45 protein-coding genes (2 of these 45 only partly in view) are annotated in these 57,671 nt (G+C 65.8%); 26 read left to right on the top strand and 19 right to left on the bottom strand.

Annotated features, from left to right (window positions below; all coding sequences use genetic code 11):
* Positions 1–63, top strand: the 3' end of a protein-coding gene (locus tag AC04PT_RS17050) for an NAD(P)/FAD-dependent oxidoreductase (RefSeq protein ID WP_482874938.1). It extends 1,131 nt beyond the left edge of the window; only the last 63 of its 1,194 coding nucleotides appear in the window; its start codon lies beyond the left edge, outside the window; it ends in the stop codon at positions 61–63.
* Between the two features lie 54 nt (positions 64–117).
* Here AC04PT_RS17050 and nagA read toward each other — a convergent pair whose 3' ends face one another.
* From nagA to AC04PT_RS17070, 4 genes are read right to left on the bottom strand one after another with little or no spacing between them, the layout of a single operon-like run.
* On the bottom strand, positions 118–1,248 hold the full coding sequence (nagA, locus tag AC04PT_RS17055; protein WP_482874939.1) for an N-acetylglucosamine-6-phosphate deacetylase: 1,131 nt from the start codon (positions 1,246–1,248) through the stop codon (positions 118–120).
* On the bottom strand, positions 1,245–2,273 hold the full coding sequence (locus AC04PT_RS17060) for an SIS domain-containing protein (RefSeq protein ID WP_482874940.1): 1,029 nt from the start codon (positions 2,271–2,273) through the stop codon (positions 1,245–1,247). Before AC04PT_RS17060 ends, nagA begins: the two co-directional genes overlap by 4 nt.
* 2 nt (positions 2,274–2,275) lie before the next feature.
* Positions 2,276–3,034, bottom strand: a complete 759-nt coding sequence (locus AC04PT_RS17065) for a GntR family transcriptional regulator (RefSeq protein WP_482874941.1) — start codon at positions 3,032–3,034, stop codon at positions 2,276–2,278.
* Positions 3,031–3,912, bottom strand: a complete 882-nt coding sequence (locus tag AC04PT_RS17070; RefSeq protein WP_482874942.1) for a glucosamine kinase nucleotide-binding domain-containing protein — start codon at positions 3,910–3,912, stop codon at positions 3,031–3,033. The genes AC04PT_RS17065 and AC04PT_RS17070 overlap by 4 nt, the downstream gene beginning before the upstream one ends.
* 160 nt (positions 3,913–4,072) lie before the next feature.
* On the opposite strand from AC04PT_RS17070, the gene AC04PT_RS17075 reads away from it, so the two are divergent.
* From AC04PT_RS17075 to AC04PT_RS17100, 6 genes are all read left to right on the top strand, one after another.
* Positions 4,073–4,945, top strand: coding sequence for an N-acetylmuramic acid 6-phosphate etherase (locus AC04PT_RS17075; protein WP_482874943.1), 873 nt, complete (start codon positions 4,073–4,075; stop codon positions 4,943–4,945).
* 21 nt (positions 4,946–4,966) lie between these two features.
* Positions 4,967–6,220, top strand: a complete 1,254-nt coding sequence (locus AC04PT_RS17080) for an ABC transporter substrate-binding protein (protein ID WP_482874944.1) — start codon at positions 4,967–4,969, stop codon at positions 6,218–6,220.
* Between the two features lie 81 nt (positions 6,221–6,301).
* Positions 6,302–7,228, top strand: a complete 927-nt coding sequence (locus tag AC04PT_RS17085; RefSeq protein WP_482874945.1) for a carbohydrate ABC transporter permease — start codon at positions 6,302–6,304, stop codon at positions 7,226–7,228.
* Between the two features lie 13 nt (positions 7,229–7,241).
* Entirely contained in the window at positions 7,242–8,081 is an 840-nt protein-coding gene (locus AC04PT_RS17090; RefSeq protein WP_482874946.1) for a carbohydrate ABC transporter permease, read from the top strand.
* A gap of 127 nt (positions 8,082–8,208) precedes the next feature.
* Positions 8,209–9,243 (top strand): Gfo/Idh/MocA family protein, encoded by a 1,035-nt coding sequence (locus tag AC04PT_RS17095; RefSeq protein WP_482874947.1) that lies wholly within the window; start codon positions 8,209–8,211, stop codon positions 9,241–9,243.
* Positions 9,240–10,250 carry an ABC transporter ATP-binding protein gene (locus tag AC04PT_RS17100; RefSeq protein WP_482874948.1) on the top strand — a complete coding sequence of 337 codons (1,011 nt, stop codon included), beginning with the start codon at positions 9,240–9,242 and terminating at the stop codon, positions 10,248–10,250. Before AC04PT_RS17095 ends, AC04PT_RS17100 begins: the two co-directional genes overlap by 4 nt.
* On the opposite strand, the gene AC04PT_RS17105 is transcribed toward AC04PT_RS17100, so the two are convergent.
* The 4 genes from AC04PT_RS17105 to AC04PT_RS17120 all read right to left on the bottom strand — a co-directional run bounded on the left by AC04PT_RS17105 (position 10,238) and on the right by AC04PT_RS17120 (position 14,923).
* A complete protein-coding gene (locus AC04PT_RS17105; RefSeq protein ID WP_482874949.1) occupies positions 10,238–10,828 on the bottom strand; it encodes a L,D-transpeptidase family protein in 591 nt (196 codons plus the stop codon). The genes AC04PT_RS17100 and AC04PT_RS17105 overlap by 13 nt on opposite strands.
* Positions 10,829–10,966: 138 nt before the next feature.
* On the bottom strand, positions 10,967–12,214 hold the full coding sequence (locus AC04PT_RS17110) for a cation:proton antiporter (protein WP_482874950.1): 1,248 nt from the start codon (positions 12,212–12,214) through the stop codon (positions 10,967–10,969).
* Between the two features lie 224 nt (positions 12,215–12,438).
* Positions 12,439–13,518, bottom strand: a complete 1,080-nt coding sequence (locus tag AC04PT_RS17115) for a ParB/RepB/Spo0J family partition protein (RefSeq protein WP_482874951.1) — start codon at positions 13,516–13,518, stop codon at positions 12,439–12,441.
* The gene (locus AC04PT_RS17120; protein WP_482874952.1) at positions 13,496–14,923 is read right to left on the bottom strand and encodes an AAA family ATPase; all 1,428 of its coding nucleotides are present in this window, start codon (positions 14,921–14,923) and stop codon (positions 13,496–13,498) included. Before AC04PT_RS17120 ends, AC04PT_RS17115 begins: the two co-directional genes overlap by 23 nt.
* A 585-nt stretch (positions 14,924–15,508) precedes the next feature.
* Here AC04PT_RS17120 and AC04PT_RS17125 point away from each other — a divergent pair.
* The gene (locus tag AC04PT_RS17125) at positions 15,509–16,780 is read left to right on the top strand and encodes a replication initiation protein (protein WP_482874953.1); all 1,272 of its coding nucleotides are present in this window, start codon (positions 15,509–15,511) and stop codon (positions 16,778–16,780) included.
* Positions 16,781–16,866: 86 nt separating this feature from the next.
* The gene (locus AC04PT_RS17130; protein ID WP_482874954.1) at positions 16,867–17,748 is read left to right on the top strand and encodes an SMP-30/gluconolactonase/LRE family protein; all 882 of its coding nucleotides are present in this window, start codon (positions 16,867–16,869) and stop codon (positions 17,746–17,748) included.
* Here AC04PT_RS17130 and AC04PT_RS17135 read toward each other — a convergent pair.
* Positions 17,745–18,497 (bottom strand): site-specific integrase, encoded by a 753-nt coding sequence (locus AC04PT_RS17135; protein ID WP_482874955.1) that lies wholly within the window; start codon positions 18,495–18,497, stop codon positions 17,745–17,747. The two genes, AC04PT_RS17130 and AC04PT_RS17135, sit on opposite strands and share 4 nt — an antisense overlap.
* Positions 18,498–18,676: 179 nt before the next feature.
* Between AC04PT_RS17135 and AC04PT_RS17140 the strand changes: the two genes are divergently transcribed.
* Positions 18,677–19,558, top strand: a complete 882-nt coding sequence (locus AC04PT_RS17140) for a DUF1403 family protein (RefSeq protein ID WP_482874956.1) — start codon at positions 18,677–18,679, stop codon at positions 19,556–19,558.
* Between the two features lie 2 nt (positions 19,559–19,560).
* Entirely contained in the window at positions 19,561–20,139 is a 579-nt protein-coding gene (scpB, locus tag AC04PT_RS17145; RefSeq protein WP_482874957.1) for an SMC-Scp complex subunit ScpB, read from the top strand.
* Between the two features lie 3 nt (positions 20,140–20,142).
* Here scpB and AC04PT_RS17150 read toward each other — a convergent pair whose 3' ends face one another.
* The 3 genes from AC04PT_RS17150 to dctP form a co-directional block, all read right to left on the bottom strand.
* Positions 20,143–21,498 carry a TRAP transporter large permease gene (locus AC04PT_RS17150; RefSeq protein WP_482874958.1) on the bottom strand — a complete coding sequence of 452 codons (1,356 nt, stop codon included), beginning with the start codon at positions 21,496–21,498 and terminating at the stop codon, positions 20,143–20,145.
* A gap of 5 nt (positions 21,499–21,503) precedes the next feature.
* Positions 21,504–22,817 carry a TRAP transporter small permease subunit gene (locus AC04PT_RS17155; RefSeq protein WP_482874959.1) on the bottom strand — a complete coding sequence of 438 codons (1,314 nt, stop codon included), beginning with the start codon at positions 22,815–22,817 and terminating at the stop codon, positions 21,504–21,506.
* Between the two features lie 84 nt (positions 22,818–22,901).
* Positions 22,902–23,999, bottom strand: a complete 1,098-nt coding sequence (dctP, locus tag AC04PT_RS17160; RefSeq protein ID WP_482874960.1) for a TRAP transporter substrate-binding protein DctP — start codon at positions 23,997–23,999, stop codon at positions 22,902–22,904.
* A gap of 330 nt (positions 24,000–24,329) precedes the next feature.
* Between dctP and AC04PT_RS17165 the strand changes: the two genes are divergently transcribed.
* On the top strand, positions 24,330–25,091 hold the full coding sequence (locus AC04PT_RS17165; RefSeq protein ID WP_482874961.1) for a DeoR/GlpR family DNA-binding transcription regulator: 762 nt from the start codon (positions 24,330–24,332) through the stop codon (positions 25,089–25,091).
* Positions 25,092–25,367: 276 nt separating this feature from the next.
* Positions 25,368–33,458 (top strand): DUF7933 domain-containing protein, encoded by an 8,091-nt coding sequence (locus tag AC04PT_RS17170; protein WP_482874962.1) that lies wholly within the window; start codon positions 25,368–25,370, stop codon positions 33,456–33,458.
* A 79-nt stretch (positions 33,459–33,537) separates the two neighbouring features.
* Here AC04PT_RS17170 and AC04PT_RS17175 read toward each other — a convergent pair whose 3' ends face one another.
* Complete coding sequence (locus tag AC04PT_RS17175) at positions 33,538–34,917, bottom strand: multicopper oxidase family protein (protein ID WP_482874963.1); 1,380 nt, start codon at positions 34,915–34,917, stop codon at positions 33,538–33,540.
* Positions 34,918–35,458: 541 nt separating this feature from the next.
* Here AC04PT_RS17175 and AC04PT_RS17180 point away from each other — a divergent pair.
* From AC04PT_RS17180 to AC04PT_RS17195, 4 genes are all read left to right on the top strand, one after another.
* A complete protein-coding gene (locus AC04PT_RS17180; protein WP_482874964.1) occupies positions 35,459–35,866 on the top strand; it encodes a hypothetical protein in 408 nt (135 codons plus the stop codon).
* Positions 35,867–35,938: 72 nt separating this feature from the next.
* Positions 35,939–36,274, top strand: coding sequence for a hypothetical protein (locus AC04PT_RS17185; protein WP_482874966.1), 336 nt, complete (start codon positions 35,939–35,941; stop codon positions 36,272–36,274).
* 105 nt (positions 36,275–36,379) lie between these two features.
* Positions 36,380–40,795: a VWD domain-containing protein gene (locus AC04PT_RS17190; RefSeq protein WP_482874968.1), complete on the top strand. Its 4,416-nt coding sequence runs from the start codon at positions 36,380–36,382 to the stop codon at positions 40,793–40,795.
* Between the two features lie 179 nt (positions 40,796–40,974).
* Positions 40,975–41,652 carry a hypothetical protein gene (locus tag AC04PT_RS17195; RefSeq protein ID WP_482874970.1) on the top strand — a complete coding sequence of 226 codons (678 nt, stop codon included), beginning with the start codon at positions 40,975–40,977 and terminating at the stop codon, positions 41,650–41,652.
* Between the two features lie 229 nt (positions 41,653–41,881).
* On the opposite strand, the gene AC04PT_RS17200 is transcribed toward AC04PT_RS17195, so the two are convergent.
* The gene (locus AC04PT_RS17200) at positions 41,882–43,471 is read right to left on the bottom strand and encodes an ABC transporter substrate-binding protein (protein WP_482874971.1); all 1,590 of its coding nucleotides are present in this window, start codon (positions 43,469–43,471) and stop codon (positions 41,882–41,884) included.
* 239 nt (positions 43,472–43,710) lie between these two features.
* Here AC04PT_RS17200 and AC04PT_RS17205 point away from each other — a divergent pair, with 239 nt between their 5' ends.
* The 5 genes from AC04PT_RS17205 to AC04PT_RS17225 are packed head-to-tail and all read left to right on the top strand — an operon-like array spanning position 43,711 to position 47,853.
* Positions 43,711–44,703, top strand: coding sequence for an ABC transporter permease (locus AC04PT_RS17205; RefSeq protein ID WP_482874989.1), 993 nt, complete (start codon positions 43,711–43,713; stop codon positions 44,701–44,703).
* Complete coding sequence (locus AC04PT_RS17210) at positions 44,703–45,605, top strand: ABC transporter permease (RefSeq protein WP_482874972.1); 903 nt, start codon at positions 44,703–44,705, stop codon at positions 45,603–45,605. The genes AC04PT_RS17205 and AC04PT_RS17210 overlap by 1 nt, the downstream gene beginning before the upstream one ends.
* Complete coding sequence (locus AC04PT_RS17215; RefSeq protein WP_482874973.1) at positions 45,605–46,438, top strand: ABC transporter ATP-binding protein; 834 nt, start codon at positions 45,605–45,607, stop codon at positions 46,436–46,438. The genes AC04PT_RS17210 and AC04PT_RS17215 overlap by 1 nt, the downstream gene beginning before the upstream one ends.
* Entirely contained in the window at positions 46,435–47,196 is a 762-nt protein-coding gene (locus AC04PT_RS17220; RefSeq protein ID WP_482874974.1) for an ABC transporter ATP-binding protein, read from the top strand. Before AC04PT_RS17215 ends, AC04PT_RS17220 begins: the two co-directional genes overlap by 4 nt.
* Before the next feature lie 60 nt (positions 47,197–47,256).
* Positions 47,257–47,853 (top strand): helix-turn-helix domain-containing protein, encoded by a 597-nt coding sequence (locus AC04PT_RS17225; protein WP_482874975.1) that lies wholly within the window; start codon positions 47,257–47,259, stop codon positions 47,851–47,853.
* On the opposite strand, the gene AC04PT_RS17230 is transcribed toward AC04PT_RS17225, so the two are convergent.
* Both AC04PT_RS17230 and AC04PT_RS17235 read right to left on the bottom strand, forming a co-directional pair.
* Positions 47,833–48,315, bottom strand: a complete 483-nt coding sequence (locus AC04PT_RS17230) for a GAF domain-containing protein (RefSeq protein ID WP_482874976.1) — start codon at positions 48,313–48,315, stop codon at positions 47,833–47,835. The genes AC04PT_RS17225 and AC04PT_RS17230 overlap by 21 nt on opposite strands.
* Complete coding sequence (locus AC04PT_RS17235) at positions 48,312–49,202, bottom strand: polysaccharide deacetylase family protein (protein WP_482874977.1); 891 nt, start codon at positions 49,200–49,202, stop codon at positions 48,312–48,314. Before AC04PT_RS17235 ends, AC04PT_RS17230 begins: the two co-directional genes overlap by 4 nt.
* A gap of 329 nt (positions 49,203–49,531) precedes the next feature.
* Here AC04PT_RS17235 and AC04PT_RS17240 point away from each other — a divergent pair, with 329 nt between their 5' ends.
* The 4 genes from AC04PT_RS17240 to AC04PT_RS17255 all read left to right on the top strand — a co-directional run bounded on the left by AC04PT_RS17240 (position 49,532) and on the right by AC04PT_RS17255 (position 55,207).
* A complete protein-coding gene (locus tag AC04PT_RS17240) occupies positions 49,532–50,992 on the top strand; it encodes an aldo/keto reductase (RefSeq protein WP_482874979.1) in 1,461 nt (486 codons plus the stop codon).
* Positions 50,993–51,075: 83 nt separating this feature from the next.
* On the top strand, positions 51,076–52,482 hold the full coding sequence (locus tag AC04PT_RS17245) for a M20 family metallopeptidase (protein ID WP_482874980.1): 1,407 nt from the start codon (positions 51,076–51,078) through the stop codon (positions 52,480–52,482).
* Between the two features lie 9 nt (positions 52,483–52,491).
* Complete coding sequence (locus tag AC04PT_RS17250) at positions 52,492–53,586, top strand: M24 family metallopeptidase (RefSeq protein ID WP_482874981.1); 1,095 nt, start codon at positions 52,492–52,494, stop codon at positions 53,584–53,586.
* Positions 53,587–53,632: 46 nt separating this feature from the next.
* The gene (locus AC04PT_RS17255) at positions 53,633–55,207 is read left to right on the top strand and encodes an ABC transporter substrate-binding protein (protein ID WP_482874982.1); all 1,575 of its coding nucleotides are present in this window, start codon (positions 53,633–53,635) and stop codon (positions 55,205–55,207) included.
* A 49-nt stretch (positions 55,208–55,256) separates the two neighbouring features.
* Here AC04PT_RS17255 and AC04PT_RS17260 read toward each other — a convergent pair whose 3' ends face one another.
* The 3 genes in view from AC04PT_RS17260 to argH are tightly spaced (at most 3 nt apart) and all read right to left on the bottom strand, a layout consistent with a single transcriptional unit that may run on beyond the window.
* Positions 55,257–56,108 carry a carbohydrate kinase family protein gene (locus tag AC04PT_RS17260; protein ID WP_482874983.1) on the bottom strand — a complete coding sequence of 284 codons (852 nt, stop codon included), beginning with the start codon at positions 56,106–56,108 and terminating at the stop codon, positions 55,257–55,259.
* Complete coding sequence (locus AC04PT_RS17265; protein WP_482874984.1) at positions 56,105–57,163, bottom strand: ABC transporter ATP-binding protein; 1,059 nt, start codon at positions 57,161–57,163, stop codon at positions 56,105–56,107. The genes AC04PT_RS17260 and AC04PT_RS17265 overlap by 4 nt, the downstream gene beginning before the upstream one ends.
* A 3-nt stretch (positions 57,164–57,166) precedes the next feature.
* Positions 57,167–57,671, bottom strand: the 3' end of a protein-coding gene (gene argH, locus AC04PT_RS17270) for an argininosuccinate lyase (protein WP_482874985.1). Its footprint extends 980 nt past the window's final position; the window shows 505 of its 1,485 coding nt (coding positions 981–1,485); the start codon falls outside the window, past its right edge; it ends in the stop codon at positions 57,167–57,169.

Here is a 57,671-nt window from a genome sequence, read left to right on the forward strand (position 1 = left end):
GTGACGCTGGCGCCCCGGACGGCGCGGATGGTGGCCGATCTGCTGGCGTCGCGCGGGGGGTAGGCGGGGAGGTCCCGGATCAGGTCCGGGACAGCGGTGTGACCGGCCGCGCCGTCGTCAGCCGATCCGCCCGGCATAGCGCCAGCCGCCCTCCTGCCGCGTCAGACGGATCGCCCGCACCGGCTGGCCTGCCTGCAACCTTCCGCACCCCTGCGCCTCGCGCAGCAGCGCCGCCGGGCCCGAGGTCGCCATCGCCAGCGCCTGCGCCAGCCCGACACCCACCGTCCCGGCCATCACCGTGACCGCCTGCGGCATGTCCAGATCGGCCCCGGCCAGCGTCCCGTCGGCCAGCGTCAGCCGACCGTCCCGGCGCAGGATGCGGCGGCCGTTCAGGGTGAATTCGGTGATCTCGGACCCCACCGTCGACATCGCGTCGGTGACAAGGACAATTCCCCCCGGCCCCCGCTTCGCCGCCAGCGCCGCCCGGATCGAGGCCGCGTGAACGTGGATGTCATCCGCGATCAGCCCGGCCGAAACGGCACCCGCATCCAGCGCCGCGCCCACCAGCCCCGGTTCGCGGTTGCCCATTTGGCTCATCGCGTTGAACAGGTGCGTCACCATGCGGGCCCCGGCGTCGATGCACTCCCGCGCGACCGCATAGGAGCAGTCGGAATGGCCCAGCGACACGATCACCCCGGCCTGCGCCAGCCGGGCGATCCGCTCCGGCGTAACGCTTTCCGGCGCCACCGTGGCCAGCAGGTTGGGCAGCCGGTCCGCCGCTTCGATCAGGAACGCCTCGTCCGCGTCCTCCATCGGCCGGATCAGCGCCGGGTCATGCGCGCCCTTGCGGGCCAGCGACAGGTGCGGCCCCTCAAGATGCACGCCCAGAACCCCCGGTACGCCCTCGGCAATCGCCGCTTCCACCGCATTCACCGCCGCCCGCGTCCGCGCGTCGGTATCGGTGATCAACGTCGGCAACAGCGCCAGCGTGCCGGTGCCGGCGTGGGCCTCGGCAATCCGCCGCACGCCGTCCACCGTGGTTTCGTCGTTGAACATCACCCCGCCGCCGCCGTTGACCTGAAGGTCGACGAAGCCCGGCGCGATCACGCCTTCCACATCGATACGCGCATAACCTTCGGGCACCGCATCCGCGATGCCTTCACACAGCCCGTCCCGCACCAGCAGCACCCGGCCCTCGTGCAGCACCTCGCCGTCAAAGACGTCGCCGATATAGCCTGTGCCGCTCATACCGTTTCCGTGACCTTGCGCAGATGGCGCGGCGCGTCGGGGTTGATTCCGCGCGCCCGGGCCGCTTGTTCCACCATGGCATAGAACGACGCGATCAGCGCGATCGGGTCGGTCAGCGGATGGCCGGTGCGCACCACCGGCAGGCGTGTCGCCGCCTGCGCCTTGTCCGAGGTCACGAATACCGTCGCGCCCTTGGCCGCCACCTGATCGGCCACCTCCACCAGCGAGCTTTCTGCCGCATCCGCCGCCGCCATGGCGATTACTGGAAAGCCCTGCCCCACGATCGACACTGGCCCGTGCAGCACCTCGGCCGAGGAATAGCTCTCGCCATGCACCTGGCAGGTCTCCTTGAACTTCAGCGCCGCCTCGTTCGAGATCGCGAACGCCGGTCCGCGCCCGAGGCAATAGAGCGAATCCTTGCCCGTCACCGCCTCGCACAACGGTCCCCAGTCCGCCTCCACCGCGCGTCCCAGCGCCTCCGGCAGGGCCCTGATCGCCGCCAGCAATTCCGCATCCTGCGCCAGTTCCGCCAGCAGCCACGCCCCGCACACCGCCGAGGTGACGAAGGTCTTGGTTGCCGCCACGCTCAGTTCCTCGCCGGCGTGCAGTTCCAGCGTATGGGCGCTGACCTTCGCCAGGTCGCTGGCCGGATTGTTGGTCAGCGCCACGCTCAGCGCACCCTGCTTGCCCGCCATGTCCACCATGCGCACGATGTCCGGGCTCTTGCCCGATTGCGAAATCGCCAGACAGGCCGCGCGCTCCAGCTTCAGCGTCCGGCCATAGACCGAGGCCACCGAGGGCCCGACCGAGGCCACCGGCAACCCTGTCAGCAGTTCCGAGACGTACTTGGCATAGGTTGCCGCATGGTCCGACGACCCACGCGCCACCGACACCAGGAACAGCGGATCGAGCTCGCGGATCGCCGAGGCGGCAGCGCCGACGGCCTTGTCCCCGCGGCTCAGAAGGTTGTCGACGGCACCGGGGATCTCCCGGATCTCGCGAAACATGTGTGTGGCAGCGTTCATGGTCATTCCTTTGCAAGCCGCAGTTCGGCGACGAAGTTGTAGGCATCGCCGCGATAGAGCGACTGGGTGAATTCGGCGGTGCGCCCGCCCTCCAGGTAAGATGTCCGTTCGATCCGCAGCCCCGCCTGCCCGGGATCGACCTCCAGCAGCTCCGCGTCGCGCCCCTTGAGGTTCACCGCCGAGATCTTCTGGATCGCCCGCACCGGACGCGTGCCGTTGCGCTCCAGCACCTCGTAGAGCGAGGTCTCGACCTCCAGCGGGTTCGGCAGGATGTCAGTCGGCATCGAGGCGCGCTCGATCGCCATCGGCTTGCCGTCGGCCAGCCTCAGCCGCACGATCCGCGACACCGAATCCTCCGGCGTCAGCCCCAGTGCCATGGTTTCGTCCGGCGACGGCATGAACAGCCCGCGCTCCAGCCAGCGCACCGAGGAGGTCTTGCCGCGCCGCGCCATGTCTTCCGAAAACGAGGTCAGCCGCGACAGCTTCTGCTCGACCCGCGCCGGCGAGGTCGACACGAAAGAGCCCGACCCCTGCTTCTGCACGATCATGCCCTCGCCCACGAGATCCTCGAAGGCCTTGCGCACGGTCACGCGCGAAAAATCGGTGAGGCTGGCGATCTCGCGCTCCGGCGGCAGCGGGCTTCCGGGGGCGAGGATGCCCTCGGCCACCGCCTCGGCCAGCCGGTTGCGCAACTGCACATAGCGCGGCCCGGCATTGGGCCGGAACCAATCCTCGGGGGCAAGAAACTCCTGGATGTTCACGCCTGCACCTCCCGCTCGTATGCCGCCTTCGCCAGTGCCACCGCCCCATCAAGCGCCGTGCCCTGCGGCGCGATGATCCGCCCGCGGGCGGCGTCGGAAAGATAGGCCGCATAACAGGGCCCCAGCCCGCCGCTCAGGCAGAGCACGTCCTCGCCGCCGAAATCCATCGCCCTCAGCGCGTCCGTCAGATAGGCCGCGCCGCGCCGCATCAGCAGCAGCCCGGTCGCATGGCCGGCCTGTGCCGCCTCCACGATGCGCGGCGCGAACACCGCGTAATCCGCAGGCCGCGCGTCCGAGGCAAAGCGCACCAGCGCCGCCGGCCCTCCGGCCTCGGCCAGCACCGCCGTGCTCAGCGGGCAGCCTTCCGCCAGCCCGTCGTGGACCAGCAGCGCATGTTCCATCAACGCGCGCCCCAGCCAGGCGCCCGAGGCCTGATCGCCCAGCCTGAACCCCCAGCCGCCGATGCGCAGCACCGTGCCGCCGCGCTGTGCCGCCAGCGTCGATCCGGTGCCGATGGCCGCCAGAACCCCGTCTCGCGGGCCAAGCGCCCCCGCGACCGAGGTCGCCCGGTCGTCAGTCACCGTCACGCGTCCAAGCGGCAGTCCCTCGGCCACGGCCCCGGCAATCGCGTCGTCCAGAACACCGGCCAACCCGACATGCGCGACACCGCATTCAACGGCGTCCGCAGGCAGGTCGGCGGCAGCGCCGGCCAGCGCTGCCCGCACGTTCCCGACCGTCTGCATAAGATCGGTGGTGGCGTTGGCAGGCCCTGCCGCGCCCTGCCCCAGCACCCGCCCGGACAAGTCCGCAATGGCTGCACGGCAGCCGGTTCCGCCACCGTCCACGCCGATCAGGTATCTGGGAGTCATCTGGGTCATGCAATACCAGTACCATACCTATTACGTGAATGAAAGACCAAAGTCAGGCAAATACCCGGATAGACCATGCCAAAGGGCCGGGGTGCCCTTGGATTTAACGAAATGGTAGACAAGTGGTATTGTTTCGGTATTATGCATCGAAACGGAGGAGAGAATCACCTTGGCCACCACAGCCACCCATATCGATGCGCTGCCGTCCGAGCAGGCCCTCGGCGCGATGCTCGACTCTCACCGCGCCGCGGCCGAAGCCGTGCGCATCGCGCTTCCGGCGCTTGAGCGGGCGGCGCAACAGGTGGCCACCACGCTGGCCGGGGGCGGCACCCTCACCTATGCGGCGGCGGGCAGCTCCGGCCTGATGGCGCTTTCCGACGCCAGCGAATTATCCGGCACCTTCGGCACCGACCCGTCGCAGGCCCGCATCGCCATGGCCGGCGGCGTGCCCGCCGATGCCAACATGCCCGGCGATACCGAAGACGCCACTGACGCCGCCGACACCATCGCCGCCGCCATGGGTCCGCAGGACACCGCCATAATCCTTAGCGCCAGCGGCACCACGCCCTATGCGCTGGCCGTGGCAAAAGCCGTCCGCGCCAAAGGGCTGCCGGTGATCGCCATCGCCAACGTCGCGCAGGCGCCGCTGCTCGACCTCGCCGATATCGCCATCGCCATTCCCACCGCGCCCGAGGTCGTCGAAGGCTCCACCCGGCTCGGCGCCGGCACCGCGCAGAAGATCGCGCTCAACATGATCTCGACCCGGGCCGGCATCCTCATGGGCCATGTCCACGACGGCCTTATGGTCAACCTGCGGCCCGACAACATCAAGCTGCGCGCCCGCGCCGCCACCATCGTCACCCGCATCACCGGTGTCAGCCAGGCCCAGGCCGAACAGGCCCTTGAAGCCACCGGCTATGACACCAAACTCGCCGTGCTTGTCGCAACCGGGGTCAGCGTGGCGGACGCCCGCCAACTGCTCCGCGAAAACGACAACCGCCTGCGGCCCTGCCTCGAACGCAGCGCCGCTTCAACGAACTGACTTCAACAGAGAGGAAGACCCATGCTGAAACGCACCCTGCCCGCCACGCTGCTGGCCTCGACGGTCCTCGCGACCGGCGCCTATGCGCAAGAGGCCGAGCTGATCATCGAAAGCTGGCGCAACGACGACCTCGCCATCTGGCAGGACCAGATCATCCCGGCGTTCGAGGAAAAGCACCCCGACATCAAGGTCAAGTTCACCCCCTCGGCCCCGGCCGAATACAACGCCGTCCTGAACTCCAAGCTGGACGCGGGCAGCGCCGGTGACATCATCACCTGCCGCCCCTTCGATGCCTCGCTGGCGCTCTATGACAACGGCCACCTGACCGACCTTAGCGACCTTGAGGGCATGTCGAACTTCTCGGACGTGGCGAAATCCGGCTGGAGCACCGACGACGGCTCCGCCACCTACTGCGTGCCGATGGCCAGCGTGATCCACGGCTTCATCTACAACAAGGACGCGTTCGAAGAGGTCGGCGTCGAGGTTCCGAAGACCGAAGAGGAATTCTTCGCCGTGCTCGAAGCCTTCAAGGAAGACGGCAACTATATCCCGATGGCGATGGGCACCAACGACCAGTGGGAAGCCGCCACCATGGGCTACAACAACATCGGTCCGAACTACTGGAAGGGCGAAGAGGGCCGCAACGCGCTGATCGCCGGCGAACAGAAACTGACCGACGAACAGTGGGTTGCGCCGTTCCGGCAACTGGCGAAATGGGGCGAGTACCTCGGCGACGGCTTCGAGGCGCAAACCTATCCCGACAGCCAGAACATCTTCACCCTTGGCCGCGCCGCGATCTACCCGGCCGGGTCGTGGGAGGTCTCGGGCTTCAACAACCTCGTGGACTTCGAAATGGGCGCCTTCCCGCCCCCGGTCCCTGCCGAGGGCGATACCTGCTACATCTCGGACCACACAGATATCGGCATCGGCATGAACGCCGCGACCGAAAACCCCGAAGCCGCGAAGACCTTCCTCAACTGGGTCGCCTCGCCCGAGTTCGCGGAAATCTTCGCCAACGCCCTGCCGGGCTTCTTCCCGCTGTCGTCGGGCGAGGTTGCACTGGAAGACCCGCTGGCGCAGGAAATCCTGTCGTGGCGCGATGACTGCGAAAGCACCATCCGGTCGACCTACCAAATCCTGTCGCGCGGCACGCCGAACCTCGAGAACGACACCTGGAACGCCTCGGCCGCTGTCATCAAGGGCACCGAGACGCCCGAGGACGCCGCCCAGCGTCTTCAGGACGGCCTCGCCTCGTGGTACGCGCCGCAGCAATAGGCGCGCACCGGCCCCGGGAAACACGACCCGGGGCCACCCCTTCCCGACAATCCAACGCAGCTCCGAAAGAGGAGAAACCCGATGGCGACGCCCTCAGGACAGTCGAAGATCAAGTGGCATGTGGTCGTGTTTCTGGCCCCCGCCGTGCTGGTCTATACCGCGGTGATGATCTACCCGCTGTTCAACACCATGCGGCTCTCGTTCTTCAACAAGATCGACAAGGAGCGGGTCTTCGTCGGGTTCGACAATTTCCGCACCCTGTTCGGCGATGCCATCTGGTCCGATCAGTTCTGGAATGCGCTCGGCAACAATTTCTGGTTCTTCGTCATCCACATGCTGGTGCAGAACCCCATCGGCATCGCGCTGGCCGCGATCCTGTCGTCGCCGCGGCTGCGTTTCGCCGCGCTCTACCGCACCGCGATCTTCGTCCCGACCATCCTGTCGTTCGTCATCGTCGGCTTCGCCTGGAAACTGATCCTGTCGCCGATCTGGGGCATCGCCCCAGACATGCTGGACGCCATCGGCCTGAAGTTCCTCTACCAGCCCTGGCTGGGCAAGGAGGAATACGCCCTCACCACCCTGAGCCTCGTCTCGGTCTGGCAGTTCGTCGGCATCCCGATGATGCTGATCTATGCCGCGCTGCTGTCGATCCCCGAGGAGATCCTCGAGGCCGGCGAATGCGACGGCATCACCGGCATGGCGGCCTTCTGGAAGATCAAGCTGCCATTGATCCTGCCGTCGATCGGCATCATCTCGATCCTGACCTTCGTGGCCAACTTCAACGCCTTCGACCTGATCTATGCGGCGCAGGGCGCGCTGGCCGGACCGGATTTCTCGACCGACATCCTCGGCACCTTCATGTACCGCACCTTCTTCGGCTTCCAGCTGCAACTGGGCGATCCGCACATGGGCTCGGCCATCGCCTCGGCCATGTTCCTCATCATCCTTGTCGGCGTGTGCCTGTACCTCTTCGGTATCCAGCGCCGCCTGCGCACTTACCAGTTCTGAAGGAGGAGCATCCATGCAAGCCGCACGCCAGACACTCTCGACCCGGATCGGGTCGCACGGGGTCCTGATCCTCTATACCCTGATCGCGCTGTTCCCGGTCTTCGTGATCGTCACCAACAGCTTCAAGACCCGCCGCGCGATCTTCCGCGAACCGCTGGGCCTGCCCAATGAGGACAGCTTCAGCCTGATCGGATACGAGACCGTGCTGAAGCAGGGGGATTTCTTCCTCTACTTCCAGAACTCGATGATCGTCACCGTGGCCTCGCTGTTCTTCATCCTGCTGTTCGGCGCGATGGCGGCCTTCGCGCTGGCCGAGTACCGCTTCAAGGGCAACACCCTGATGGGCCTCTACCTCGCGCTCGGCATCATGATCCCGATCCGCATTGGCACAGTCGCCATCCTCGAGATGATGGTCTCGACCGGGCTGGTAAACACCCTCTGGGCGCTGATCCTCGTCTACACGGCCCAGGGTCTGCCGCTGGCGGTGTTCATCCTGTCGGAGTTCATGAAAGGCGTCTCGGACGACCTGAAGAACGCCGGCCGCATCGACGGGCTGAGCGAATACAAGATTTTCTTCCGCTTGGTGCTGCCGCTTGTCCGCCCGGCGATGGCGACGGTCGCGGTGTTCAACATGATCCCGATCTGGAACGACCTCTGGTTCCCGCTGATCCTCGCCCCGGCGGAGGAGACCAAGACCCTCACCCTCGGCTCACAGGTCTTCATCGGCCAGTTCGTGACAGACTGGAACGCCGTCCTCTCGGCCCTGTCCCTCGCGATCCTGCCGGTCATGGTGCTCTACGTCATCTTCTCCCGCCAGCTGATCCGCGGCATCACATCCGGAGCCGTGAAATGAGCGCGCTCAGACCAACAGAGGGCAGCCCCCGGCCGCGGGTGGGGGTGAAGCCCCCGCCCGGGGCGGCGGTCGGGGGCTGGCCGGCCCGCAAGCGGCCCGGGCCGAAAACTGACAGGGAGTTTGCAACATGACCCGCGTCCTTATCGCAGGCCTCGGCAACATGGGCCTTAGCCACGCCCTCGCCCACCACCGTCACCCCGACGCCCAGATCGTCGGCCTCGTCAATCGCTCCGGCACCGTCGACCATCCCGACCTGACCGACTACCCGGTGTTCACCGACTTCCGCACCGCCCTCAACGAAACCAACCCCGACCTGGTGGTCATCGCCACCTACACCGACACCCACGCCCCCTATGCCATCGCCGCGATGGAGGCAGGCGCCCATGTCTTCGTCGAGAAACCCCTCGCCATGACGGCGCAAGAGGCACAGCAGGTCGTCGACACCGCCACCCGGCTGAACCGCAAGCTGGTCGTGGGCTACATCCTCCGCCACCACCCCTCATGGCAGCGGCTGATCGCCGAGGCCCGAAACCTTGGCGGACCTTACGTCTTCCGCCTCAACCTCAACCAGCAGTCCAGCGGCGCGACGTGGGACACCCACAAGGCGCTGATGCAGACCACCTCGCCCATCGTCGATTGCGGTGTGCATTACGTCGATGTCATGTGCCAGATCACCGATGCCAAGCCGGTCCGCCTGCACGGCATTGGCCTGCGCCTGACGGACGAAATCCCCGAAGGCATGTACAATTACGGCCAGTTCCAGGTGGTCTTCGACGACAATTCCGTCGGCTGGTACGAGGCCGGCTGGGGCCCGATGATGTCCGAAACCGCCTTCTTCGTGAAGGACGTGGTCAGCCCCAACGGCTCTGTATCGATCACCGACGCCGACAAGGGCAAATCCGATGACGTCGACGGCCACACCCGCGTCGGCGGCTTGCTGGTGCACCGCCCCGAAGGCGACACCCTGATCGACCTGCCGGACGAGCCGGGCCACCAGGACCTCTGCGATGCCGAACAGGCCTTCATGCTCGACGCCATCGCCAACGACACAGACCTCACCCGCCACATGAGCGACGCCGTGACCTCGCTCGCCATCTGCCTTGCCGCCGACGAAAGCATCCGGACCGGCAAACCCGTCACCCTGGGAGGAGACCAGACATGACCGCCTTGAAACTGGAAAACGTGAACAAGTCCTTCGGCCCGGTCCACGTCCTGAAGGACATCAACCTCACCGTCGAGGACGGCGAGTTCGTGGTCTTCGTCGGCCCCTCCGGCTGCGGCAAGTCCACCCTCTTGCGGGTCATCGCCGGGCTTGAAGACGCCTCCTCCGGCACCGTCGCCATCGGCGGCGACGTGGTCAACACCGTCCCCCCGGCCAAGCGCGGCATCGCCATGGTGTTCCAGTCCTACGCGCTCTATCCGCACCTCAACGTCAAGGACAACATGGGGCTGGGGCTGAAGCAGGAAGGTCAGGCGAAGGCCATCGTGGAAGAACGCGTCTCCAAGGCGTCGAGGATGCTCGACCTTGACAAGTACCTGACCCGCCGCCCGGCGGAGCTGTCCGGCGGCCAGCGCCAGCGCGTCGCCATCGGCCGCGCCATCGTACGCGAACCGAAACTCTTCCTCTTCGATGAACCGCTGTCGAACCTAGACGCCGCGCTGCGCATGAACACCCGCGTGGAGATCGCCGCCCTGCACCGCACGCTCTCGGCCTCGATGATCTATGTCACGCACGACCAGATCGAGGCCATGACGCTGGCCGACAAGATCGTCGTGCTGCGCGATGGCCGGATCGAGCAGGTCGGATCGCCGCTGGAGCTTTACAACAACCCCGCCAACCGTTTCGTCGCGGGCTTCCTAGGTTCCCCCTCGATGAACTTTCTTGAACGTTCCGTCCCCGGCCTGCGCCCCGGACATACCATCGGCATCCGCCCCGAGCACCTGCGGGTGGTCGATCAGGGCCGCATCAACGGCGAGGTGACGTATGTGGAACGTCTCGGCGGCGACACCAATCTGCTGGTGAAGACCGACGAGGGCGAGACGCTGACCCTGCGCCTTTTCGGGCAGGATCAGACGCCGGTGGGCGCGCGCGTCAGCCTTGATTTCGACGACGCGCGGGCCTTTCATTTCGACGAGACCGAAGAGCGGATCCTCGATCAGGCCGCGTGAGGCGGATACAGCACCACCCGCGTGTCCATCGGCACCCGGTTGTAGAGGTCGATCAGGTGGCTGTTCACCAGTCGCGCGCAGCCGCTCGACACCCGTTTGGCGATGGTCGTCGGATCATTGGTGCCGTGGATGCGCAGGAAGGTATCGCCCTTTTCGGGCGTGAACAGGTACAGCGCCCGCGCACCCAGCGGATTGTCCAGCCCGCCGGGCAAACCGTCCTTGTACTGCGCATAGCGCTCCGGCTCACGCTCCACCATGTCCGGCGTCGGCACCCAGCCCGGCCATTCCTTCTTAGCGCCGACGAAGAACTCGCCCGCCTCGTACAGTCCGGGCCGGCCGATGCCCACGGTATAGCGGATCGCCTCGCCGCCCGGCAGTGTCCAGTACAGCGCGAACTGCGTCGGATCGACATGGATTTCACCCGGCGGGATGTGATCCTTGATCCGCACGTAACGGGGCTGATACTGCTGCGGCACATCGTAATACGGGATCGAGCTGTCCTGCGCCGTCGCCAGCCCGGGAAGGCCGATCGCTGCGGCCGTGCCCAGCCCCGTCGCCAGAAAATCGCGTCGTTTCATGTCATCCCTCTCGTGTCATTGCGGCACCGCTTCGGCGCCTGAAGGTGTCGGACCCGTGTGGCCCTCTGCCTGCCATAATAGCGCGGCGAAAGGTGATTCCGATCACGTTTCCATCACGTTGCCAACGCAGTGCCGCGATCACGGTTCCTCGGTATCGAGAGTTCTAACGCTCCATGCCGCCGTCATCCCGTGAATCACGGTCGAAGCGAACACGGTGAAGGCGACCAGCGCCCAGAGCGCACCTTCGTCGATGAACTCGACATGCGTCGAGGCGTAGCCGAGGTAATAGATCGATCCGATCCCCCGGACGCCATAGAAGCTTGCCACCATGCGCGACTTGTCCGGCAGCCCCGACCGCCACAGCCCGATCATGCCCGCCAGCGGCCGGATTATCAGGATCAGGCCGAAACCGATCACGGTGTGCGACCAGTCGAGATAGGGCCAGAGCGACGGCATGACCGAGCCCAGGAACACCAGCAGGATGGCGGTGATCGCGTGTTCGATCGAGATCGAGAACACATGCAGCCGCTGGTGGAAGGTGTGTTCGCTTTCCGACCTGCGGCAAACGACGCCCGCCACGAAGGCGGCGATGAACCCGTAACCCTCGGCCAGTTCCACCAGCCCGTAGACCAGGAACACCCCGGCCAGCGCCAGCACCCCCGGCCCCGAGGCCGCCAGCGTGTTCCAGCTTGGCACCGAAAACAGCACCCGCCCCAGCACCCAGCCCAGCACCGCGCCCGCGGCCACGCCCATGACGATGCGGTAGCCCAGATCCCACAGCAGCCATTCCGCCAGCCAACCCGACGGATCGGCGCCGCTGGTGGCGATATGCAGCGCGAGATAGACGAAGGGAAAGGCCAGACCGTCGTTCAGCCCGGCCTCGGTGGTCAGCGCGAAGCGCACCGGGTGTTCGCGGCCCTCCTGCGGCCCGCCGACCTGCAAGTCGCCCGCCAGCACTGGGTCGGTGGGCGACATCACCGCGCCCAGCAGCACCGCACCGCCGATCGTCATCCCCGCCAGCCCCCAGCCCAGCAATGCCACGGCGGCGATGGTCAGCGGCATGGTGATCGCCAGCATCCGCACCGTCGGCCGCCACAGCTGCCAGTCACCAAGGTTGTCGATCCTCAGCCCGGTCGAGAACAGCACCACGATCACCACGATCTCGGCGGCGATTTCCCAGATGCCAGGGTTTTCGATCGGATCGATACCGGTGATCAGCCCCGGAAACAGCAGCGAAAAGGCCATGCCGAACGCCATCAGCAGCCCGGTCGCCGCAGGGGGTTGCCGGAACAGCAACCGCGGCAGCCAATAGGACAACAGCAGGCTGGCGCCGAGCGCGGCCAGCAGGATGTGATAGGGGTCAAGCCCGAAGCGTGCGTCTTCCATCCGCCTAGTTATGTTGCGAATGGCGGCCGTTTCAAATGTTTTGACGCTGCGGAGCGTTTGCGGGGCCGTGCCCGCCCAATCGCGACCACGCCCGCGTTTCAGTTGAGACGCCGTATCTAGTGCGGAGCCACGGCGCTATAGCAATAATATCTTATGCAAAAGCGCCGCGGCTTGCCTCCCTTAGTCCTGTCCGATAACTAGGGGGTTTCGCATGCGAAACCCCCTCAGGTCTCTTCCAGCAGGTATTGGATCCGCGCCATACATTCGTCCACGATCTCCGGGGTCACCGGCCCGTGGAAGCGGATCGCATAGCCCCGCTGCCCCAATTCCTTCTCGATGGAAATCCCGTTTGCCAGCTTCGTGTAACGGCTTTTGACCAGCCGCTTCTCGGCCTTCGGACGTCCGCCGCGTTTCGGGTCTCCTCCGGCCCCTTCGGCCGCCTCGATGAAGGGCAGCATCTCGGCCCATTCCTCGTCCAGCGAACGCACCTTCACGGCCTCCAGCGCATCGCGGATCGCGGGCCCTTGCCCTGCCCGCAGCGCCGTCGCCAGCCGCAGGCATTGCCGTTCGTTCATCTCGGTGGCGAAGTCCAGCATGTCGCCCAGATCCTCGTGGATCATCGCGAACGACCGGATTTTCGACCGCTTGGCTTTCGAGGCATTCTGGAACAGCGTGTTCACCGCCTCGTCGAGGGTTTCGAACACCTGGTCCTGAACCGCCAGCGCCGCCGCCCTGCCCCGCTCGTACTGGCTCAGACCGACGCGGATCTCGTTTTCCTCGATCATCGCCACATAGACCGCCGCCACGTCCTCGGGCTCGCGGACAAAGGCCGGGATCTCGGCAAACGTGTCGTCGCTTCTGAGGTCCTGCAGATGCCGGAATGCCTCAAGCCTGCGATAGCCGGAAATCAGCATGTAGCAGTCGGGCTCGGATTCCGGCCGGTAGACTTCGATCGGCATGCGCAGCCCGCCGGTGGCGATCGAGGTCGCCAGCTCCATCAGCTCGGCCTGCGCCACCTCCATCCGGTCGCGCGAGATGCCCCCGGTCCGCAGCTTCTCCAGCGGGATCATGGTGACCAGCCGGCCGGCCTTTTCGGCTTCGCGCAGGGCCTCGGCATCGGCCTTGTCACGGGCCTGTTCGGCGCGGGCTTCGGGGGTGGCTGTCTGCGACAGCGCCGCGGCCTCGCCCACCACATCGGCGATGGGCATGCGTAGCCCGGTGCGGGGGGTTTCGCGTGCGAAACCGTCCTCGATTTCCTTCAGCGCCTCTGCCGAGGGCGGTTCAAGCTGTCTGCGTCTCGCCATTGTCGGCCTCCTGCTCTTGCTCTTGCTGCTCTGCTTTTGCCAGTTGTGCGTCGCGCCACCACGACCCGATCAAGAGCTCCTTGAACTCTGCATAGGTCCGGTCAAAGGCCTCGCGGCCGCGGGTATACGTCTCGCGGTTGAAGTTGCGGTAATCTGCCTCGTAGATGCCGCTGACGCTTTCGCCCGCCTGCCCGACCATGGCGGTGTAATCCTGCCGGTAAGCGTTCATCATGTCGCCGAACCAGGCCTGTATGACGTTCGCCAGATCGGTCTGCTGGCTGGCGTCAAAGCGGGTAATCAGCGCGCGCACCACGTCCCATTCGAACTTCATTTCCGGCAGCCCGGCGCGGCGACGGGCGGCATTTTCGCCCTCTTCGATGCTGGCGAAGGTGGAATAGAGCATGTCGAAGAAGCGGCCCGTGGAATCGAATTCCAGAAAGGAGGCCCCGAGCGGCACCAGCAGGATATCGGCGGCGGCCAGCGCGTTGATCGTCAGGTAGCCGAGAGCAGGGGGCGTATCGAGCAGGATCACGTCGTAGTCGTCCAGCGCGCCGCCCTCGTCCAGCGCGGCGGTGAGCGCGTCCCACAGCGGCCAGGCGCGAAGACCCATGCGCCAGACGGGAATCTGGAACTCGGCCCAGTAGAGGTTCAGCTGCGCCCCGATCAGGTCGATGTTGGGCCAGTGGGTTTCCTGCACGACGTTTCGCAGCGATACCCCAAGCGCCTCGGTCAGGGTCTCATCAAGCGGCACCGGCGGATCGCCCGCCGCCTCGCGGACCTTGTTTTCGGCCTGCAGGTGGCGGGCGTAATCACGCGCCAGAAGAGGAAAGACTGTCTGCCATTCGTCAGCCACTTGGCCACCCATGATCGAGGTCATCGAGCCCTGAGAATCCAGATCAATCACCAAGACTTTGTAACCATCGAGCGCGGCGCTCATCGCAAGGTGGGCAGCGGTGGAGGTCTTGCCGACCCCGCCCTTGAAGTTGGCCACCGCAACCACCTTGGCGGGCAGGCCCTCGGGGCGGTAGGGGCGATATTCCTTGGTGGAGACGCCCTCTTCGGCGAAATGATCGCGCAGGCGCAGGACCTCTTCGAGGCTGAACCACTTGGCGCCAGACTGTCCCTCGCCCTGCGGCAGATCGGGGTGCTTGTTGAGGACCCGGCGAAGGTGGGCGGGCGCGACCGGGATCAGGTAGCGGCAGACCTCCCAGGTGGAGAACTTGCGGAGCCGCTTGCGGCCGTCGGGGGCATAGCCGCGCTTGGCCAGATCGTCGCGGCCGCGGCCGGCGAAAGCGGCGGCTTTCGCGAATCGGGCGGTGTCGATAGGGTCACCCAACTTCGCCGAGGCGGCCTTGGGATCGAGGTTGAAATAGGGGGGCAGGGGGGACTCGGGTTTGCGCGCCATGTTGCTCTTGCCTCGCTCGGATCGCATGATTTGCCTGTTATGCGCCGGATCATCGCACATCCCGGCAGGTCTGTGAATCGGGAAGTGGCAGCGGATATTGTGCGCGAAAAACGCGGTTTCGCATGCGAAACCCCCAAATAATCCCGAATGAAAAGACAACACGGGGCCCGGTCTGTTTGATTTATTTTAAGATCTTTTAGATCTTTGTCTCATATAGGTCATATCTTATCAATGACTTAACCTGGGCAGGGTGCCCGGGTACGGGATCAAGGGTACCCGGTTACAGGACGAAAGGTGACCGGTATCGGGAAACGGGGCGCCGATTCGCAGGAGCCGGGTGTTGCGGACTCTCTGGCGAGGATTTTGCAAGCTTTTCAGACCCGCACTCCGGCAGAGACCCCGTAAACGGGTACCTGAAGCCTCCGATCCGATTGGTACGTGAGCGCAAGGGGACCCGTTTACGGGATAGGCTTCCAGCGCGGTCAGGTGCCCATAAGCGGATTGAGTGCGGGTGCCCTATGGGCCATACTGGACCCGAGCGGACCGGACAGAGCCAGCACGGCCAACGGGAAAGAGGGCAGGGCCATGGGAACAGACGACATACCGCACGACCAGCTGAGCGGGCCCCTGCGGCGGCCCTCGGTCAAGAAGAACGTGGCGGCGATCCATGTCTCGGGCAAGCTGACGTTGTTGCAGCGGAAGCTGTCGAACGTGCTGTTGCTCAATGCCTATGACCACCTTGTCAGCAAGCCCAAGCACCAGATCGACGCGCGCACGCTGTGCCTGATGGTGGGGTACAATTCCAACGACATGGAGACGCTGAAGGCGTCCCTGCGGTCACTGGCCGAGACGGTGGCGGAATGGGACATGCTGGGCGCGGACGGGCAGCAGGAATGGGGGGTTTCGGCGCTGTTGTCCTATGCCAAGCTGAAAGGCGGGGTCTGTGAATATGCCTATTCCCCGGCGCTGGCCGAGAAGCTGCACGATCCGAAGGTGTTTGCGCTTATCAACCTGAACATCCAGCGGCGGTTCACCTCCGGTCATGCGTTGGCACTGTACGAAAATTGCTATCGCTTCGTCAGGACGGGCAGCACCGGCTGGTGGCCGATCGAGTTGTTCCGGCGGCTGATGGGGGTTGACGGCAGTGCCTATTACGAGAGCTTCAAACACCTCAATGCCAAGGTCATCAAGCCGGCGGTGAAAGAGGTCAACAAGACCTCGAACATCCTGCTGGAACCGGAATTCCGCAAGATGGGCCGGCAGGTAAGCGAGATCCGCTTCCTGATCCGCGAGAACCCGCAACTGGCGATGCTCGATATCGACGATGGCGAGGGCGTGCGGCAGGGCGCGGTCTATGAGGGGCTGGTGAAGGTGGGCGTTTCGGACCGGCTGGCGCGGCAGTGGATCGCGGAGCATGGCGAGGATTACGTGGCCGAGAAGCTGGCCTATCTGCAGGGGCGTGACGGGGTGAAGAGCCCGGTGCGGTATCTGTCGGCGGCCTTGCGCGACGATTACCGGGGGGAGGCCGCACCCGCGCCGTCGGCAAAGGCGGTAAAGGCGGCGGAGGTGCGGCAGGCGAAGGTCGCCGAGGCGGCCGAGGCAGCGGGCGCGCGCGAGGCCGAGCTGGACCGCGCGCGGCGGCTGCGGGCGGCGCGGATGGCGCGCATCAGGGATCTGGTGGCGGCGCGGACCCCGACCCAGCGGGACGCGGACAAGCGGCTGTTCCTGACCCGGCTGGACGATGATCTGGCGCGCGAGGAGTTCGCACGGCTGGGCTGGGCCTCGGCCCTTTCGGTGCGCGAGATGGTGGCGTTCTGGGAAGAACTGGTGCCGGGGGCCTTCGACGAGGTCGGGTAGCCGAGCCCACGACCTGCGGGGGCGGCTTGCCTATTCGGCGCGCGTGGCGATGATGACGGCGGATTCCCACGGCTAGGGGTAGGCAGATGAGCATTGATATCGAGGTCGCTGTGGCCAGCCGCAGCCGGATCGGCGAGGGAGCGGTCTGGGATGTGGAGGACCAGCGGCTGTGGTGGGTGGATATCCCCGCGGGGCTGATCCATCGGTATGATCCGCAGAGCGGGCAGAACGAGACCTTCGATTTCGGCGAGCCGGTTGGGTGCGTCGCTCGGCGTGACGGGGGCCTTGTGGTGGCGGCGGCGTCGGGGTTCTGGCTTTACGATCCGGAGCGCGGCGAGAAAACCCACATTCATGACCCGGAGCCTGATCTGGACGGCAACCGCTTCAACGACGGCGGCACCGACATGCAGGGGCGGTTCTGGGCCGGGACGATGAAGGACGATGGCGGCGCTCCGGCGTGTCGGGGGACGTTCTATCGGCTGGATCCGGATATGAGCGTGACCACGTGGAAGGGCGGGTTCTGGACGACCAACGGGCTGGCGTTTTCGCCGGATGGGTCGCGTATGTATGTCTCGGACAGCTATCCGGAGGTGCGCAGGATCTGGTGCTGCGACTATGACCGTGAGACCGGCACGCCGGGGGCGCTGCGGACCTACTTTGACACGCGCGCGGTTGCCGGGCGGCCGGACGGCGGGACGGTGGATGCCGAGGGCTGCTATTGGCAGGCCGGGGTGTCGGGCTGGCAGGTGAACCGCATTTCGCCGGAGGGCGAGCTGCTGATGAGTATCGACATGCCGGTGGAGAAACCGTCGAAACCGATGTTCGGCGGCAAGGATCTGGATGTGCTGTTCGTGACGTCGCTGGGGGTGGGGCTGACCGAAGGGCGGGACCAGCCGGACGCGGGGTCGCTGTTTGCGATCCGCGGGCTGGGCGTCACGGGCGTGCCGCAGGTGCGCTTCGCCGGTTAGCCGCGCAGCGACCGGGCCGAGAACAGGGCGAGGCGCTGTGCTTCGGGCAGGTCGGGCCGCAACCCGGCGGCGAGGACGCAGCGTTTGACCAGCCGCGGGATGTGCTTGTCGTTGAGGCGTATGCCGGTGGAGCGTTTGCCGTCGCGGGTGGTTCGGGTGAAGACCGGGCCCTGCGTGATGCGGGCGTAGGACAGCCATTGTTCGAGCGCGTGGACGGGGCAGTGACGCTCGGGCGTCCGGCGCGCGATTTCGGTGCCGTGCGGGTGCAGGGTGAGGGCGTCTGCGCCAATCGTGATCCAGGCGGTGCTGTCGTCGGCCTGCCGGGCGTCGAGGGCAACGATTTCCGCGCGGCGGAGGTTGGCGGCATGGGCCAGAAGCAGGATGGCGCGGTCGCGCAGGCCCCTTAGATCGTAGACGAGGGTGTCGGCCATGGCGACGATGTCCTCGGCGCTGATTGGGGCCTTGCGGGCCGGCGTGTGATCGCCGCGCCCGGCGAGGGCATCGGCGATGGCGGGGGTGCTGCGGTCGAGGGTCATGCCGCGCTGCGCGTAGTTCCAGATCAGCCCGGCAAGGCGGCGCTCGATGGTGCTGGCGGCGAGCGCGGGGGTGTCACCGGGGGTGGCCAGATCGGTGAGGTAGCGCGCGACCGTGTCCGGGGCAGGGGGCATCGGCGGCTGGCCGTGAAAGCGGCACCAGCGGGTGAAATGCGCCCAGTCGGCGGCGTAGGCCTTGCGTGTGTTGGTGCTCATCCGGTCGCCATGCCGTGGAGGTGATGTCGGATGTGATCCGTTGACGGTATGGACATGCGGGCAGATTAGGCGCAATGCGGCGGTGGCGCAAGTTATCGGACACCGCCGTCGGCGGAAACCTGCGGCGGTTGTTGCAGGTCTCGCTGGCATGAAGCGCCGTGCCGCGATAGGCTGACGGCATGACATTCGATGACCCATTGGACGAGGACACCCTTCCCCGGCTGCCGGCGTGGATCGCGCGCGGGCGGGCAGAGACGGCGGAGGACATGGCGATGCTGGCCGGGGCGACGCTGGCGCATCTTGACGTGGTTCTGCGCGCGCCGGGGGTGCCGGGGGCCTTGTTGCGCGACCGTCTAGCCTTGCAGGCGGCGGAAGCCTGCATGGTGATGGCGGGGCGGGTGGAACGCGCGCCGGACCTGCGCGACGCGGTGCATCTGCTCAGGGCCGGGGATCATCCGGGGCCGGCGGGCGCGGTGCTGATGCAATGGCGGCAGGCGGTGGAGCGACCGGTTTCGACGGCCTCGCTTGCGCGGGCCTTGCCGGGGCAGGAGGCGGGAACGCTGGGGCGTTGGCTGGATGCCTCGCGGGCACCGGCGGTGCGGCGGGCGGCGGAGGTTTTGCAAGCGGTTATGGAGGAGGCGCCGGGGGAGGACGTGGCGGCGCTGGTGCTGGCGGATGCGGCGCTGGCGCGGGCGATGGGCTGGAAACATGAGGTGCCCCTGCTGGCGGTGGGGCTGAAACCACGCGACCTGCGCAAGACCGGCGAGGATTTGCGCCTGGCCTGCTACCGCGCGGCGGCGGCGTCGGCACGCGACACGGTGGTGCTGGCGCAGGACCTGCTGCGGCGGGCGGACCGGTTGCGGGCCGTGGTGCCGAAGCTGCGCGCGAAACCCTCGGCGGCGGCGGCGGACATGTTCCTGACGCGGGATGCCGTGACGCCTGCGGACCTGACCGCGCTGATGTCGGACCGGGCGGCGCGGCGGTTCTGCGACCGGCTGGTGACACTGGGCGTGGCGCGGGAATTGTCGGGACGCGACAGTTTCCGGCTTTACGGGGTGTGAGGATGGCCGAGTTTGACCGGGAGCTTGCGGACCTTGCGCCCGAGCTGCGCTGGCGCGAATGGATGCGGCGGGTTGAAGCGGTGCTGTTCTCCAGCGCCACGCCGGTGGCGGCCAAGGACCTCGGGCGCGTGGTGGGGCAGGGGGTCTCGGTCGAGCTGTTGCTGGACGACCTTGCGGCGGACCTCGACGGGCGGTCCTTCGAGGTGGCGAAGGTGGGCGAGGGCTGGATCCTGCGCACGCGGCCGGCGCTGGCGGCGGTCATACGCGAAGCGGCGGACGTGGCGGAGCAGGACCTTGACCTGCGGGAATTCGACATCGCGGTGCTGACGGCGATTGCCTATCACCAGCCGGTGACGCGTGACGGGTTGGAGGCCATTTTCGGGAAGGAGATCAATCGCGACCTGATCGGGCGGCTGAACGCGCGGGGGCTGATCACCACCGGGCCACGCTCGCCCCGGCGAGGGGCGCCCTATACCTTCGTAACGACCGAGAAATTCCTCGCGGCCTTCGGGTTCGAAAGCCTGCGCGACCTGCCGGACCGCGAGCAGTTGCAGGACGCCGGGATTGCTCCCGGCGCCTGAGGTTTATCCGTAGACCAGCCGTGGCAGCCAGGTGATGATCTGCGGGAACACCATGCAGAGCACGAGGCCGACGATCTGCAGGAACAGGAACGGCAGCGCCGACTTAAAGATGTCGCTCATCGGGATTTCCGCCGGGGCCACGCCGCGCAGGTAGAACAGCGCATAACCGAAGGGCGGCGACAGGAAGCTCATCTGCATGTTGACGAGGTAAAGCACGCCGAACCACAGCACGAGGTCTTCGCCGCTGTCGAGGCCGAAGGCGGCCGCGCCCAGTGCCTTGATGATCGGCACGAAGATCGGCACGCAAAGCAGTAGGATGCCGACCCAGTCGAGGAACATGCCGAGGATCACCAGAAGCACCTGCATCAGGATCAGGATGCCCCACGGCCCCAGCCCGGTGGCCGCCAGCGCGTCCTGCACGAACTGCTGGCCGCCCTCGAGCACGTAGAGGCCCACGAAGATGGTCGCGCCGAACATGATCCAGATCACCATGGCGCTGGCCTTCAGCGTGGTGGTGCAGGCCTCGCGCACGGTGGGCCAGTCCAGCTTGCGGTGGATGGCAGCGACGATGAAGGCGCCGAAGGTGCCGATGCCGGCGGCCTCCACCGGGGTGGCGACGCCCGAGAAGATGATCCCCAGCACCACGATCACCAGCGTCAGCGGCGCGGCCATCTTGCCGATCAGCGCCACCTTTTCGCGGTTGCTGACGCGTTCTTCCACCGGGATCGGCGGGCCGAGGTTCGGATTGATCATGCTGCGCGCCACCACGTACATGATGTACATGCCCGACAGCAGCAGGCCGGGGATCACCGCGCCGATGAACAGCTCACCCACCGATTGCTCGGCCACCACGGCATAGATGATGGCCAGGATCGACGGCGGGATCAGGATGCCCAGTGTGCCGCCCGCCATGATAGAGCCCATGGCGATCTTGGGGTCGTAGTGGCGTTTCAGCATGGCGGGCAGGGCGATGATGCCCATGGTCACCACCGCCGCGCCGATCACGCCGACCATGGCGGCAAGAATTGTCGAGGCGATGATGGTGGCCGCTGCGAGGCCCCCCGACAGCCCGCCCATGACCTTGTAGATCACGTCGAACATGTCGTTGATGATGCCGGCCCTTTCCAGCATCGCCGCCATGAAGATGAACAATGGTATGGCCGAGAGCTGGTAGTTCGTCATCAGCGGGAAGATCCGGCTGGGAACGATGTTGAGCGCCCGTTCGTCCCCCAGAATGAACAGGAAGACACAGGCCAGGCCGCCGGTGACGAAAGCCAGGGGCAGGCCCGCCATCAGCAATAGCAGCAGGCTGCCGAACATGATCAGCGTCAGCCATGCGATATCGATTTCGATGCCCATTTACCTCAGTTCCCCCGTGCGATCGCGCGGATGTCCTTGGACACCTTCGATACGCCTTGCAGGACGAGCAGCACGCCGCCCATCACCATCACCCATTTCATCGGCCAGAGCGGCACCTCCCATTCGTTGAAGCTGATTTCGCCCCAGCGGATGTTGCTATCGGTCCATTGATCCCAGCCGAAACCGCCGACCATGTCGCCAAAGCCGATCTGTCCGCGCGCCCAGTCGGACAGGATTGAATTGCCCGACGGCACGGCGATGGCGTCCATCGCGAAGATCCACGAGGTCACCAGCAGGGTGCCCGCGAAGATGAAGAAGAAGATCGAGGTCAGAAGGTCGACCCATGCCTTTTTCGGACGGGTCAACGGGGCGTAGAAGATATCCACCCGCACGTGGCTTTCGGTGAGCATCGCGTAGGAGCCGGCGATCAGGTACTGCATGCCGAACATCAGGTACATCGCCTCGTGCGCCCAGTTGGTGGGGCTGCCGAAGACGTAGCGGGCCAACACCTCGTAGTAATAGACGAAGACCGCGATCACCGCCCAGTAGGCGACGAATTCGCCGCAGAACAGCGACAGCCGGTCGATCCAGTTCTCGGCATAGGCGTGATCGGGTTTCTGGCCCTGCGCCTCTTCAGCCTTCTTCAGCGCCAGTTCGGTCTCGGTCAGTTCCTCGTGCGGGGGCAGCGTGGCGTTTGCGCGGCGCACCAGCAGCGGCAGCATCACCAGATCGACGGCCAGCAGCGCGAGGATCAGGTAGAAGGTGTAGCCTGCCATCCGGTCCCAGAAGGCGCGCTTTTCGGCGGCGGCGTCACGCAGGGGCGTGCGTTCGTCCAGTGCGGCGCGGGCTTCGGTGAGCCGGGCCTCGCCCTTGGAGATGGTGTCCTCGGCGCGGGTCAGGCGGCGCTCTGCGGCCTTCTGCGCAAAGGACCCTTCCTCGGCCTCGTCCACGGTGGCCTGCAATTCGGCCAGCCCTTCGCGGGCATCGGCGACGCGGGATTCCTCACGCGCGAGGGTGCGCTCGGCCACGCGCAATTCGTTGTCGAAGCCCGACAGGACGGTACGGGCCTCCTGCGTCTGGGCATTGGAGTAAAGCACGAACAGGAACAGCGGGATGAAGATCAGACCCCACATGCTTTTCAGATAGAACCTGTGCAGGCCGAGGATGCCGCCAGTGACGGCGATCATGTAGGCCAGTGGCAGGGTGTAGCGTTTCTCTTGCGGCTGCGGGCGGCGCGACAGGATCATCGCGACAAGCGGAAAGACGATCAGCCCGATCCAGTAGAGCCAATGCGGCAGCGTGAAGCTGAGCCCCGGCATGGCAGTCCCCTTCGATGTTCGGATAAGTTGCGAAAGCCGCCCGGGGTCTGCCCCCGAGCGGCGATTGACGGTGGTGTCAGACGATCAGAGCTTGAGCTCGAGCCCGTCGGTCAGCGCCGGGTCGACGTAGCCCAGCGAGCCGGACTGCATGTAGTCGAGCTGGATCTTGAACACTCGTGCAGCCTGCGGATCGCGGTTGGCGTAGTCGAACCAGATCGGCACGGCGACCTCGGTCATCAGTTCCACGTCGTCCTGGGTCAGACGGGTGACTTCGGTGCCGTCGGCTTCGAACTTGCCCCAGGCTTCCTGATCGGCGGCCTGGATCGCGGCATGGTGCATGTCGGAATAGACGTGGGTCTCCATTTCGACGAACTGCTGCATCTCGGGCGAGAGCGCATCCCAAGCGGGTTTGCCGACGGTGATGTCCATGATGTCGACCGGCTGATAGAGCGACATGAAGCCCGGAGGGCCCATGACGATGTAATCGGTGACCTGGCTGAAGCCGAGCGCGTAGTTGACCGCCGGTCCCACGTAGTCCGCGACGTCGATGGTGCCCTTCTCCAGCGCCGGGAAGATCTCGGATCCGGGCAGGACGGTGGTTTCGGCCCCGATCTCGGTGAAGATCTCGGCCACCATGCCGCCAGGCAGGCGCATCTTGCGGCCGGCGAAATCGTCGATCGAGCGGATCGGCACCTTGGAGTGAATGATGTTCGGGCCGTGATGGACCGGGCCGACGAAGTGCAGGCCCTGCGCGGCATAGAGTTCGCGGGCGATGTCGATGCCGCCGAGACCGTAGTAGAACACGTCGAACTCATGCGGGTTGCGCAGGCCGAGGGGAATCGACGTCAGGAAGGTCGCCGCCGGGATGATGCCCTGTGCGTAGATGGTGAACGGGTTCACCGCTTCCAGAACGCCGTTCTTGACCGCGTCGTAAAGCTGGAAGTCGCCGACGACGTCATTGGCTCCGAACGGTGTAAAGGTCAGCTCGCCGCCGGTCTTTTCCTGGATCGTGGCGCACCAGTCCTTGAAGATTTGCAGGCCGGCGCCGCCGGGCCAGCTGGTCTGGATTTTCCAGTTGGTTCCGTGCGAGGCGGCGGTGGCCACATGCGGCGCGGCCAGTGTCGCGGCGCCCATGCCGGCAATCGAACGCAGCGCGTGGCGCCGCTGTATCAGTTTGGTCATGTTGGTCCTCCCATACGTGATCCCGGTGGGCCGTTTCTGTGGCGACGGCCCTTCCAGCCGGGTCAAGGTAATCAGATTTTTGGATATTGGTATAGTTTTTTTGCCAATTTGGGTGTCTCGAACGGATAGGCCGGGGCAACAGGGTAGTTCGGCGCAGGCCATGATTGTGTCCCGCTGTGTGCTCACAGCCATGAGGCGCAGGTGGCAAGACGGGCGTGTCGGTGCGAGAACCTTGCAAAAGCGAACATGCGGGGTGTAGATCTTGGCGGATTACGTTCGGTTTAACGGTGCATCCGCGCCCAGACGAAACAACAGGAAGATATCAGCGTCATGTCCACCTCATTCCGGCATTCCGAGATCCTCGAAATCGCGCGGCGCGAGGGCAAGGTAACGGTCGAGGCGCTGTCTCGGCATTTCGACGTCACGCTGCAGACGATCCGCCGTGACCTGACCGAGCTGGCCGAGGCCGGGCGGCTGGAGCGGGTGCATGGCGGGGCGGTGCTGCCTTCGTCGGTGACCAATATCGGGTACGAGGAACGGCGCAACCTGGCGACCGAGGCCAAGCAGCGGATCGCCAAGGCCTGCGCTGCGGAACTGCCCGAGGACGCGTCGATCTTCCTCAACATCGGCACCAGCACCGAGGCGGTGGCGCATGAGCTGCTGCGGCACCGCAACATCCTCGTGGTGACAAACAACATGAACGTGCCGGCCATTCTGGTGGATAACCCCGATTGTCAGATCGTGGTGACCGGTGGGCAGTTGCGGCGTGCCGACGGCGGGCTGGTGGGCAAGCTGGCGGTCGAGGCGGTCAGCCAGTTCAAGTTCAACGTCGCGGTGATCGGCTGCTCGGCGCTGGACGAGGACGGCGACATGCTGGATTTCGACGTGCAGGAGGTGAACGTCAGCCAGACCATCATCCGTCAGTCGCGGCAGGTTTTCCTGGTGGCGGATCACTCGAAGTTCCAGCGTTCGGCCCCGGCGCGGATTGCCTCGATCTCGGAGCTGAGCGCGGTGTTCACCGACCGCCCACTGCCCGACGATCTGGCGGCGCGCTGTCGGGAATGGGGCGTGCGGGTGGTGGTGACGGATTGATGCAGGACGCGTGAGGTCTCGGAGCCTGAGTGCTCTGGCGTCACGGTGGTCTGCGGCGATCACGATCTGTTGTGCTCTATTGACATCACTCCGCGCAACTTTGCGCCGCGCTTCCGCTGATGGCTTTGTGACGCGCGGCAGGTGTGCGACCAATTTCCCCAGAGGCAAGGTGCCACACCCTCGCCATTGTCAGTGTTTTGACGTTTCGGCTTTCGGCTTTCGGATTTCGCCGGCCCCGGTTTGACGGTGGCTGGCCAGGATATTGGACCCGACCATATGACCAGATATGCATCGATCGTTTTCGCCTGGGCGCTTGCGCTGATCACCGCCGGCCTGCTTCAGGCAACGCCGGCAGTGGCGCAGGTGGCGTTCACCAAGGTCTTCGACAACAGCACGATCGGGCCGTGGTCGTTCAGCACGCTGATCTTCACGATTAGAAATGAATCGGCCACCCCGGTCACGGACCTCGCCTTTTCCGACACGATGCCGGCCGGGGTCACGCTCGCATCTCCCGCACGCGCATCGACGGATTGCAGTGAGGCCATTTTGTCCGCCCCTGATTTGGGCTCCACGATCTCGATGTCCAAGGGCAAGGTTGGCCCCGGAACAAGTTGCACGGTTCGGGTCGATGTCACGTCGTCCACGGTGGGGGTGCATACGAACACCTCGAGCGACCTGACGTCGTCAGCGGGAAATTCCGGGACCGCGACCGCTGACCTGACCGTCGTTTCATCGCTTCCGGGGTTCTTCAAGTCCATTACGCCGGGGACCGTTCCGCTGAACGACGTGGTCACCATCACCTGGACGGTCGACAACTCGGGGAATGGCGGCGCGGTAGAAAACCTTGATTTCAGTGAAACCCTGCCGCCCGGATTCGCATTTGCTGCGCCGGCAAACAAGAGCACCGATTGCGGGACCGCGACAATCCCCCCGACGCTGACGGTTGCAGGCAACACGATCACCCTCGTTGCCGAGGGCATAGGGGGTTTCCCCGCAGTGGCTGCAGGCGCGATCTGCACGGTAAGCGTCGACGTCGACGCGACAGTGTTAGGGGACAGCAACTTCGTATCCTCAGAGCTGGTTGCCGACCGAGACGAAGCCGGGAAGAGCGCGGCCAGCCTGACCGTCACCGGCGCCACGGACGAGCCGGACATTTCGAAGGTGTTCCGTGGTGATCCGGTGGGTCCCGGAGGGTCGGCAACGCTCGAGTTCACGATCATCAACCGAAGCCCCGCATCCGACATGACCGCGGTTACCTTCGAAGACGATCTGGATGCCATGCTGACCGGGACGACCGCGTCCGGGCTGCCCTCTGATCCTTGCGGCACCGGGTCGGCGCTGGATTTCACCAGCGGGGTCCTGACGCTGACGGACGGTGTCATCGCTGCGCGAAGCTCTTGCACCTTCTCGGTGACGGTAGATGTATCGGCGGGTGCTGCCGGCGGCTCTTATGTCAATACCACCGGGCCGGTGACGGCCACCATTGGCGGTGTAACCGACGTCGGGACCGATACCGCCTCGGATACTCTGGCGGTGACGTCAGGCAGCGCGCCGGTGCTCGAAATCCTGTTCGTTGGCGATCCGGTGAATCCGGGGCAGGACGTCACCCTGCGTTACACCATCGACAATACCGCCAACACAGTGGCTGCCACCGACCTCACCTTCCGCGACGAGTTGACGGACAACTCCGGCGCCATTTCCAACAAGACCGGCGGCAACGGGTTTTTGCCGTTCCCGGTTTCGGTCACTCTGCCGCCGGTGCCGAACCCGCCCTGCGGTGGGGCATCGTCGCTGTCCTTGGTGTTCATAGGCACCGATCGGCAGGCTTTGGCGCTGACCGGCGGCGAGGTCGCGGCGGGTTTGACCTGTGAGTTCGAGGTGACCATCACCATCCCCGAAGACTTTGCCGGTGGAAATTATGTCAGCACCACCGGCGAGTTGACCTCGATGGTCGCCGGTCAGTCCCTGACCTCGCCGGGTGCGTCGGATGATGTGAACGTGGGCTCGGGTATCAACGCCAACTTCTCCAAGTCGTTCGCGGGCGCGGTGGCGCCCGGTGGCACGGTCGAGCTCAGCTTCGATATCCGCAATGCACCGGAGTCTCCGGATCTGACGGACATCGGCTTTACCGACAATCTTGCCGCCATGCTGGCCGGGGTCACGGCCGATACGCTCGTATCCAACGATTGCGGCGGATCGCTGGCCGGGCTGGGCACCACCAGTATCACCTACAGCGGTGGCGCCTTGCTGGCCGACGCAAGCTGCCGGATCACTGTCGAGCTATCGGTGCCGAATGATGCCACCCTGGGCACATATACCAATACCACCTCGCAACTTTCGGTGACAGGAGCAGGAGTTACCCTCGACCAAGGCACCGCCACGGATGATCTGACGGTCACCGGCCTGATCTTCACCAAGGAGTTCCAGCCCGCGACCGTGATTGCCGGGGACACCACCACGCTGAAGTTCACCATCAACAATCAGCACCCGACATCGGATGCGACGATCAACTCGTTCACTGACAATCTGGCCGATATGCTGGACTTGACGCCGGACATTGCGGCGACCGGCGGTGTCACCAGTGACACCTGCGGCGGCTCTCTGTCCGGCACAACATTCCTGACCTACACGGGCGGCAGCGTTCTGGCCGGAGCCTTTTGCGAGATCGAGGTCGAGGTCATGGTGCCCGCAGGCGCCGACGACGGAACCTATGGCAACAGAACGAGCGTCCTGAGCGTCACTCAGGGTGGCGGCGCGCAGTTTGTCGATCCGGCCTACGCCGAACTGACGGTGCAGACCGGCGTGATCGCGCTGTCCAAGGCGTTCTCGGAGGATGCGGTCGCACCGGGCGCGACGGTCGACCTGTTGTTCACTCTGGAAAACCTCGGGACGACGGATGTGACCGGCATCGCCTTCAGCGACGATCTGAACGCGATGCTGCCCGGTGCCGAGGTGACCCTTGCACCGACCGACAACTGTAATGCGGACGCCATTACCGTCCCCACATCCACGATCAACGTGACCGGTGTCGACCTGACCGGTGGTGCGTCCTGTACTCTGAGTGTTACCGTCGAAGTGCCGGCGGCGGCCAGCCCCGGTCTCTACACCAATACGACGACCTCGGTCACCGGCACGGCCGGCGCACTTGCCGTCACCGGCGACCCGGCGACGGATACGCTGAGCGTCACGACGCAGCCGACCGTGTTCGCGAAATCCTTCGACGGGCCGATCGTGCCGGGCGAGACCGCGACGCTGACCTTCACTATCACGAACCCCAACGACGACCCGGTGACCGGTCTGCGCTTTACCGACGACCTGTCGACCCTGCTGCCCGATCCCGTCACCGTGACTTCGCTGCCCGCAGCGCCCTGCGGCGGCAGCCTGAGCGAATTCGGCGGCGTCCTGACCTTTACCGACGGCGAGGTGCCGGCGCTGGGTGGCATGTGTGCCTTCGAGGTCGAATTCACCGTGCCTGCCACCACGCCGGGCGGCAGCTATTCCAACACCACGTCCGAGCTGACCGCAGTCAGCGGTTTCTCGGCCGCGCCGGCCACCGACGACCTCGAAGTCGTGTCGGTCGTCGACGTCTCGGTCACCAAGACCGACGGGCTGACCGAAGCGGTGCCGGGCGGAAGCCTGAGCTATTCCATCGTCGTGGCCAATGACGGTCCGTCCGAGGCCACGCAGGTTCAGGTCAGCGATACCTTCTCGAGCGAGACGCGTCTGGCGAATTGCAGCTATACCTCGGTCGCCGCCGACGGCGCGAGCGGCAATGGCAGCGGATCGGGCGATCTGAGCGAGACCCTGACGATGCCCGCGGGATCGTCAGTGACCTATACCGCGACCTGCGACATCAATTCCGATGCCACCGGCACCCTGAGCAACACCGCACGGGTGTCGGCCCGCGAGCCCGACGTGGACCCGGCCAACGACAGCGCGACCGACGGCGACACCGTGCTGGTGCCGCAAGCGGACATCGGGTTTCAAAAGCTGTCCCATGCGACCGCGGTGCCCGGCGAGCAGGTGCACTATGCGTCCTATGTCACGAACGACACGGGGCCTTCAGACGCTCCGTCGGTCCTTGTCACCGACGCTGTCCCCGCCGGTCTGACCTGCACCCACAGTATTTTCAGTCTGAGCGGCGGCGCGTCGGGCAGTGTGCCCCCATCGGGTGATATCTCGGCGGTCTTCTCCCTGCCTGTTGGCGCTCAGGTGATCTATACCTCGCTTTGCGACATCGACCCCGCGTTGACCGGCGTGTTGGACAACACAGGCGAAGCCACCCCTTCGGTTGCGGACCCCGACCTGACGAACAATGTACACACGTCGACTGTCACGCTCGAGCCGTCTGCCGACCTGTCGATCACCCAGGACAACGTAGTAGGGGCGCTGGTGCCCGGTGAAAGCGTCACCTTCGTTTTCCGGTCGGGCAATGCCGGTCCGTCCAATGATCCGGCCGGCGTCATCGCGGTCGGCTTCCCGGCGGTTCTGGCCTGCACCACCTCGGCCGAATTCTTCGATGGCGCGAGTGCGGTTTCAGCACCGACCACCACCGGCGATATCAGCGACACGGTGTCGATGCCTGTCGGATCGTCGGTCGTGCATACGTCGGTCTGCGACATCGATCCGGCGGCAACCGAGGACCTGCGGATCCCCCGGTCGATCACCGCGTCGGTGTCTGATCCGGATACGACCAACAACGGCGCCACCCGGGTGCAGTTCCTGACGCCCAGAGCAGAGGTGTCCGTCAGCAAGACCGACGGCCGCACCAGCGTCAGTGCGGGCGGCGCGCTGACCTATGTCATCGACGTGATCAACGACGGTCCCTCGGACAACCCGGCGATCGACCTGTCCGATACCTTCCCGGGCGATCTGACCTGCGGCTTCACGTCGCGCGGCACCATCGGCACGTCCGGCAACACCGTCTCGGCCGATCCGGCGACCGAAATCGCCGATACGCTGGTGATCCCCGCCTCCGGCTCGGTTCGGTACACGGTCAATTGCCAGGTCGACGTTCTGGCCAGCGGCACATTGTCCAACACCGTCACCGCGGACAGCGCCACCCTGGATAGCGACCTCACCGACAACACGGCGACCGACAACGATACCGTCGTCCTGCCGGCGTCGCTGGGATTCACCAAGGCGTTCGTGACCAACCCGATCGTGCAGGGCGAAGTCACCGACATGGTGTTCACCATCACCAACGAAAGCAGCGTGGCAGATGCAACCGGACTGAGCTTTTCGGACACGTTCCCCGATGGGATGCTGTTGCAGTCGACCAATGGCGATACCTGCGGCGGCAGCCTGACGACCACCGACACCTCGTTGTCCTATACCGGTGGCAGCCTGACCTCCGGCGCCAGCTGCGAGATTTCCGTCTCGGTGCGCGCGGTTGGATCGGGGTCGCTGCTGAATGCGACCAGCACGCTTCTGTCGAACTTCCCCGAAACCGCGCAGGCGCAGGCCACGCTTGAAGTGACGCCGGCCGATGCGCCGGAGTTCTTCAAGGAGTTCGGCGACTTCAGCATCGAGCAGGGTGAAAGCAGCACGCTGACCTTCAGGATCGGCAACTTCTTCAACGCCATCGAGGCCACGTCACTGAGCTTCACTGATCCTTTCCCGGACGGTCTTGTGGTCGCTGATGACCCCAACCTGTCGAACACCTGCGGCGGCACCGTCACCGCGGTGGCCGGCGCCGCGGAGGTCGTGCTGACCGACGGATCCGTGGGCGCGTTCCTGGGCTGCGAGATCACGGTTGACGTGACCGCGCTGACCAGCGGCGACAAGGAGAACGTCACCGAAGACCTGCTTTCGAGCCTTGGCAACAGCGGTTCCGCGCAGGCCACCATAGGCGTGACCAGCGGCCCGACACCGGGCTTCCAGAAGGAATTCCTTGCCCCCGGAGGTGAGGTCACCCAGGGCGAGACGACCGTCCTGCACTTCCTGCTCGACAACACCGCCAGCGCAATCGGCGTGACCGACATTGCCTTTACCGATCCCTTCCCGGACGGGCTGGTGGTTGCCGACGATCCGAACCTCATCAACATCTGCGGCGGCACGGTGACCGCTGTCCCGGGCGGCACGTCGGTCGCGCTCGAAGGCGGGGCGATGGACGCCGGCGGCTACTGCGAGATCTTCGTGAACGTGCGGGTCACGGGCGGCGCCAGCATCCTCAACGTCACCTCGGAGCTGACGTCGAGTGCCGATGGTGACGCCGATCCCGCCGAAGCCAGGCTGCGCGTGAACCCGGCCGAAGCCCCGGGCTTCGCCAAGGCATTCAGCGATGCCGTGATCGAGCAGGGCGACACCACGGTGCTGACCTTTACCATCGACAACAGCGCCAACCTGATGGAGGTGACGGACGGGACCTTTATCGACTTTATGCCGCCGGGCATGATCGTGGCCACCGGCACCAGCGATGCCGGCACCTGTACCGGCGCGGTGACGGCGAACCAGGGCGACGGCACGATCACCCTGCAGGACCTTTTCCTGCCCGCGGGCGAGACCTGTTCCTTCGCGGTGACGGTGCAGGCGCTCGAAGCCTACGAGATGCTCAACGTCACGTCGGTGCTGACCTCGAACCTGCCCGATGCGGTAGGCGCGCGCGCCACCGTGCTGGTTCTGGACAAGCCACTTGATGCGGCGATCAGCTTCACGCCGTCGACGATTGAGCAGTTCCAGACCTCTGCGGTGACCTACACCTTCACCAACACGGCTGCGATCGACGCATTCAGTATCTACCTCAACGACGTGCTGCCCGCGGACGTGACAATCGACGATCCCGCAGCGGCATCGACAACCTGTACCGGAGGCACGCTTACTGCCACGCCGGGCAGCGATTCCGTCACTTATATCGGGGGCGGACTGGCCGCGGGTGCAAGCTGCGAGATCTCGGTCGCGGTGACATCCGGCGTGGTGGGGAGCTATCCCGACACCGTCGAGACCGTCGTGTCGTCGCTGGGCACCAGCGTCAGCCCGAGCGCGACCCTGACGGTCGAACCGGCCACCACCGGCAGCGTGATCTTCGTGCAGAACACGGATCAGGACGGCGACTATGTGTTCTCGTCCAGCGAAGCGGCGCTGAACTTCACCATCGCGACCTCGGGCGGCACCGGCAGTGCCGGACCGATCACCCTGGCGGTGGGCAGCTACGTGATCAGCCAGTCGTCGACGCCCGACGGTGTCGGCACTTCGGCGATCAGTTGCGACGATGGCAACAGCACCGCCGACGCCAAATCCCGCACCATCCGGCTGCAGCTGGATCCGGCGGAAGTGGTGACCTGTACGCTGACCTCGAAGGCGACGCTGACCAAGACGGTGCAGACCATCAACCGCTTCCTCACCCGCAGGGCCGACCTGATCCTGTCGACCGAGCCGCGCTCGGGCCGTCGTTTCGACCGGCTGAACCGGGGGTCGGGCAATGCCTCGGCGCTGTCTTTCGCCAACGGCGACCTGAAGTCCTTCCTGCCGTTCCAAGCGCAGGTCTCGCGCGGCGGCGATGAGCTGAAGTTCTCGACCAGCCTGCTGAAGATGCGGCAGGCGGCGGCCAGCCTGCAACTTGCGCACAGCGACGACAAGGCGATGTATGTCGACAACTACCGCTTCGATGCCTGGACCGAGGTCCAGTACAAGAAGTTCGACGGCGTCGACAGCCGCGGGCACTTCGCGGTGGCCTATTTCGGGGTCGATTACCTGCTGACGCCGGATGTGTTGGTCGGCGCGCTGCTGCAGTTCGACGACATGTCCGACCATTCCGAGAGCGAGGACAGCCGGGCCAGCGGATCGGGCTGGATGTTCGGGCCCTACGTGACCGCGCGGATCACGCCCAGCCTCTACTTCGACGGCCGTCTTGCCGCGGGCGGATCGCACAACACGGTCAGCCCGTTCAACACCTACGAAGACGACTTCACCACCAGCCGCTGGCTGGCGCAGGGTGCCCTTACCGGTGAGTTCAAGGCGGGCGCCTGGACCGTGCGGCCGACTGCCGACCTGTCCTACTATCGCGAAAAGCAGGACGGTTATACCGATGCGCTTGGCGTCAGCATCCCCGGCCAGACCATCGAGCTGGGCCAGCTGAAGATCGGGCCGACGTTCAACGGCAGCTTCGAGACCGCGGGCGGGCTGATCTATTCGCCCTACTTCGGGATCGACGCGATCTACTCCATGGGCGGCACCACGGCTGACGTGAGCCTGCCCGACGGGGTCGAGGAGGTCTCGGAGGACTGGCGCGCGCGGGTTCAGGCGGGTGTCGACTTCACCATGAGCGGCGGCACGAGGGTGGCGTTCAGCGGCAGCTATGACGGGTTGGGGCAGGAGGACTTCGAGGCCTGGGGCCTGTCGTTCGACGTGACCATCCCGCTCAGGTAGGCGCGGGCGCGTTCAGCCGCGCCCTGCGGCGTCGCCTCCCCCGTCGCAAGCCCGGGGGGCGACCAGCGGTCCGGCCGCCTCAGCCGACCTCGAACCAGGTCTTCATGCCGGCGGTCTGATGGCCCAGCATGTGGCAATGCAGCAGCCAGCGGCCGGGATTGTCGGCCGGCACCACGATTTCGCGGGTCTCGCCACGGTTCACCAGCAGGGTGTCGCGCCACGGACCGAGGCCGTCTTCGCGCCATTCGCGGAAGTGGTGCCCGTGCAGGTGCATGGCATGCGGAAAGGCGGTGTCGTTGATCATGCGGACGCGCTGCGCCTTGCCCAGACCGGCGGTGAAGAACGGTGCGTCGGGCAGGCCCGCGACGCCGTTCAGCGCCCAGAACTGCCCCTCGGACATCAGTTGCTGCATCGAGCGAGTCTTTCCGCCCATCATCGCGCCGCGCATTCCGCCCATGGCGCCGCCTTCCATGCGCAGCGTGTGCACCGGGGCATCGGCACCGTCGCCAAGCTCTGCCACAGGATTGGCCGGCAGGGCGTCGGGGGCCGAACGGCGTTGCGCAGCGTCACCGTCGACCGCGAAACTGGCCAGCGCAAAGCCGCCATCGCGTTCGAAGCCCACCAGATGCGCCTCTGCCCCCGCCTCTGCCGTCACATCGACGAGGATATCGGCGCGCTGGCCGGGAGCGAGGGTCAGGTTTTCTGCGAACGGCTGCGGCGCCGCCAGCGGCATTCCGTCCAGCGCCACCACCCAGCCCTCCAGCCCGGATAGGCCGAGAGTGAAGACCCGCGCGTTGGCGGCGTTCAGAAGCCGCAGGCGCAGGCGCTGGCCGGGGCGCACCTCGTGCCGGGTTTCGAAGGCACCGTTGATGGTGACGAGGTTGCCGATCCGTCCGGCGTGCGACAGGTCGTGCAGGTTGTCGAAATCACCGAAAATCTGCCCGTCGTCCGGGTTGATGCGCCAATCGTCGATGGCCATCGGCAGGTCGACGTCGACGTCGGGGGGCGTCGCCTCATCGACGATTAGCATACCGTAAAGCCCGCGCGCGACCTGCTCCATTGAGCGATTGTGCGAGTGATACCAGTAGGTTCCGGCGTCGGGCACGGTGAGGGCGTAGTCGAAGCTGTCGCCGGGTGCCACCGCCTCTTGCGTGAGACCGGGAACGCCATCCATGGCGTTGTCGATGCGGATGCCGTGCCAATGTACCGCAGTGGGCTGGTCGAGATCATTGACCAGCCGCCGCCGCAGGGTGTCACCCTGGGCCAGCCGCAACACCGGCCCGGGGCTGCTGCCCCCGTAGCCCCAGATCGCTGTTTCGGGATACTCTTGGGGCAGAAGCCGTGCCGTCGCGGGCATGGCGCGCAACTCGGGCGCGGCGTCCGTCGCGGCATGAAGCCCGCGCAGGGGCAGGGCGGCGCATGCGGCTGCGGTGGCGGTCAGGAAATCTCTGCGTTTCATATCGGTCCATCCGAATGTGTGCCCGACTGTGGTATTCGCTTCTCCCGCAGCAATCAATCGGCGGCGCGTCACGGAGCCGTGACAGAAAGCTCAGGGCATCGACGGGTCGGACTTCGGCGTCCTGTCAGCGGAGCTGCGGTTCAGACCAGCGGCTTGATCCCGGTCGCGGACGGTCGCTGGGCCCCGATGATGGATCGGGGATTGCCATTCTCCGGCGCGTGAATTGCCGACCTCGGGCGGCACCGGTCAGCAGGTGCTGGATGCCACCGCCTTCGCGAACGTCGCCGCGGGCGACAGGCGAAGTCATCAACTTTAGCGCGCTGCCGATTGCTGGCCGGGATTTCATTGACAGGTAAGGTAATCTGATGTCATCTGACCGCCGGGGAGCCCTGCGCAATTCACTATGCAGGTATAATATATGGCAAATTCTCGGCCCTTTCGGGGCGGGCGTTGTCTTCTAAGTAAGTATAATTTTCCGAGTCTGGCGTAAGACGACCTTCCTTGTCCCCTCTGTGACGCTTTGAATTGAGGAGCAAGACGATTGAATAGACTGATACTCGTGGCGCTGGCAGCAGCCGTCATGCTGGGCGGTGCCGCGCGCGCTGAAGTGGCAGATTACGGAGCCGTGGAACTGACCGGGCTGTCGCGGGATGTGTCCTGGCCCTACAATTCACCGGGGCCTGCCTATGCCATGGTGTGCAACGTGAACGGCCCGGACGGCTTTCTGGCGGTGCGCAACGGGCCCGGGACCAAGTTCCACGCCAATCGCAAGCTGAAGCGGCTGGCCACCGTGACCGTCGACACCCGCAACCGGAAGGGCCGCTGGGTGCGCGTCACGGACGCCAACCGCGAATTCTCCACCGATGGCGACAGGCTGGGCAATGCCCGGTCGCTGGCCGTTCAGGGCTGGGCGCACGAGAGGTACCTCTGCGCGTTCATCGATTACTGACCCCTCCTCATTCCGCCGGGCGAAGGGATCGCCCGGTGCCCCCCTGCGCTTCTGATCGAAAGGCACCACACGATGCGATCCACTGCATTCCGCGCGCTTGCCGCCGCCTGTCTCGCCGCTGCCGCCAGCCCCGCGCTGGCCAAAACGGCGAACTGCCACGACGCCTATGTCGGCTCTTATGTTTGCGAGTTCGAGTTCACGGACAACAAAGGGAGCTTCAGCGCCGAGGCGCCAAACCATGCCACGATCATGCTTCTGGTCCAGTCGCCGGGCTGGGGCGAGATGCTGTCGCGCGACGAGGATGCCGACCAGACCTTCCGGCGCGGCATGTTTCACCGGATGCCAGCGCCCGACGAAGCCTGCTGGCAAAGCACGGTCGATCCGGCAGATATCTTCTGCGCGCATTGATCGGTCTGTTTCCGGCCCTCTTGCCGGGCCGACAGCCACGCGGCGGCCGGATCGCCGCGCGGCACCCAACAATCACAAAAAACAGCGTCCAACAGAGTGAACCCCATGACCCCGAGATCTCCTGCCCGCCTGTCCGCCCTCGTCTCGACGTTCGCGCTCTGCGCCTCTGGCGCGGTGGCGCAGGTGTCGGCGCATGAACCATCGCTTGCCGGGTGCGGTGCCGGAGCGGCAAGTGCCGCCTGTCCCTTTACCGGCACGCCCGGATTGGTCAAGGTGGCCAACCACGTGGGATCCGGCGTCATCATCACCGCCGAAAGCAAGCTCGACGCCGCGGCAAGTTACCCGCCGCTGCGGCTGCTGGCCTATTCGATCAACGACAACCAGCGCGACGCCAACGGCGAGCTGACGGGCTATTTCCTCGCGCCGCGCAACGGCGCCGCCTGGATCGTCGAGGGCGAGGACAACGCGCCCCTGGTGCGGATGTTCGCCACCGGGCAGGACACGGTGTTGTTCGTGCTTGATCCCGACGGCAGCAAACCGCGCTTTCTTGTCGCCGGCGAGAATGGCGCCAGCTTCGAACCGGTGCCGACGGACGGTTCCTATTTTCACGTCCGCCCGCCGCTGGAGCAGGCCGGCGCCGCGCAGGGATTCATCAGCCTTGAATCGCAGCGTTTTCCGGGGCAGTTCCTGCGCCACTCCGGCTTCCGGCTGCGGCTGGATCCGATCGATCTTCGCGACGACAGTCTCTCACGCCGTGACGCCACCTTCCTGACCCTCGCCGACGGGGCCGAGATCCCCGGCACTGTGGGCCAGGGCGTCTTGGACGAAATGGTCGTCGACCGGAGCACTGGCGAGCAGGTGACGCTGGAAACCGCCCTGCTGACGATGTTCCGCAACAACGTTTTCGCGATGGAGCGCAGCGCCTCGGTCGAGGTGCAGTTCCTGACCATCATCCTCGGCGCGCTCTACGATGTTCGCAAGGAGCAGGCCTTCGAGGCGATCGTCGCCATGATGGAGGGCCAAGGGGTCAGCGCAATGAGCGACTGGATCAGCGTCGCCACCATCGTCGAGGTGGCCGAGGCGCGCAGCTTTGGCGCGGGCGGCTTCGCGGGCGCCGGCGGCGCGGCGGGCGGCTTCCAGTTGGCGGCGCATTTCGAAGCGCTCCAGGCTGTCGACATGGCGGCCTGCGGCGGCAAGCCCGGCGGCTTCGGCGGCTTCGGCGACCGCGAGGTGCCCACCAATTCGCACGGTGACGTGCATATCTTCACCCCCGATGGCCTGACCTATGATTTCCAGGAGGGCGGCGAGTTTGTGCTTCTGGCCTCGGCCGATGGCCAGTTCCAGGTGCATACCCGCCAGACCGTCCATGACGACAACCCCTCGGTGTCTTCCAACACCGCCGTGGCCATCCGCCTGGGCGAGAGCCTGGTGGAATTCTACGCCGACGACAATGGCCAGCGGATGTATGTCGACGGCAACGAACTGCCCTTGCCCGAGACCGCCTTCGACCTCGAACAGGGCGGCTATGTCAGCTATGACGGCCAGGGCAAGAGCGGCCCCCGCTACTTGGTGGCCTGGCCCGACGAGACCGGCACCGATATCTTCACCGTGCGGGTCAACCTCTACGACGCCTTCCTCAACGTCGGCGTCGCCGCGGCCGATGGGGTCTATTCCGGGCTGATCGGCAATCTCGACGGCAACCCCGAGAACGACATGCTGCCGCGCGACGGTACAGCGCTGATCTGCCCGCCCGCCGATGGCGCCGCGCTGGTGCGTTTCGGCGATAGCTGGCGGGTCTCGGCCGAGGAGACGCTGCTGCGCGCCGAGCTGGAGGAAAGCCGCGTCGCGCTTGTCTCGGAGGTCGGCACCGGCCAGCGCGTCAGCGTCGAGACCGCGGTGGTCCGTGCGCTGCAGGAAAACTTCGTAGGCATGGATGTGAGCCAGTCGGTCGAACTGTCGTTCATCGTGTCGATCGTCAGCGCGCTTTACGAGATGAGCGAGGAATTGGCGCTGGAGACGCTGGTCGAGGTGCTGAGACTCGACACCGCGATCTCGGTGAACGAGACCATCGAGGTGGCCACCATCACCGAGATGATACAGGTTTACGAAGACCGCCGCGAGGTGCGTACGCTCGAGGCGCTGGATGTCACCGTCCGCGCCAACGCGCAGCGCATCTGCGCGGCCAACGGCGTGACCGATCCGCTGGCATTGGCCAATTGCGTGCTCGACGTCGCGGCCACGCAGGACGAGACCTATGTTGAAAGCGCTGTCTCCTTCCAAGAGGTCGTGTCGGTGGTGGCGATCGACCAGCGCCAGGCTGGCTCTTCCGTGTTCAACCCGATCGCGCCCGAGGCCCTGCTGCCGCCCGAGCGGGTGGTCGAGATCGTCGGTCCCCCCGAGGTAGTGCCCGCCTTCGCGGAATTCACCACGCTGGTCAGGGACGTGCAGGTCCGCGAGATCCGTCGCTCGGTCACCGTGTCGACCAGCGAGACGCTGACCACGGTGGTGACCGAGGTCGGTACAGGGCAGGCGATTTCGGTCGAGGCGGCGGTCTTCGAGACGCTGGAAACCAACTTTGCCGAAATGGGCGCCGGCGAAGAGATCGACCTGTCGATGGTGGTCAACATGATGACCTCGCTCTTCGAGATCGAGCAGGAGGTGGCCGAACAGGCCGTAGTCGAGATCTTCGAGGACCAGGGCGTTACCTCGGTTGCCGAAAGCATCTCGGTCAACGTCGTCACCGAGGAGGTCGAGACCTACAACGAGGAGATCACCGAACGCACCGAGGTGCTGTTTGGCCAGCGCGCCACCCGGGAAGAGCGCACCGTGACCCAGGTCACCAGCGACATCACCTCGACCGTCGAGATCGGCGCCTGCGACGAGGTCGAGGGCTTGGTCGGGCCGGTTCAGGTGCTGGAACAGCAGCCCGCGGCCGGCGGCGTGGCGATCTTCTGCGCCACCCATGCCCGTGGCGGCCAGACCATCACCACCGAACTGGCCCGCACCCTGGACGAGGCGCTGGAACGCGCCGTGCAATCCTGCGAGGCCGAGGCCGAGCGCCGGATTGCCGACTTCGGTGATGTGGTCATCCCCTGCCGAGAGATCGGCCGTGCCGAGCGCAACTTCGACTTCGGCGGCGGCGTGCTGGCGGTGGGCCGCGAGGTCGAGATCACCCTGTCCGAGCGGCGTATCGAGAAGACCGAGCTGCTCGAACGGGTCGAGGAATTCTCGCTGGTGTTCGATCCCGGTCCGGGCCTCACCGCGCAATGCATGGAGGGCGAGAGCGTGCCGATCGAGGGGCTGACCGTCAGCGACGGCCTGCTCGACTACACCGGCGAGGGCGAAAGCGACTTCCATAACCTTTGCGGCGAAATCAGCCTTGAAGAGACCGAGGACGACTTCCTGCTGCAAGCCACCTGCTTCAACGACGATGCCACCGACGCCTCGCCTTCGGCGATCTCGCTTTTGGCCTTGCCCGCGGTGGAAGAGCTGATCGGACATCCCAACTGTGCCCCGGAAGGACCCGGCGGCGAGGAGTTCACCGTCTTCGCCGAGGACGGACTCGAGGCGCTGTTCCCCGATCGCGGCGACTTTGTCCTGATCCGCACCACCGGGTCCGAGGACCCCGGCGTCGTGGTCAACGTGCGGCGCGATCTCTGGGTCTATGACCAGAGCGAATCGGTGTTCACCGCGATCTTCATGCAGGTCGGCTCGGACACCGTCGAGCTGCGCGCCACGCCTGAACCCGCCGTATTCATCAACGGCGCAGAGCGCGAAGGCATGGGCGTCGATGACGGCGGGCCGCTGCCCGGCGGTGGCGGCTTCGAGGTGGTGGAGGACCCGCTGGGCCCCCATGTCTACACCGTCAACTGGCCCTCGGGTGTCGACTTCGCGATGCAGGTCATCCTGCACGCCGGTTCGCACCTGTCGCCGGCCATCCACGCGGGCGAGGGCTATGACTACGAAGGCCTCGCCCGGTTCACCTCGGACTGGATGCTGACCGGGGAAGGCTCCGGCTTCAGCCAGCAGATCGGTGCTGATCCGAGCTGTGCCTGCGGCGGTGGTGGCAGCCAGCAAAGTGGCTTCGGCGGCGGTGGCAGCAGTGAGCAGAGCGGCTTCGGCGGCGGCGGCAGTAGCGAGCAAAGCCGCTCCGGCGGTGGTGGCAGCAGCCAGCAAAGCCGCTCAGGCGGCGGTGGCAGCAGCGAGCAGAGTGGCTTCGGCGGTGGTGGCAGCAGCCAGCAAAGTGGCTTCGGCGGCGGCAGCAGCACCCAAATCGTCGGCCCTCGCACCGAAGAGCCGCCGCAGGGGGGCAGCAGCACGCAAATCGTCGGCCCCCGCACCGAGGAGCCGCCGCAGGGGGGCAGCAGCACGCAATTTCTCAGCCCGGAAGCCTCGCAAGAGCTGATGAAACTCATCGAAGAGGACGAGCAAGGCGAGGATGACGGCACGCGCGAGACCTTCGAGTTCGGCGGCGAGAGCGAATCCGGCATTGGCGGCGGCGGTCTCGGCAGCAACAACTGACCTTCCGGTCCTGACGCCACCGCCGGCCCCCTTCGCGGGGTCGGCGGCGGCCCGGGGAGGTGCCGCACCAGGGCGGGACCGCCCCAGCCACGTGGGTCCGGGCTGCCCTGCCCGCCGCGACAATACCCAGGGCCGCGTCCGGTCCGCGACATGAACAGGTTCAACGGAGGAGCCCTCGAATGCATTCACCCCATCTCAGCCTTGCCGTCCTTGCGTTCGGCGCATTCACCGCGCTGGCCGGGGCGGCCCAGGCCCAGTCCGGCTGCGGCGCCGCGATGGCCGATTTCCAGTCCGCCATGAAGACCGGCACCGCCGAGGCGCTGTCCGATTACATCAACACCCACGCCCCCTGTTTCGAGGCCCCGGCCCGCGCCCGGCTCAAGGCCCTGGGTGGCGCGCAAGACGCGCCGCAGGACACCGCCGCCAAGGAAGCCGCGCCGGCCCCCGCGGTGGTCGAGGAGGTCGCCGAGCCGCCGAAGGAGGTCTTTGGCGAGGAGGCCAACGAGCCGCCCGCGCTGGCCCCGGAACCGGAGACCGCGGCCGCGACCGGGCCGGGCACGCCCTGCTACGACGCCGTGCAGAACAAGATCGCCTGGAACTACAGCGGCTCGAGCACCTGGCGTCAGGCTGCGCTGGAAGAGCTTTGCGGCACGGTCGAGACGACGGAACCGGCGCGTTGCTTCGACAAGGTGATGCACGGCGGCGTGAGCTGGGGCGGCGGCCACCGCTGGGGCTGGGAAAACGCCCTGAACCTCTGCAAGGGGTCCGAGGACGCCGATGCCACCATCGCCTGTTTCTCCGCCGAAATGCCGGCCTCGGGATGGGGTGCGGCGATCGACACCTGCACCGCCGGGTAACCCCGGACGTCTGCCAAGGGCACCTTGCCCCGCCTGTGCTGGTCGGCGGGGGCCAGCTTGGTCGTTCGTGCGGCTCATTGGGCACGGCAGGCCCGGTCCGCATGGCGGCGAATCGCTGCCGTGTCCTTCTACGGCAGCAAGTATCCCCCACACCATTACCCGTCATACGAAAACACCGCGGCGAAAGGGCCGCGGTGCTGGGTTTTTCAAGGGGCCTAGAAGGCGTCGGTCAGTTCTTTTTGACCAGCCGGTAGAACACGAGGTCCGAGCTGGCACCGTGGACATAGCCGGAGATGTCCTTGTCCATGGCGACCTGAAGCGTGGCCTGCGCCCAGATCACGAAGGGTGCCACGGCCTGAACGTCTTTTTGCAGGCTCATGTACATCTCTTCGCGCTTGGCCGGGTCACTCTCGGTCAGCGCCGCCATGGTCCGCTTGTTCATGTCGTCAGAAACCGCCCAGGCGTTGCGCCAAGTGGTGGTGGAGGCATAGCCGTCGTCATTGTTGTTCTTGTTGTAGGCGAAGGCCTTGGCGTTGGAGTGCGGATCGTTGAAGTCGGGACCCCAGTAGAGCATGATCGCCTCATGCTCGCGCGCGCGGTACTTGGTGATGATCGCCGCCGTGGTGCCGGGCACGATGTCGAGGTTGATGCCGGCCTCGGCAAAGCTGGCCTGAATCGACTGGGCCACGTCGGTGAAGGGCGCGAAGTTGAACACGTCCATTTCCACGTTGATCGGCAGCTCGACACCGGCGTCGGCGAGGATCTGCTTGGCCTTTTCAGGATCGTAGCTGAAGGGCGTCTCTTCCAGCGCGCCGGGGAAGCCCTTGGGCCAGAACGCCTGATGCACGTCCATCTGGCCCTTGAGCAGCGTGTCGGTCAGGCCCTTGTAGTCGATCAGGTAGCGCGAGGCTTCCCAAAGCGCCTCGTGCTGGAGCTCGGGCACCTTCTGGTTGAAGGAGATGAAGTGGATGGCCGCCTGCGGGTGGATGCCGACCTTGAAGCCCTCCTCGGGAAGGGCGGCGATCTGTTCGGGCGTCATGTTGCGGGCGATGTCGACGTCGCCGTTTTCCAGCAGGAGCTGCTGGGTCGCGGCTTCGGCGACGTGACGGATGATGACCTGGTCGAGCTTGGGACCTTCCTTGAAGTAGTCCTCGTTGGCGGCAAGGCGCAGCATCTCGGCGGGGCGATACATCTGCAGGCTGAAGGCGCCCGAACCGGCGCTGTTGGTGTTGAGCCAGGCATTGCCCATGTCGTCGCCTTCGGCGTTTTCCATCACCAGCTTGCTGTCGACGATCGAGGCGGGGCGCGCGGCCAGCACGTTCATCACGAAGGCGGGGGAGAAGTCGCCATCGTATTTCAGGGTGACGGTGTTGCCTTCGCCGGTGACCATCTGTTCGACGTTCTCGGGCGTCCAGCCAAGCTGGGTGAGGATGAAGGCCGGGTTCTTGTTCAGCGCGACGACGCGTTTAAAGCTGTAGATGACATCGGCGGCGCTGACCGGGTTGCCGGAGTGGAAGGTCACGCCATCGCGCAGGGTGAAGGTGATGGTGCGGTTTTCGGCGTCCACCTCCCAGTTTTCGGCGAGGCCGCCCACAAGCTCGGTGGTGTCCTCGGCGTCGTATTGCACGAGCCGGTCGTAGACGTTGGCCATGTATTCGGACGAAGTGAATTCATAGGCCTGCGCCGGGTCGAGCGCAACGATGTCATCGATGTTCTGCGCCACCACCAGCACGTTGGGCGGGGTTTCCGCCTGCGCTGGCGCGCCGAACAGCGCAAAGGCCGTGACGGCTGCTGCGACGAGGTTGACGGGTTTCTTCATGGGATGACCTCCTGTTGACAACACCGCGTTCAAGCGCGGCTGAGGGTTTTACGTGACCGGTCGGGCCGGGTGTCGTAAAATATTTTTACTCTACGCAGAATGATCTTTACATGGGAAGAACTTTTGTTCGTAATGCGGACATTCTGACCCTCAAGCGACGGGAGACAGCACCTTTGGCGGCGAATTTGTCCGAACCCGGTCCCGCGCTGCATCACCGCGCAACCGATGTCGCGCTGGGTATCGGCCGGTTCGCGGTGGTCACCGCCCTGACCTTCCTCGGGCTGCTGGCAATCACCTTCTTCATCGGGCGGGTGGTGCCAATCGATCCGGTGGTGGCCGTGGTGGGTGACCGTGCCACGCAGGAAGTCTATGAGGCGACGCGGGTGGCGCTCGGCCTCGACAAGCCTTTGGTCGTGCAGTTCGGCATATACGTGCGCGACGTGCTCACCGGCGATCTGGGTACCTCGCTGACGACCGGACGGCCGGTGGTCGAGGACCTGATCCGTTTTTTCCCGGCAACGGCCGAGATGGCGACGGCGGGCATCCTGATCGGGGTGCTTTTGGGCGTGCCGATGGGAGTGATCGCGGCGGCAAACGCGGGCAGCTGGCTGGATCAGGTGATCCGGGTGCTGGGGCTGCTGGGCTATTCGGTGCCGGCGTTCTGGATGGGGCTCGTCGGGCTGGCGGTGTTCTATGCCGGGCTCGGCTGGGTCGCGGGGCCGGGGCGGATCGACATCTTCTATGACGGCATGGTGCCGACGGTAACGGGCTTGTTGACGGTAGACGCGCTGATTGCGGGCGACTGGGCGATTTTTCGCAATGCGGTGTCGCATCTGGTGCTGCCCGCCGCGATCCTCGGCTTTTTCAGCCTGGCCTATATCGCGCGGATGACCCGCAGCTTCATGCTGGACCAGCTGGCGCAGGAGTTCGTGACAACCGCGCGGGTCAAGGGGGTGAGCGAGCGGGTGGTGATCTGGAAGCACGCCTTCTATCCCATCCGGGTGCAGCTGGTGACGGTGATCGGGCTATCCTATGCGGTGCTGCTTGAGGGGTCGGTCATGGTCGAGATCGTGTTCAGCTGGCCCGGCATCGGCAATTACCTGACCACGGCGCTTTTGCGCGCCGACATGGCGGCGGTGCTGGGGGCGACAATCCTGATCGGGACGGTGTTCATCGTGATCAACCGGCTGTCGGACCTGCTTTACCGTGTCTTCGATCCGAGGAGCCGCTGATGACCGTGCATGATTGGCTGACCGACGATGCACCGGCGTCACGGCTGCAGGCGCAGGCCGGGCAGGCGTGGGCGATCGCGCGGGCCTTCGGGCGCAATCCGCTGGCGCTGCTGGGCGCGGTGATCGTGGGCTTTCTGATCGTCGTCGCGGTGCTGGCGCCGTGGATCGCGCCCTATTCGCCCTTCGGACAGGATCTGGGGTCGCGGCTGCTGCCGCCGTCGGCGGAGCATTGGCTGGGCACGGATGAACTGGGCCGCGACATCCTCAGCCGCATCCTGCATGGCGCGCGGATCACGCTGGTGATCGTGGTCATGGTGGCGCTGATCTCGGCACCGCTCGGGCTGATCATCGGCGCGGTGTCGGGCTATTTCGGCGGCTGGGTCGACCGGGCGCTGATGGCGCTGACCGACGTTTTCCTGTCGCTGCCCAAGCTGATCATGGCGCTGGCTTTCGTTGCGGCCCTGGGGGCGGGGTTGCAGAACGCGATCATCGCCATCGCGATCACCGCCTGGCCCGCCTATGCGCGGATCGCGCGGGCCGAGACGCTGACCTTCCGCAATGCCGAGTTCATCGCCGCCGTGCGCCTTCAGGGCGCGTCGCATCTGCGGGTGATCGGTCTGCATGTGATCCCGCTCTGCCTGTCATCGACGATCATCCGGGTGACGCTGGATATGGCCGGGATCATCCTGACGGCCGCCGGGCTGGGGTTCCTTGGCCTCGGCGCGCAGCCGCCCTTGCCGGAGTGGGGGGCGATGATCTCGCGCGGGCGGTCCTTCATCCTGGATCAATGGTGGGTGGCGACGATGCCGGGCTTTGCGATCATCATCGTGAGCCTTGGCTTCTGCTTCCTGGGTGACGGGCTGCGCGACGTGCTGGACCCGAAGCAAAGGGAGGGCCGCTGATGGCGCCGTTGCTGGAGTTGCGCAACCTTCGGGTCAGCTTTCCCGGCCCAAGGGGTCGTGTCGAGGTGGTGCGCGGCGTGTCCTTCGACCTGGGCCGGGAGCGGCTGGGCATTGTCGGGGAAAGCGGGTCGGGCAAGTCGCTGACCGGACGGTCGATCCTGCGGCTCCTGCGCCCGCCGGCGCGGTTGTCCGTGGACCGGCTGCGCTTTGACGGACAGGACCTGATGGCGCTGAGCGAGCGCGGGATGCGTGCCGTTCGGGGCGCGCGGATCAGCATGGTGATGCAAGACCCGCGCTATTCGCTGAACCCGGTGATCACCGTGGGCGAACAGATCGCCGAGGCGCTGCGGGTACACGAGGACATCCCGCGCCGCGAGGTGCAGGCGCGTGTCCGCGACATGCTGGAGAAGGTGCGCATCCACGATCCCGAGCGGGTGATGAAGCTTTATCCGCACGAGGTTTCGGGCGGGATGGGGCAGCGGGTGATGATCGCGATGATGCTGATCCCCAAGCCCGATATCCTGATCGCGGATGAGCCTACGTCGGCGCTGGATGTCAGCGTGCAGGCGCAGGTGCTGGACCTGATCGAGGAAATGATCGCCGAGAACGGCATGGGGCTGATCCTGATCTCGCATGACCTTGATCTGGTGGCGCGGTATTGCGACCGGGTGCTGGTGATGAACCGCGGCGAGGTGGTCGAAGAGTTGCAGGCCGGCGCGCTGCACGCGGCGCAGCATCCCTATACGCGGGGGCTGCTCGAGTCTGTGCCGCGAATGAATGAAACCCGAAAGGTCCTGCCGGTGATGGATCGCAGCGCGGGGGCGGGGACATGAGCGCGGCGCTGGAGATCGGCAACCTTTTCGTGCGTTACGGACGCACCGACGTGGTTCGGGACGTCTCGATCACCGTGGCCAAGGGCGAAAGCTATGCCCTGGTGGGCGAAAGCGGATCGGGCAAGTCGACGATCCTGCGGGCCGTCTGCGGCATGGCGCCGGACTGGCGCGGGCGCATCTCGGTGGACGGCGTGCCGCGCGGGGAGATGGGGCAGGGGGATTTCGCGCGGCACTGCCAGATGGTGTTTCAGGACCCCTACGCCTCGCTCCATCCGCGTCGCACGGTGGATGCCACCCTGTCAGAGCCCCTGCGCATCCACGGGATTGCGGACCGCGATGCGAAGGTGGTGGAGATGATGCGGAGCGTCGGGCTGGACCCGCGCTATCGCTTCCGGTTTCCGCACCAGCTGTCGGGCGGGCAGCGTCAGCGGGTGGCAATCGCGCGGGCGCTGATGCTGGACCCGAGGCTGCTGTTGTTGGACGAGCCGACGAGTGCTCTGGATGTCAGCGTGCAGGCAGAGATTCTCAACCTGCTGGTGCGGCTACGCGAGGAACGCGGGCTGACCTATGTGCTGGTCACCCATGCGCTGCCGGTGGTGAGCTTTCTCTGCGATCGGTTGGGCGTACTGCACAAGGGCCAGTTGGTCGAGGAGGCCGGAACGGGCGCCTTGCGGCAGGGCAGCTTCAATGAGCCGTATGCGCTTGAGTTGTATGCCGCCAGCCTCGGCGCAGGGGATCGTGTGCAGTGTGCGGGGTAGGGCAAATTCCTGTGCGACTTGTTCCCGGTCCGTGCTATTGGCCGCTCAGGAGGACAGCGATTGTACGCAAGCAGAAACGACAATGACGTCTGGATCGGCGGCATGATCCGTACGCGGAGGCAGAAGCTGGACCTGACCTTGCAGGAGGTTTCGGATGCGGCCGGGATCTCGGTCGGCTATCTCAGCCTGATCGAGCGTGACAAGGCGACCCCGACGCTGACCACCCTGTCGCGCATCGCCCAAGCGCTTGGCGTCGGGATCGACTCCTTCGTCGGCGCACCGGAACCGGCGGAATGCGTCACCCGGCAGGAGGAGCGCGCGCAATTTCAAATGGGCACTCCGCAGGTGTGCTACGAGCGGCTGGGCGCGGTATTCCCCGGGTCGGAACTGACGTGCTTCATCCTGACCATCGATCCGGGCTACCGGTCGGAGCAAACCAGGCATGTCGGGGAGGAGACCTTCTACATCCTGTCCGGACGGCTGCGGTTCACCCTGGACGGCCAGCGGATGGAGTTGGGCGAGGGTGACAGTGCGCATTACGATTCCACGCGCAACCACGGTTGGGCCAACCCCTATGACGAACCGGCGCGCGTGCTGTGGACCGGCACCATCGACCTGTTCGGCGACCGCGAAGGCTCAGAGCAGCGGACCCAGTGAGCGCGCCTTGGCGTAGGCGGCATGGGCCGGGCCGGAGAGATCACTTTCGGTGAAGGCCACGCGCTCGGGCGTGTAATGGTGTTCCTCGTGCAGGATGTTCATGGTGGCAACCAGCGCGCCGCTTTGCGTGATCGGCAGGTTGATGACCGAGCCGCAGCCGAGTTGGCCGATCAGTTCGGCGTCGGGAAAAACAGTTTCGATCTCGGCCAGGGTATTGGCAACGAAAGTTTGGCCCTGCCCATGGACCTGATCGAGCCAGCGATTGGGCGTGATCGGCTTGGTCCCGGCGGCGGGATAGTTTACTGGATCGGAGCTGTAGGCGCGGCGGGCCAGCATCGCGTCCATGTCGACGGTCATGATGGTGAAGAGCTTGGCGCCGACGGTGGATTGCACCAGCTCCTGAAGCGCCTTCCAGGCATCGTCCGTGGACGTCGCGGCGGCGAGGCTTTCGATGAAGGTCATGTCAGTTCCTTCGCGCAATGCTGTGCGATTTCCGCGTGGGTGGCGACCCAGACATCGCCGCAGGCGCGGGCGTGTTCCAGAAGGCTGTCGAGGACGCCGATGCGCGACCGGTAGCCGGAAACGAAGGGGTGCATGACCAACTGGCAGAGCCCGCCCTCGGCACGGGCGCCATCAAGCTCGGCCCGGAAGATGTCACTGACCTGCGTGGGGGTCAGCGTCGGGCGGGTCGCGGGGCTGCGGTTGTAGAGCAGGTAGACCGCATCGTCGCGGTTCCAATCCACCGGCAGTTCTATCAGCCCGGTGGGGGTGCCGTCGGCGACCAGCTCGTAAGGGTCATCGTCCGCCATCATGCTGGAGTCGTAGAGGAAGCCCGCTTCGGCCACCAGCCGAATGGTATCGTCGCTCAAATCCCAGTGCGCGGCGCGGTGGCCTTGCGGGCGCTGGCCGGTGATCTCTTCCAGCGTGTCGCGGGCGCGGGTCATGGCCTCGGCTTCCTCTTCCGGGGTGAGGGTGCCGTTGACCTCGTGTATCCAGCCGTGGACGCCGATCTCGTGCCCCTCGGCCACGATGCGGCGCGGCTCTTCGGGGTCGATCAGCGCGGAGACTGCGGGGATGAAGAAGCTGGCCTTGGCGTCGTGGCGGGCCAGCGTGTCGAGGATGCGCGGCACGCCCCTGCGACGACCGTATTCCCCCCAAGCGAGGCGCCCGACAGCACTGCCTCCGGTGCCCATCTCAAAGGTTTCATGGTCACAATCGAAGGAGAGCGCCAGCGCAGCGCACGCATCGCCGGGCCAGGCGGGCCGCAGCGGACGGCCGGCGCGGACCTTGGCGACACGGGCGCGCCAGTGTGATTCCGGCCAGCGATACGGGGTTTCGGTCGCGTTCATCCTTGCGTTACCTTGTGGCGAAAGGCGTGGGAACAGGCGGTGGCCAAGGGGTGAGACAGGTCACATCTCCTTCAATAGATCGACAGTCATTGCGTTTAATTTCCGCACAAATGTACGGTATGTAGTTTGTATGGCTGGGGAGAAGGGGTCAACGCCTAATGTCTTAACCATCGGACGCAATGCCACCAGCATGGGCGTGTCGGTTCTAACTTACGTGCGTCGCTACAAATTTAGATTAAGCGCGGTCTTACGGATTGACCTTGTCGCGAGGCCGGTACAGTGTCACGCAGCCCTGCGATTTGCGAACACCTGTCCGAAAGATGCCTAACATGATCGACATGCTCGACCAGATCACCTTGCCTTCGGGATTGCGCCTGTCCCGCATCGTCACCGGGCTCTGGCAGATGGCCGACCAGGAGCGCGACGGACGCACGTTCGATCTGGATGCGGCGGCCGAGGCACTGGCGGAGTATGCTCGCGCGGGCTTTGCCACCTTCGACATGGCGGATCACTACGGCAGTGCCGAGATCGTGGCGGGCAAGGCCGCCCGCATCCTTGCCGCCGAGGGTGGACCGCGCCCGGTGATCCTGACCAAGTGGTGCCCCGAGCCGGGCCCGATGGACACCTGTACCGTCCGGAAGGGCGTCGAACGGGCGCTGGAGCGGCTGGCGATGGACCGGGTCGACGTGATGCAGTTTCACTGGTGGCAATACCAGTCCCCGGAATACCTCGACGCGCTGGCCGAGTTGATGCGGCTGCGCGAGGAGGGGCTGATCGGCCACATCGGGCTGACCAACTTCGATGCGGCGCACCTGCGGCTGGTGCTGAAACAGGGCATCGAGATCGCCACTAACCAGGTGTGTTTCTCGGTGGTGGACCGACGCGCGGCGGGCGAGTTGACGGCGGCGGCGGCGGAGCATGGCGTCGGGCTGCTGGGTTTCGGCACGCTCTGCGGCGGGTTCCTGTCGGACAAATGGGTCGGGCAGGAAAAGCCGCAGGAGATCGCCGACTGGAGCCGGATGAAATACATGCGCTTCATCGAAACGGCGGGCGGCTGGGACCGCTTCCAGGCGCTGCTGTCGGTGCTGGCAGAGGTCGGCGCGCGCAACGGGGTCTCTGTGTCCAACGTCGCCAGCCGCTGGGTGCTGGAGCAGGGCGCCACGGCCGGGGTGATCGTCGGCGCGCGGCTGGGTGAGAACGCCCACCGCGAGGACAACCGGCGGATGCTGAATTTCGCGCTGGGGCCGGAGGACCGGGCGGCGATCGACGCGGCCGCAGCCGCGCTCGACCCGATCCCCGGCGACTGCGGCGACGAGTATCGCAAGCCGCCGTTCCTGACCGCTTCGGGTGACTTGTCGCATCATCTGGATGCCCTGCCGCCGGTGATGAAGGTGTCCGAGGCGCGCAGTGGGCGCCGGCGGGCCGAGAGTGGCTCGATCTGGGAGGAGAAGGCCGGGTTTTCCCGCGCCGTCCGCAAGGGCAAGCGCATTCTGGTCAGCGGCACCACGGCGACCGATCCGCACGGGCAGACGGTATGCAAGGAGGATGCGGGCGGACAGGCTGTCTATATCCTCGACAAGATCGCCGGGGCGGTGACATCGCTGGGCGGTACGCTGGAGGATGTTCTGCGCACGCGGATCTATATCGTGAACGAGGACGACTGGCAGGCGGTGTCGGAGGCGCATGCGCGCTACTTCGGGGAGAACCGCCCCGCCAACACGCTGATCGCCGTCAAAAAACTGATCGGCGGCTACGCGGTCGAGATCGAGGCCGAAGCCGAGCTGGACTAACGCGAGGTTGCTGCTTGACAGGCGTGCCGCTATGCGAACAGATGTCCGGAGTAAAACTTTTTTAATGACGGCAGGAAATCCTGATGAGCAATGAAAATGTCCTCTGGTCCTTTGTCGAGGCGAAGCAGGACGGGTTCTGCACGCTGGCTGACCGGGTCTGGGAGACGCCGGAACTGCTTTACGAAGAGCACCGCTCTGCCGCCGCCCACCGCGAGATGCTTGAGGCGCAGGGGTTCCGGGTGACGGAGCGCGTTGCCGGGATCGACACTGCGCTGATGGGCGAGGCGGGCGAGGGCGGACCGGTGATCGCCATCCTCGGCGAATACGACGCGCTGCCGGGACTGAGCCAGGAGGCCGGAGTGGATTACCCGGCGCCGGTCGAAAAGGGCGGCAGCGGCCACGGCTGCGGCCACAACCTGCTGGGGGCAGGCGCGCTGCTGGCGGCGACAGCGGTCAAGGACTGGCTGGCGGCGAACAACCTGCCGGGGCGGGTGCGCTACTACGGCTGCCCGGCGGAAGAGGGCGGCGCGGCCAAGACCTTCATGGTCCGCAACGGCGTCTTTGACGACGTGGACGCGGCACTGTCGTGGCACCCGATGAGCTTCAACGGCATCATCCCGCCGCTGACGCTGGCGGTGGCGATGGTGGATTTCCACTTCAAGGGCCGTACCTCGCACGCCGCCGTGTCGCCGCATCTGGGCCGCAGCGCGCTGGACGCGGTCGAGCTGATGAGCGTCGGCGTGAACTACCTGCGCGAGCACGTGCCCCAAGACAGCCGGATCCATTACGCGGTGACGGATTCCGGCGGCATCGCACCCAACGTGGTGCAGGAACGGGCGACGGTGCGCTACTCCGTGCGTTCGCTGAAGCGGCGCGACATGCAGGCGCTGCTGGAACGGGTGACCAAGGTGGCGGAAGGCGCGGCGATGATGACCGAGACCAGCGTCGAGGTCGATTTCATCTCGGCCATGTCCGAGATGCTGGACAACCCGCCGCTCTACCGTTTGTTGCACAAGCACATGGAGGCGGCGGGGCCCGCGACCTTTGACGAGGCCGACCGCGACTATGCCCGCCGGATGCAGGCGACATTGAGCGAGGCGGATATCGAAGCGGCCTATCTGGGGGCCGGGGTCGAGCCGCGGGACACGCCGATCTGCGATTTCGTGGTACCCTGCGAGACGCGCGGGGTGCCGATGCTGGGCTCGACCGACCTGGGCGACATCAGCTGGACGGTGCCCTTCGCGCAGTTGGGCGGAGCGACCTACGCGATCGGCACGCCGGGCCACACCTGGCAAATCACCGCGCAGGGCAAGACGCCCGCCGCGCACAAGGCGATGGTGCAGGTGTCCAAGGCGCTGGCCGGCGCGGCGGCGGAGCTTCTGACCACGCCGGCGGTGCTCGAGGCGGCGCTGGCCGATTTCGCTGCCCGCACCGGCAAGACACCCTATGAAAGCCCGTTGACGCCGGACGCACGTCCGCGCGCCGCCTGAGGAGACGACATGAGCAGAACCGACGACAAGCTGGCGGCGATCCGCGCCGCGATGAGTGAGCAGGGCGTGGAACTGGTGGCTCTGGGCCCCGGCGCGCATATGCATTGGGTGCTGGACTGGCATCCGCATCCCGACGAGCGGCTGACGCTGCTGGCCATCGGGCAGGACAGTGCGCATTTCGTGGTGCCCTCGGTCAATGCCGAACAGGCAGGCGCCCTTGCCGGGCTGCCACTGATCACATGGCGCGACGAGGACGGGCCGGAGGGGGCGTTGCAATCACTGGCGCAGAAGATCGGCGGCGTGACCCGGCTGGTGCTGGACGAGACGATGCGCACCGATTTCTCGCTGCCGCTGATGCAGGTGTTCGAGGGCGCGGAGCCGGTCTTTGCCGACCGGCTTGTAGGGGCGCTGCGGATGATCAAGGACGACGGCGAACTATCGGCGCTTCAGGCCAGCGCGGCGGTGGCGGACCGGGCGATGCAGGCGGGCTTTGCCGCGCTTCGCCCCGGCGCGACCGAGACGCAGGTGGCGCAGGCGATCCGCGACAGCTTTGCCAGCGAAGGGGCCGCCGTGGCCTTCACGCTCTGTGCCAGCGGGCCAAACGGTGCCTATCCGCACCATTCCACCGGCGAACGGGTGCTGGAAGAGGGCGACGCGGTGGTCATGGACATCGGCGCAGGCTTTCACGGCTATCCCAGCGATATCACGCGGATGGCGGCGGTGGGCCGCGCGCCCGAGGGCTATGACGAGGTGCACGAGGTGGTGGAACGGGCATGGCAGGCTGCCGCCGCTGCCGCCAAGCCCGGCGCCAAGGCACATGAGGTCGACGATGCCGCGCGGGGTGTCATCAGCGATGCTGGCTATGGAGAATATTTCGTGCACCGCACCGGCCATGGGCTGGGACTGGAGGTGCACGAGCCGCCCTACCTCACATCCTCGTCCGAGACGGTGCTTGAGGAAGGCATGGTGTTTTCCATAGAGCCGGGGATCTACATCCCCGGACGCTTCGGCATCAGGCTGGAGGATATCGTCATTCTGCGTGCCGACGGGGTTGAACGGCTGTCGTCGTTGCCGCGCGAGGTGCATCTCGCGGGCGACGCCTGACACCAGACAATCAACTAAAAATCCGAAAGAAAACAGGGAGTCTTTCATGACCAGACACATGCTACTGGCCGCCACGGCCTTGTCGCTCACCATGGGCGCCGCGCAGGCGGAGACTTTGAAATGGGCGCGCGCGGGCGATGCCCTGACGCTTGATCCGCACGCCCAGAACGAGGGCCCGACTCTGGCGGTTATGCAGCAGATGATGGAGCCCCTTGTGCTGCGCAACCCGGATGGCGAGATCGAGGCTGCGCTGGCGACCGACTGGACCGTCAGCCCCGACAACCCGGACGTCTGGACCTTCACCCTGCGCGAGGGCGTCACGTTCCACGACGGTGCCGATTTCACCGCCGAAGACGTGGTGTTTTCCCTTGAACGCGCGCTGACCGAGGACAGCGACATGAAGGGCATCATCTCGTCCATCGCCCAGGTCGAGGCCATGGATGACCTGACGGTGGCGATCACCACCAAGGGTCCGAACCCGATCCTGCCCGCCGCCCTGCCCAACGTGCTGATCATCGACAAGGGCTGGGCCGAAGCCAACGACACGGTCAAGGTGCAGGACGTGGAAGGCAGCGAAGAGACCTTTGCCTCGCGCAACGTCAACGGCACCGGCCCCTACAAGCTGGTCAGCCGCGAGGCGGATACGAAAACGGTGATGGAAGCTTTTGACGGCTATTGGGGCAAGGACCAATTCCCGCTGGCCTATGACGAGATCATCTATACGCCGATCCAGAACCCCGCGACCCGGATCGCGGCGCTTCTGTCGGGCGAGGTCGATTTCATTCAGGACGTGCCGGTGCAGGACCTTCAGCGGGTCGAGCAGAACCCGAACCTCAAGGTGGTGTCCTCGCCGCAGAACCGGGTGATCTTCTTCGGGATGAACCACGGCAACACGCTGGTCAACGCCACCACCGATGGCGGCAATCCGATGGCCGACGTCCGCGTGCGCGAGGCGATGAACATGGCGATCAACCGCGATGCCATCCAGAAGGTGGTGATGCGCGGCCAGTCGATTCCGGCGGGTGTGGTGATGCCGCCCTTCGTCAACGGCTGGAACGAAGAGCTGAACACCGTTCCCGCGACCGACATCGAGGCCGCCAAGGCCAAGATGGCCGAGGCCGGCTGGGAAGACGGCTTCTCGGTACAGCTCGATTGCCCGAACGACCGCTACATCAACGACGAGGCGATCTGCCAGGCCGCCGTCGGAATGCTCGGCCAGATCGGCGTGACGGTGAACCTGAACGCACAGCCCAAGGCGCAGCACTTTCCGCTGGTCAACGGGCTGGCTTCGGATTTCTACATGCTGGGATGGGGGGTGCCGAGCTACGATTCGGAGTACCTGTTCAACTTCCTGTTCCACACCAAGGAAGATCTCTACGGCACCTGGAACGGCACCCGCTATTCCAACCCCGAACTGGACGACATGACCAAGGCAATTGCCGCAGAAGTCGACCTGGAGAAGCGTGACGGGATGATCGCCAAGATGTGGGACATGGCCAAGGCGGACACGATCTACCTGCCGATCCATCACCAGATTCTGAACTGGGCCATGAAGAACTCGGTCGGCGCGGCGGTGGACCCCGACGATCAGGTCAAGGTGAAGTACTTCACGGCGAACTGACACCCAGAACCCGGGGCGCGCGGCAGATGTGTCGCGCGCCGCTTGTTGTTCAGCCTGCAAAGCCGCCGCGATGCGTGATCGCCCGCGCGCCCTGGGCATTGCCAGCCACAAGGCAATCCTTCAGGCAATTGCCGGACAGCCACGCACTGATGAACCCGGCGTTGAAGGCATCGCCCGCGCCGGTGGTATCCACCGCGCTGACCGGAAGGGCCGCGGCGTGAATGCGGCCGCCCCCGTTGAGGGCCGTCGCCCCCGCGGCGCCCTGCTTGATCGCCGTCAGGGGAAAGCGGTCTTCCGGCACGCCGATGGCGCGCAGGTGCCGGACCTCGGCCTCGTTCGGCAGAAACAGGTCGACCTGTCCAAGAACCTCGGCGATCTCAGACGCGGTGAGCGCGTCGTCCCAGCTGCAATCGACCGAGATCGTGGCGCCGGCCTGCCGCGCCACCGCGATGATCTCTGGCTGTTCGATCAGGGTCGCAAGTTCGCCGACATGGACATGACCGGCACCGATGCCGGTCACATCGTTGGCGGAGAGCGGCGGAAAGGCTGCGCCGCTGCGCCGGGTGACGAAAGCCCGGTCGCCGTCGCCGGCAAGCGCCACGGTGACCTGCGGCTCGCTGCCCTCTGCCATGGGCCGGCAAAGGCGCAGGTCCAGTCCGACACGGTCGAGATCTCCCGACAGTACCGCGCCGAAGGGCCCGTGCGGCAGCATCGCCGCCAGCGCCGCGCGGTGGCCCATTGAGGCAAGGTAGGCGGCGGTGATGAAGGCGCCGCCGCCGGCGTGGACGCCGAAACCGCCGGCATAGACCTCGGTTCCCATCGTCGGCATGCGCGGCAGATCGGTGAAGATGAGGTCGCAGTAGAGCCGACCCACGCAGAGAACCACGGGCTTGTTCGTCACGTAAGCGCCTCGCCGCTCTCGGCGTCGAAGACATGAATGTTCTCGGGTGCGGCGCTGAGGTGGACGGTTGCCCCGACTTCGGGCGGCGTGCGGCCATCTGCCTTGGCGATCACGTCGCCGCCCGAAGTGCCGACATAGATAAGCGTTTCGTGCCCCAGCGGCTCGCGCACGTTCACTGCGCCTGCGATGACGCCCGCGCCCTGTCCGGGGTGCAGGTCTTCGGGGCGGATGCCGAGAATGATCGGGCGACCCTCGGGCAGGGCGCGCGGTATGGCCAGCGAGCCGCCGGTGGACAGGTCGATCCGCCCGCCTGTGGCGACCTTGCCGGGGATCATGTTCATCGACGGCGCGCCGATGAACTGGGCGACGAAGGTGTTGGCGGGGCGGTGATAGACCTCGGCCGGGGTGCCGACCTGCTGGATATGGCCGTCCTTCATGATGACGATGCGGTCGGCCATGGTCATTGCCTCGACCTGGTCATGAGTGACGAAGACGATGGTGGAGCCGACGCGCTGGTGCAGCTTCTTGATCTCCAGCCGCATCTGGGTACGCAACTGCGCGTCGAGGTTGGACAGAGGTTCGTCGAACAGAAACACCGCCGGGTCGCGCACCATCGCGCGGCCGATGGCGACGCGCTGGCGCTGGCCGCCGGACAGCTGGCTGGGCTTGCGGTCGAGGTACTCGGTCATGCCGAGAAGCTCGGCGACGCTCTCGATGCGCTTTTCCTTTTCCGGCTTCGGTGCCTTCGAGCTGCGCAGCCCGAAACCGATGTTCTTGCGCACGGTCATGTGCGGATAGATCGCGTAGTTCTGGAACACCATCGCGATGTCGCGGTCCTTGGGTTCGAGGTTGTTGACCACGCGGCCGCCGATTTCGACTGTGCCCGAGGTGATTTCCTCCAACCCCGCGATCAGCCGCAGGGTGGTGGACTTGCCGCAGCCCGAGGGGCCGACGAAGACGACGAATTCGCCGTCCTCCACGGCGAGGTTGATGCTGTGTAGCACCTCGGTCTTGTCGTAGGTTTTCACGAGGTCTCGGATCGCGAGGGTGGCCAAGGGTCAGGTCTCCAGAAGTCTGTCGAAGGCGGCGGCGCGGGCGTCATCCGCCTTGGAAATAAGGGTTTGCCGGCGCTCACGGCGCTGGCCGAGCCTGGCGGTGGTGTCGCGGTAGGTCCTGAAGGCGGCGGCAAGCGCTTCGGGGGCCGGACCGCCGGGGCGATTGCGGCGGGCGATGAAGGTCTCGGGCGCGGTGGCGGTCTTGAACGCCTCCGCGGTGAGCGATGTGTCGCGGCCGGTCTCGTCCTGAAAGGCGGAGCGGAAGGCATCGTAGCCTTCGCCCAGCGGTTGGCCGTCGCGGATCACGGCGGCGGCGGTGCGGGCGGCGATCTCGTGCGCTTGGCGGAAGCTCAGCCCCTCGTCGCGCACCAGCGTGTCGGCCAGTTCGGTGATGGTGATGCAGGCGGCCTCGGTGGTGCGGCGCACGCGCTCGGCGTTGATCGAACAGGCGGGCAGCATCGCAGCCAACAGGTCCAGCACCCTTCCGCCGCTGTCGAAGGCGGCATAG

The organism is Litorisediminivivens sp. KMU-197 (assembly GCF_056858395.1).

Coding starts and splice junctions, on each gene's coding strand:
- AC04PT_RS17165 (WP_482874961.1), top strand. CDS start 24,330: ATGTCCACCTCATTCCGGCATTCCGAGATCCTCGAAATCGCGCGGCGC.
- AC04PT_RS17100 (WP_482874948.1), top strand. CDS start 9,240: ATGACCGCCTTGAAACTGGAAAACGTGAACAAGTCCTTCGGCCCGGTC.
- AC04PT_RS17125 (WP_482874953.1), top strand. CDS start 15,509: ATGGGAACAGACGACATACCGCACGACCAGCTGAGCGGGCCCCTGCGG.
- AC04PT_RS17070 (WP_482874942.1), bottom strand. CDS start 3,912: ATGACCCAGATGACTCCCAGATACCTGATCGGCGTGGACGGTGGCGGA.
- AC04PT_RS17190 (WP_482874968.1), top strand. CDS start 36,380: ATGACCCCGAGATCTCCTGCCCGCCTGTCCGCCCTCGTCTCGACGTTC.
- AC04PT_RS17170 (WP_482874962.1), top strand. CDS start 25,368: ATGACCAGATATGCATCGATCGTTTTCGCCTGGGCGCTTGCGCTGATC.
- AC04PT_RS17120 (WP_482874952.1), bottom strand. CDS start 14,923: ATGGCGCGCAAACCCGAGTCCCCCCTGCCCCCCTATTTCAACCTCGAT.
- AC04PT_RS17135 (WP_482874955.1), bottom strand. CDS start 18,497: ATGAGCACCAACACACGCAAGGCCTACGCCGCCGACTGGGCGCATTTC.
- AC04PT_RS17230 (WP_482874976.1), bottom strand. CDS start 48,315: ATGACCTTCATCGAAAGCCTCGCCGCCGCGACGTCCACGGACGATGCC.
- AC04PT_RS17195 (WP_482874970.1), top strand. CDS start 40,975: ATGCATTCACCCCATCTCAGCCTTGCCGTCCTTGCGTTCGGCGCATTC.
- AC04PT_RS17115 (WP_482874951.1), bottom strand. CDS start 13,518: ATGGCGAGACGCAGACAGCTTGAACCGCCCTCGGCAGAGGCGCTGAAG.
- AC04PT_RS17215 (WP_482874973.1), top strand. CDS start 45,605: ATGGCGCCGTTGCTGGAGTTGCGCAACCTTCGGGTCAGCTTTCCCGGC.
- AC04PT_RS17220 (WP_482874974.1), top strand. CDS start 46,435: ATGAGCGCGGCGCTGGAGATCGGCAACCTTTTCGTGCGTTACGGACGC.
- AC04PT_RS17155 (WP_482874959.1), bottom strand. CDS start 22,817: ATGCCGGGGCTCAGCTTCACGCTGCCGCATTGGCTCTACTGGATCGGG.
- AC04PT_RS17250 (WP_482874981.1), top strand. CDS start 52,492: ATGAGCAGAACCGACGACAAGCTGGCGGCGATCCGCGCCGCGATGAGT.
- AC04PT_RS17130 (WP_482874954.1), top strand. CDS start 16,867: ATGAGCATTGATATCGAGGTCGCTGTGGCCAGCCGCAGCCGGATCGGC.
- AC04PT_RS17080 (WP_482874944.1), top strand. CDS start 4,967: ATGCTGAAACGCACCCTGCCCGCCACGCTGCTGGCCTCGACGGTCCTC.
- AC04PT_RS17175 (WP_482874963.1), bottom strand. CDS start 34,917: ATGAAACGCAGAGATTTCCTGACCGCCACCGCAGCCGCATGCGCCGCC.
- AC04PT_RS17095 (WP_482874947.1), top strand. CDS start 8,209: ATGACCCGCGTCCTTATCGCAGGCCTCGGCAACATGGGCCTTAGCCAC.
- AC04PT_RS17150 (WP_482874958.1), bottom strand. CDS start 21,498: ATGGGCATCGAAATCGATATCGCATGGCTGACGCTGATCATGTTCGGC.
- AC04PT_RS17200 (WP_482874971.1), bottom strand. CDS start 43,471: ATGAAGAAACCCGTCAACCTCGTCGCAGCAGCCGTCACGGCCTTTGCG.
- AC04PT_RS17085 (WP_482874945.1), top strand. CDS start 6,302: ATGGCGACGCCCTCAGGACAGTCGAAGATCAAGTGGCATGTGGTCGTG.
- AC04PT_RS17255 (WP_482874982.1), top strand. CDS start 53,633: ATGACCAGACACATGCTACTGGCCGCCACGGCCTTGTCGCTCACCATG.
- dctP (WP_482874960.1), bottom strand. CDS start 23,999: ATGACCAAACTGATACAGCGGCGCCACGCGCTGCGTTCGATTGCCGGC.
- AC04PT_RS17110 (WP_482874950.1), bottom strand. CDS start 12,214: ATGGAAGACGCACGCTTCGGGCTTGACCCCTATCACATCCTGCTGGCC.
- AC04PT_RS17245 (WP_482874980.1), top strand. CDS start 51,076: ATGAGCAATGAAAATGTCCTCTGGTCCTTTGTCGAGGCGAAGCAGGAC.
- AC04PT_RS17060 (WP_482874940.1), bottom strand. CDS start 2,273: ATGAACGCTGCCACACACATGTTTCGCGAGATCCGGGAGATCCCCGGT.
- AC04PT_RS17185 (WP_482874966.1), top strand. CDS start 35,939: ATGCGATCCACTGCATTCCGCGCGCTTGCCGCCGCCTGTCTCGCCGCT.
- AC04PT_RS17210 (WP_482874972.1), top strand. CDS start 44,703: ATGACCGTGCATGATTGGCTGACCGACGATGCACCGGCGTCACGGCTG.
- AC04PT_RS17240 (WP_482874979.1), top strand. CDS start 49,532: ATGATCGACATGCTCGACCAGATCACCTTGCCTTCGGGATTGCGCCTG.
- nagA (WP_482874939.1), bottom strand. CDS start 1,248: ATGAGCGGCACAGGCTATATCGGCGACGTCTTTGACGGCGAGGTGCTG.
- AC04PT_RS17105 (WP_482874949.1), bottom strand. CDS start 10,828: ATGAAACGACGCGATTTTCTGGCGACGGGGCTGGGCACGGCCGCAGCG.
- AC04PT_RS17235 (WP_482874977.1), bottom strand. CDS start 49,202: ATGAACGCGACCGAAACCCCGTATCGCTGGCCGGAATCACACTGGCGC.
- AC04PT_RS17140 (WP_482874956.1), top strand. CDS start 18,677: ATGACATTCGATGACCCATTGGACGAGGACACCCTTCCCCGGCTGCCG.
- AC04PT_RS17090 (WP_482874946.1), top strand. CDS start 7,242: ATGCAAGCCGCACGCCAGACACTCTCGACCCGGATCGGGTCGCACGGG.
- scpB (WP_482874957.1), top strand. CDS start 19,561: ATGGCCGAGTTTGACCGGGAGCTTGCGGACCTTGCGCCCGAGCTGCGC.